The 54,964-nt window shown below is 46.2% G+C and carries 52 protein-coding genes and 2 rRNA genes; 29 read left to right on the forward strand and 25 right to left on the reverse strand.

What is annotated here, in order from left to right:
- Positions 1-879: ribosomal RNA gene (locus FTU50_RS10155) — 16S ribosomal RNA — on the reverse strand; the annotation flags it as partial.
- A gap of 435 nt (positions 880-1,314) precedes the next feature.
- Positions 1,315-1,887: a peptidylprolyl isomerase gene (locus tag FTU50_RS10160; protein ID WP_005181044.1), complete on the reverse strand. Its 573-nt coding sequence runs from the start codon at positions 1,885-1,887 to the stop codon at positions 1,315-1,317.
- Between the two features lie 97 nt (positions 1,888-1,984).
- Between FTU50_RS10160 and FTU50_RS10165 the strand changes: the two genes are divergently transcribed.
- Positions 1,985-2,695: an acetoacetate decarboxylase family protein gene (locus tag FTU50_RS10165; protein ID WP_160255809.1), complete on the forward strand. Its 711-nt coding sequence runs from the start codon at positions 1,985-1,987 to the stop codon at positions 2,693-2,695.
- A gap of 10 nt (positions 2,696-2,705) precedes the next feature.
- Here FTU50_RS10165 and FTU50_RS10170 read toward each other — a convergent pair whose 3' ends face one another.
- Positions 2,706-3,782, reverse strand: a complete 1,077-nt coding sequence (locus FTU50_RS10170) for an alpha/beta hydrolase (RefSeq protein WP_127801899.1) — start codon at positions 3,780-3,782, stop codon at positions 2,706-2,708.
- A gap of 202 nt (positions 3,783-3,984) precedes the next feature.
- Here FTU50_RS10170 and FTU50_RS10175 point away from each other — a divergent pair, with 202 nt between their 5' ends.
- Positions 3,985-4,410 (forward strand): hypothetical protein, encoded by a 426-nt coding sequence (locus FTU50_RS10175; RefSeq protein ID WP_127801898.1) that lies wholly within the window; start codon positions 3,985-3,987, stop codon positions 4,408-4,410.
- Between the two features lie 241 nt (positions 4,411-4,651).
- Here FTU50_RS10175 and FTU50_RS10180 read toward each other — a convergent pair whose 3' ends face one another.
- Positions 4,652-4,900, reverse strand: coding sequence for a hypothetical protein (locus FTU50_RS10180; RefSeq protein ID WP_180055057.1), 249 nt, complete (start codon positions 4,898-4,900; stop codon positions 4,652-4,654).
- A gap of 833 nt (positions 4,901-5,733) precedes the next feature.
- Between FTU50_RS10180 and grpE the strand changes: the two genes are divergently transcribed.
- The 4 genes from grpE (at position 5,734) to FTU50_RS10200 (ending at position 9,994) form a co-directional block, all read left to right on the forward strand.
- A complete protein-coding gene (gene grpE / locus FTU50_RS10185; protein ID WP_005181051.1) occupies positions 5,734-6,282 on the forward strand; it encodes a nucleotide exchange factor GrpE in 549 nt (182 codons plus the stop codon).
- Positions 6,283-6,401: 119 nt separating this feature from the next.
- A complete protein-coding gene (dnaK, locus tag FTU50_RS10190) occupies positions 6,402-8,342 on the forward strand; it encodes a molecular chaperone DnaK (RefSeq protein ID WP_168369891.1) in 1,941 nt (646 codons plus the stop codon).
- Between the two features lie 230 nt (positions 8,343-8,572).
- Complete coding sequence (locus tag FTU50_RS10195; protein ID WP_180069748.1) at positions 8,573-9,484, forward strand: matrixin family metalloprotease; 912 nt, start codon at positions 8,573-8,575, stop codon at positions 9,482-9,484.
- A gap of 120 nt (positions 9,485-9,604) precedes the next feature.
- Positions 9,605-9,994: a hypothetical protein gene (locus tag FTU50_RS10200; RefSeq protein ID WP_162182855.1), complete on the forward strand. Its 390-nt coding sequence runs from the start codon at positions 9,605-9,607 to the stop codon at positions 9,992-9,994.
- 39 nt (positions 9,995-10,033) lie between these two features.
- On the opposite strand, the gene FTU50_RS10205 is transcribed toward FTU50_RS10200, so the two are convergent.
- The 4 genes from FTU50_RS10205 to purE all read right to left on the reverse strand — a co-directional run bounded on the left by FTU50_RS10205 (position 10,034) and on the right by purE (position 13,706).
- Positions 10,034-11,317, reverse strand: a complete 1,284-nt coding sequence (locus tag FTU50_RS10205; RefSeq protein WP_075168300.1) for a lytic murein transglycosylase — start codon at positions 11,315-11,317, stop codon at positions 10,034-10,036.
- Between the two features lie 482 nt (positions 11,318-11,799).
- On the reverse strand, positions 11,800-12,042 hold the full coding sequence (locus FTU50_RS10210; RefSeq protein WP_104498503.1) for a hypothetical protein: 243 nt from the start codon (positions 12,040-12,042) through the stop codon (positions 11,800-11,802).
- Between the two features lie 14 nt (positions 12,043-12,056).
- Positions 12,057-13,178, reverse strand: coding sequence for a 5-(carboxyamino)imidazole ribonucleotide synthase (locus tag FTU50_RS10215; RefSeq protein ID WP_180069751.1), 1,122 nt, complete (start codon positions 13,176-13,178; stop codon positions 12,057-12,059).
- Positions 13,179-13,193: 15 nt separating this feature from the next.
- Entirely contained in the window at positions 13,194-13,706 is a 513-nt protein-coding gene (gene purE / locus FTU50_RS10220; RefSeq protein WP_005181065.1) for a 5-(carboxyamino)imidazole ribonucleotide mutase, read from the reverse strand.
- Positions 13,707-13,994: 288 nt separating this feature from the next.
- On the opposite strand from purE, the gene FTU50_RS10225 reads away from it, so the two are divergent.
- Positions 13,995-15,275, forward strand: coding sequence for a DUF2254 domain-containing protein (locus FTU50_RS10225; protein ID WP_005181067.1), 1,281 nt, complete (start codon positions 13,995-13,997; stop codon positions 15,273-15,275).
- 2 nt (positions 15,276-15,277) lie between these two features.
- On the opposite strand, the gene FTU50_RS10230 is transcribed toward FTU50_RS10225, so the two are convergent.
- Complete coding sequence (locus FTU50_RS10230; protein WP_005181069.1) at positions 15,278-15,616, reverse strand: DMT family protein; 339 nt, start codon at positions 15,614-15,616, stop codon at positions 15,278-15,280.
- A gap of 254 nt (positions 15,617-15,870) precedes the next feature.
- Between FTU50_RS10230 and mpl the strand changes: the two genes are divergently transcribed.
- Complete coding sequence (gene mpl, locus FTU50_RS10235; RefSeq protein ID WP_005181071.1) at positions 15,871-17,238, forward strand: UDP-N-acetylmuramate:L-alanyl-gamma-D-glutamyl-meso-diaminopimelate ligase; 1,368 nt, start codon at positions 15,871-15,873, stop codon at positions 17,236-17,238.
- A gap of 7 nt (positions 17,239-17,245) precedes the next feature.
- On the opposite strand, the gene FTU50_RS10240 is transcribed toward mpl, so the two are convergent.
- Positions 17,246-17,563 (reverse strand): hypothetical protein, encoded by a 318-nt coding sequence (locus tag FTU50_RS10240; RefSeq protein ID WP_158650729.1) that lies wholly within the window; start codon positions 17,561-17,563, stop codon positions 17,246-17,248.
- 21 nt (positions 17,564-17,584) lie between these two features.
- A complete protein-coding gene (tnpA, locus tag FTU50_RS10245; RefSeq protein WP_171294843.1) occupies positions 17,585-18,034 on the reverse strand; it encodes an IS200/IS605 family transposase in 450 nt (149 codons plus the stop codon).
- A 72-nt stretch (positions 18,035-18,106) separates the two neighbouring features.
- Between tnpA (FTU50_RS10245) and FTU50_RS10250 the strand changes: the two genes are divergently transcribed.
- A complete protein-coding gene (locus tag FTU50_RS10250) occupies positions 18,107-19,498 on the forward strand; it encodes an RNA-guided endonuclease TnpB family protein (RefSeq protein WP_180069753.1) in 1,392 nt (463 codons plus the stop codon).
- Between the two features lie 208 nt (positions 19,499-19,706).
- Here FTU50_RS10250 and FTU50_RS10255 read toward each other — a convergent pair whose 3' ends face one another.
- A complete protein-coding gene (locus FTU50_RS10255) occupies positions 19,707-19,988 on the reverse strand; it encodes a GNAT family N-acetyltransferase (RefSeq protein WP_005181076.1) in 282 nt (93 codons plus the stop codon).
- A gap of 38 nt (positions 19,989-20,026) precedes the next feature.
- Entirely contained in the window at positions 20,027-20,359 is a 333-nt protein-coding gene (locus FTU50_RS10260; RefSeq protein ID WP_323126860.1) for a GNAT family N-acetyltransferase, read from the reverse strand.
- A 523-nt stretch (positions 20,360-20,882) separates the two neighbouring features.
- On the opposite strand from FTU50_RS10260, the gene FTU50_RS10265 reads away from it, so the two are divergent.
- The 5 genes from FTU50_RS10265 (at position 20,883) to FTU50_RS10285 (ending at position 24,595) form a co-directional block, all read left to right on the forward strand.
- Positions 20,883-21,848, forward strand: a complete 966-nt coding sequence (locus FTU50_RS10265) for a TerC family protein (protein ID WP_075168119.1) — start codon at positions 20,883-20,885, stop codon at positions 21,846-21,848.
- A 263-nt stretch (positions 21,849-22,111) separates the two neighbouring features.
- Complete coding sequence (guaD, locus tag FTU50_RS10270) at positions 22,112-23,428, forward strand: guanine deaminase (RefSeq protein ID WP_180069755.1); 1,317 nt, start codon at positions 22,112-22,114, stop codon at positions 23,426-23,428.
- A complete protein-coding gene (locus FTU50_RS10275; protein WP_005181085.1) occupies positions 23,415-23,570 on the forward strand; it encodes a hypothetical protein in 156 nt (51 codons plus the stop codon). The genes guaD and FTU50_RS10275 overlap by 14 nt, the downstream gene beginning before the upstream one ends.
- A gap of 70 nt (positions 23,571-23,640) precedes the next feature.
- Positions 23,641-24,168: a hypoxanthine phosphoribosyltransferase gene (gene hpt / locus FTU50_RS10280; RefSeq protein WP_005181088.1), complete on the forward strand. Its 528-nt coding sequence runs from the start codon at positions 23,641-23,643 to the stop codon at positions 24,166-24,168.
- Positions 24,169-24,334: 166 nt separating this feature from the next.
- A complete protein-coding gene (locus FTU50_RS10285; protein ID WP_005181091.1) occupies positions 24,335-24,595 on the forward strand; it encodes a GlsB/YeaQ/YmgE family stress response membrane protein in 261 nt (86 codons plus the stop codon).
- A gap of 72 nt (positions 24,596-24,667) precedes the next feature.
- Here FTU50_RS10285 and FTU50_RS10290 read toward each other — a convergent pair whose 3' ends face one another.
- Positions 24,668-25,369, reverse strand: a complete 702-nt coding sequence (locus tag FTU50_RS10290; protein ID WP_168394136.1) for a DsbC family protein — start codon at positions 25,367-25,369, stop codon at positions 24,668-24,670.
- Between the two features lie 90 nt (positions 25,370-25,459).
- Positions 25,460-26,479, reverse strand: coding sequence for a CDF family Co(II)/Ni(II) efflux transporter DmeF (gene dmeF, locus FTU50_RS10295; RefSeq protein ID WP_180047191.1), 1,020 nt, complete (start codon positions 26,477-26,479; stop codon positions 25,460-25,462).
- 54 nt (positions 26,480-26,533) lie between these two features.
- Between dmeF and FTU50_RS10300 the strand changes: the two genes are divergently transcribed.
- Positions 26,534-26,800, forward strand: coding sequence for a metal/formaldehyde-sensitive transcriptional repressor (locus FTU50_RS10300; protein ID WP_104498506.1), 267 nt, complete (start codon positions 26,534-26,536; stop codon positions 26,798-26,800).
- A 139-nt stretch (positions 26,801-26,939) separates the two neighbouring features.
- A complete protein-coding gene (locus FTU50_RS10305) occupies positions 26,940-28,082 on the forward strand; it encodes an MFS transporter (RefSeq protein WP_075175269.1) in 1,143 nt (380 codons plus the stop codon).
- 117 nt (positions 28,083-28,199) lie between these two features.
- Here the strand turns inward: FTU50_RS10305 and FTU50_RS10310 are convergent, their stop codons facing one another.
- From FTU50_RS10310 to rpmH, 6 genes are all read right to left on the reverse strand, one after another.
- Positions 28,200-28,535 carry a DUF1622 domain-containing protein gene (locus FTU50_RS10310; RefSeq protein ID WP_005181102.1) on the reverse strand — a complete coding sequence of 112 codons (336 nt, stop codon included), beginning with the start codon at positions 28,533-28,535 and terminating at the stop codon, positions 28,200-28,202.
- Between the two features lie 275 nt (positions 28,536-28,810).
- Positions 28,811-30,166, reverse strand: coding sequence for a tRNA uridine-5-carboxymethylaminomethyl(34) synthesis GTPase MnmE (mnmE, locus tag FTU50_RS10315; protein WP_168382786.1), 1,356 nt, complete (start codon positions 30,164-30,166; stop codon positions 28,811-28,813).
- Between the two features lie 95 nt (positions 30,167-30,261).
- Entirely contained in the window at positions 30,262-32,031 is a 1,770-nt protein-coding gene (gene yidC, locus FTU50_RS10320; RefSeq protein WP_075168111.1) for a membrane protein insertase YidC, read from the reverse strand.
- Between the two features lie 5 nt (positions 32,032-32,036).
- Positions 32,037-32,357: a membrane protein insertion efficiency factor YidD gene (gene yidD / locus FTU50_RS10325; protein ID WP_045795963.1), complete on the reverse strand. Its 321-nt coding sequence runs from the start codon at positions 32,355-32,357 to the stop codon at positions 32,037-32,039.
- A 9-nt stretch (positions 32,358-32,366) separates the two neighbouring features.
- A complete protein-coding gene (rnpA, locus tag FTU50_RS10330; protein WP_180047189.1) occupies positions 32,367-32,759 on the reverse strand; it encodes a ribonuclease P protein component in 393 nt (130 codons plus the stop codon).
- Positions 32,760-32,787: 28 nt separating this feature from the next.
- Positions 32,788-32,922, reverse strand: a complete 135-nt coding sequence (gene rpmH, locus FTU50_RS10335) for a 50S ribosomal protein L34 (RefSeq protein ID WP_000831329.1) — start codon at positions 32,920-32,922, stop codon at positions 32,788-32,790.
- 660 nt (positions 32,923-33,582) lie between these two features.
- On the opposite strand from rpmH, the gene dnaA reads away from it, so the two are divergent.
- The 4 genes from dnaA to gyrB all read left to right on the forward strand — a co-directional run bounded on the left by dnaA (position 33,583) and on the right by gyrB (position 39,839).
- Positions 33,583-34,962 carry a chromosomal replication initiator protein DnaA gene (gene dnaA, locus FTU50_RS10340; RefSeq protein WP_005181121.1) on the forward strand — a complete coding sequence of 460 codons (1,380 nt, stop codon included), beginning with the start codon at positions 33,583-33,585 and terminating at the stop codon, positions 34,960-34,962.
- Positions 34,963-35,072: 110 nt separating this feature from the next.
- Entirely contained in the window at positions 35,073-36,221 is a 1,149-nt protein-coding gene (gene dnaN / locus FTU50_RS10345; RefSeq protein WP_016659767.1) for a DNA polymerase III subunit beta, read from the forward strand.
- Positions 36,222-36,245: 24 nt separating this feature from the next.
- Positions 36,246-37,328: a DNA replication/repair protein RecF gene (gene recF, locus FTU50_RS10350; RefSeq protein ID WP_005181126.1), complete on the forward strand. Its 1,083-nt coding sequence runs from the start codon at positions 36,246-36,248 to the stop codon at positions 37,326-37,328.
- Positions 37,329-37,370: 42 nt separating this feature from the next.
- Positions 37,371-39,839, forward strand: a complete 2,469-nt coding sequence (gene gyrB, locus FTU50_RS10355; RefSeq protein WP_104470783.1) for a DNA topoisomerase (ATP-hydrolyzing) subunit B — start codon at positions 37,371-37,373, stop codon at positions 39,837-39,839.
- 52 nt (positions 39,840-39,891) lie between these two features.
- Here gyrB and FTU50_RS10360 read toward each other — a convergent pair whose 3' ends face one another.
- Entirely contained in the window at positions 39,892-41,055 is a 1,164-nt protein-coding gene (locus FTU50_RS10360) for a zinc-dependent alcohol dehydrogenase (RefSeq protein WP_005181133.1), read from the reverse strand.
- A gap of 310 nt (positions 41,056-41,365) precedes the next feature.
- The gene (locus tag FTU50_RS10365) at positions 41,366-43,303 is read right to left on the reverse strand and encodes an ATP-binding cassette domain-containing protein (RefSeq protein WP_127800781.1); all 1,938 of its coding nucleotides are present in this window, start codon (positions 43,301-43,303) and stop codon (positions 41,366-41,368) included.
- A 232-nt stretch (positions 43,304-43,535) separates the two neighbouring features.
- Between FTU50_RS10365 and FTU50_RS10370 the strand changes: the two genes are divergently transcribed.
- The 4 genes from FTU50_RS10370 to erpA all read left to right on the forward strand — a co-directional run bounded on the left by FTU50_RS10370 (position 43,536) and on the right by erpA (position 47,584).
- A complete protein-coding gene (locus tag FTU50_RS10370) occupies positions 43,536-44,543 on the forward strand; it encodes a putative solute-binding protein (protein WP_180047187.1) in 1,008 nt (335 codons plus the stop codon).
- A 257-nt stretch (positions 44,544-44,800) separates the two neighbouring features.
- A complete protein-coding gene (locus FTU50_RS10375) occupies positions 44,801-45,811 on the forward strand; it encodes a putative solute-binding protein (protein WP_016659761.1) in 1,011 nt (336 codons plus the stop codon).
- A 346-nt stretch (positions 45,812-46,157) separates the two neighbouring features.
- Complete coding sequence (locus tag FTU50_RS10380) at positions 46,158-47,132, forward strand: putative solute-binding protein (RefSeq protein ID WP_171066731.1); 975 nt, start codon at positions 46,158-46,160, stop codon at positions 47,130-47,132.
- Positions 47,133-47,248: 116 nt separating this feature from the next.
- Positions 47,249-47,584 carry an iron-sulfur cluster insertion protein ErpA gene (gene erpA / locus FTU50_RS10385; RefSeq protein WP_005181144.1) on the forward strand — a complete coding sequence of 112 codons (336 nt, stop codon included), beginning with the start codon at positions 47,249-47,251 and terminating at the stop codon, positions 47,582-47,584.
- 73 nt (positions 47,585-47,657) lie between these two features.
- Here erpA and FTU50_RS10390 read toward each other — a convergent pair whose 3' ends face one another.
- A complete protein-coding gene (locus FTU50_RS10390; protein WP_005181147.1) occupies positions 47,658-48,785 on the reverse strand; it encodes an anhydro-N-acetylmuramic acid kinase in 1,128 nt (375 codons plus the stop codon).
- Positions 48,786-48,848: 63 nt separating this feature from the next.
- Between FTU50_RS10390 and tyrS the strand changes: the two genes are divergently transcribed.
- Positions 48,849-50,081 (forward strand): tyrosine--tRNA ligase, encoded by a 1,233-nt coding sequence (gene tyrS, locus FTU50_RS10395; RefSeq protein WP_180047185.1) that lies wholly within the window; start codon positions 48,849-48,851, stop codon positions 50,079-50,081.
- A gap of 140 nt (positions 50,082-50,221) precedes the next feature.
- On the opposite strand, the gene tnpA (FTU50_RS10400) is transcribed toward tyrS, so the two are convergent.
- Positions 50,222-50,635: an IS200/IS605 family transposase gene (tnpA, locus tag FTU50_RS10400; protein WP_104490858.1), complete on the reverse strand. Its 414-nt coding sequence runs from the start codon at positions 50,633-50,635 to the stop codon at positions 50,222-50,224.
- A gap of 20 nt (positions 50,636-50,655) precedes the next feature.
- Between tnpA (FTU50_RS10400) and FTU50_RS10405 the strand changes: the two genes are divergently transcribed.
- The 4 genes from FTU50_RS10405 to FTU50_RS10420 form a co-directional block, all read left to right on the forward strand.
- Positions 50,656-51,714, forward strand: coding sequence for an RNA-guided endonuclease TnpB family protein (locus FTU50_RS10405; protein WP_034586922.1), 1,059 nt, complete (start codon positions 50,656-50,658; stop codon positions 51,712-51,714).
- Between the two features lie 451 nt (positions 51,715-52,165).
- Positions 52,166-52,438 (forward strand): hypothetical protein, encoded by a 273-nt coding sequence (locus FTU50_RS10410; RefSeq protein WP_005181154.1) that lies wholly within the window; start codon positions 52,166-52,168, stop codon positions 52,436-52,438.
- A 107-nt stretch (positions 52,439-52,545) separates the two neighbouring features.
- Complete coding sequence (locus FTU50_RS10415; protein WP_180047183.1) at positions 52,546-54,450, forward strand: bifunctional UDP-sugar hydrolase/5'-nucleotidase; 1,905 nt, start codon at positions 52,546-52,548, stop codon at positions 54,448-54,450.
- A 436-nt stretch (positions 54,451-54,886) separates the two neighbouring features.
- A 16S ribosomal RNA gene (locus tag FTU50_RS10420) occupies positions 54,887-54,964 on the forward strand; the annotation flags it as partial.

The following is a 54,964-nucleotide window of genomic DNA, read 5'->3' on the forward strand; positions in this document are numbered from 1 at the left end:
GCGGTCTACTTATCGCGTTAGCTGCGCCACTAAAGCCTCAAAGGCCCCAACGGCTAGTAGACATCGTTTACGGCATGGACTACCAGGGTATCTAATCCTGTTTGCTCCCCATGCTTTCGCACCTCAGCGTCAGTATTAGGCCAGATGGCTGCCTTCGCCATCGGTATTCCTCCAGATCTCTACGCATTTCACCGCTACACCTGGAATTCTACCATCCTCTCCCATACTCTAGCCTCCCAGTATCGAATGCAATTCCCAAGTTAAGCTCGGGGATTTCACATCCGACTTAAAAAGCCGCCTACGCGCGCTTTACGCCCAGTAAATCCGATTAACGCTCGCACCCTCTGTATTACCGCGGCTGCTGGCACAGAGTTAGCCGGTGCTTATTCTGTGGGTAACGTCCACTAGCTCTAGGTATTAACCAGAGTAGCCTCCTCCCCACTTAAAGTGCTTTACAACCAAAAGGCCTTCTTCACACACGCGGCATGGCTGGATCAGGGTTCCCCCCATTGTCCAATATTCCCCACTGCTGCCTCCCGTAGGAGTCTGGGCCGTGTCTCAGTCCCAGTGTGGCGGATCATCCTCTCAGACCCGCTACAGATCGTCGCCTTGGTAGGCCTTTACCCCACCAACTAGCTAATCCGACTTAGGCTCATCTATTAGCGCAAGGCCCGAAGGTCCCCTGCTTTCTCCCGTAGGACGTATGCGGTATTAGCGTCCCTTTCGGAACGTTGTCCCCCACTAATAGGCAGATTCCTAAGCATTACTCACCCGTCCGCCGCTAAGTTCCAGTAGCAAGCTACCTTCTCTCCGCTCGACTTGCATGTGTTAAGCCTGCCGCCAGCGTTCAATCTGAGCCATGATCAAACTCTTCAGTTAAAATCATTTCGAGTTTTATAAGTAAAACTCTTAAACTTGGCTCATCAATTTTCTGACTTAAATTTCGCTCAAATAAACTTCGAGTAATTTAAACCAATCAATTAATGAAAATATATTCGATTAATCAACCAGTAAAAATCCACACAAGTTGTTCTTCATAATCTCTTAATGATCTTTCTAACACCTCGTCAGTGCCAGAAGCTGGACTCAAAACACTCGACAACTCAGCGATCCGCCTCGTTCATCACCGTGTATCTCGTCGGTATGGGGTGCATTATAGGACAATTTCTTACACACGCAAGTGCTTTTAGCATCTTGTTTTATCGAGTGTTTCTTTTTTATGCACCAATATGGAGCATTTTTACCCGATCTTTGAAATAAACTTCTAATTTTAAAGCAGAAATATTTAATTTATATTTCTGCTTTTTATTTTCGTTAATTTTTTGCCGTTGCCGGTTTTATCTTCACACTCAGGATTTTCACCGGTTGAGCCGGAACATTCTGGTGCACACCAACATTGCGGGTCGGTACTTTGGCAATTTTATCGACCACATCCATCCCCTTGGTAACACGGCCAAACACAGCATAGCCAGCATTACGTGGACTTTTATTCAGGAAGTCGTTATCGACCAGATTAATAAAAAACTGGCTTTTGGCTGAATCAGGATGATTGGTTCGTGCCATCGCCAAAGTACCACGCTGATTGCTCAGGCCATTATAGGATTCATTTCTGACCGGTGGACGGGTATTTGGACGTTCCACCATGGCTGCATCCATACCGCCGCCCTGAATCATAAAGCCCGGAATGACGCGATGGAAAATAGTACCGGTATAAAAACTGCTGCTGACATATTTTTCAAAATTGGCTGCTGACAACGGCGCTTTGTCGTTAAACAGTTCAATTTCAATATTGCCCATGGAAGTTTTCATTTCAATCATTGAATTGGCAGCCCATGCAGAGGCACTAAAGGCAAGGCTGGCGGCCATAAGAACGCTACGTTTTAACATTTCTTTACGAATCCGTGGTTTGATGTTTTGCTTCACTTATATTAATTGTTCAGTATGAAGAAAACATTAGCTGTTCCTTTCAAATCCTGAGAATAAGATGAATAACAATATCCAGAACCAGATTTTTGCGCATCCGCCTTGGCGCTTACACGGCGATGCTTTTATTTTGAATTATTGGCTGAATCCTTTTTTCCTGAAAACAGCCAAACGTTTTCGGCTGGCTCCGTCTCCTTTAGGACGCATGGTCAATGTAATGCTGATCCGTTATCAGGATTCGCCAGTGGGTCCGTATGATGAACTGTTAATTATGGATCATCCTTTATTGTATAAGCATCGCTTGTCGACCATCCCCAAGATTTATGTCTCGACTCAGGCCTCTTTAGTGCATGGCCAGCAGTTATGGGGCATTCCGAAAGAGCTGGCCGAATTTGAATGGCTGGAAAAAGAAGGTCGCACCTATTGTATTGTGCGTCATCAGCAGCAAGAGATGTCAATTTGTCTGGAGCGGCCGAAAAACAGCACCTCGTTTTATATCAATAGTCACCATATTCCGGCTTCATTCTTATCCATTCAGCAGGCCTGGCAAGGCCAGCGCTACCAGTTTAGTCCGAAATTTCGCGGCCGTTTATCTAAACTCAAAACGGTGGAATGGCAAAATACCCAGGATATTTTTCCTGATTTTTCCCAGGCCCGACTATTACAAAGTTTTTATGTGCCGGAGTTTGATCTGTTATTCCCCGAAGCGCAGATTAAAACCAAAACCGCTGTTCCACGTGAAACCAGAAAAAATCTGAGTCGGCCTTTTTAAGTTACCCCTTTTAAAAGAAGCGTGGTCGATCCCAAAATTTTCTGAAATTCTTGCCCAGCTCGAGCGTGAGTTTTTTAGCACGGCGCGAAACCGGGGTTAAATTAATAAAACCATGGGTCTGGTCGGTATATTCCTTATATTGGACTTTGACCCCTTGCTGACGCAGCTTGTGCGCATAAATTTCCGCTTCATCGTGCAGCACATCATGCCCGGCCGTCACAATAAAGGTCGGCGGCAGTTTTCTTAAATTGCCGTAGGTTGGTGAAATCAGGGCATCATCCAGTGCCATATTGTGCTGTAACGCATAATACTCGGTGACGAAATCAATATCCTGCTCAGTCAGCACCAGACCATCTTTATAGGCAAAGAACGACGGATGACGGCTTTTAAAATCCACCACTGGATAAATCAGTAACTGGGCATGCGGTGCATAGGTGGTATTTTTACTACGCTGTGACACCACGGTAGCAATATTGGCACCAGCACTGTCACCCGCCACGGCAATACGGTTTTTCAGAATATTAAATTGACGGCGATGCTGATACACCCAAGCCAAAGCATCTTCACAGCACTGAATCAGCTGTGTCGGTGAAACCTCGGGGGTCAGTGGATAATCGACACTGACCACCTGCGCCTGAGCGGCATGCGCCAATAGCCGGCAAACTTCATCATGGGTATCGAGATTGCCCACCACAAAACCACCACCATGATAAAACACAATCAACGGCAGTTTTTTATGCGGTGCAGGATGATAATAACGGGCTGAAATGGTGCCACTTTGCAGGCTTAAACGTAAATCTTCGACCCGTTTGACATAGGTCGGCTGTTTACGGATCGCCTTCATCTGAGTATCAAAAGCCTGACGCGATTGCGCCGGATTTTTGCCAATAAAACCGATACGCCCCTGCTTGATTTGGGCCGCCATCATGCATTTAATGAGGGGATCAAGTTGCGGATACTGATAAGGATAGCCCAAGGCACGCGCCAGCGATTCCTGCGCCACACACGGTAAATGATCGAGTGTTCGCACCACCGTACCCTGACTGTTATCAATGATTTTTTGCAGTTTCTGTTGATACGCACTCATCTATCATCTTCCTTTTTTATTCATTCTTCACATTTTCTACATGATCAGCAGTTTAGTGACTATTTCGTTATAGAAGTCCAGTCATCGGCCTACATATTCAGAATTTATATACGCTAATCTTATTTCTATAAGGTGTCATTGACAATTTTGATGATACAGAGGGATTGATTTTGCTAATCCGGATAGAAAAAGGACGCTCACCATGTCTAGAAAACTCCTCTTGGTTTCCTGCGCGACCGTATTTTTAGCGGTCGGTTGTGTCGCGTTCCCTGAAGATGGTCACTACAATGGCCGCTATGATCATCGTTATGACCGGGATTACGACCGTAACTATGATTATCGCCGCATGACAGAACGTCAGCGTTGGGAATATGAACAACGTCAGAAACGCTTACAACAGCAACACCAACGCGAAGCGCAGTGGGATCGACAAAAACGTGAACTGGAACGTAAACGTGCCGAACAAAGCCGTCAGCAGTTACAACGGGAACGCGAACGACGCGCCGAACTGAACCGTAAACGCCAGCAAGTCGAACGCAAACAGCAAGAGCAGCGTAAAAAACGGGTCGAAGAACAGCGTAAACGGATGGAAGAATATCGCAAACGGCAACGTGACCGTCGTGATTAATCCTGTATTTGACAGTGTGCGATGTACAGTTTAAAAACCCGAAAACCTGGCTTTCGGGTTTTTATTTTTACAAGGTGCTTTGATTGAAAGCGCTGTGATAGAAAAATAACGACCTTCCATAATAATAGTGAAAATAGCTGGCCTTCCCTGGCCATTTTTTGAATATTCCTATTTAGAAATTAAATCTTCCTCCCTGATTTAAATGATGGTCCTGTTTCATTTGAAATAGACAGCGTTGAATTTAGGGCTGCGGCTGTGCCTCAACTGCCGGTGCTTCCGACCCTGCTGGTGCAGCAATGGCCGGGGCAGTAACTTCTGCGGCTACGCCCACTTCAGCCCCCGCTTCTACCGGCATGGTAGTCACCTGTACCGTTTCAGGTTGCTCCGGATTTTGTGCCACTTCTGGCGCCTGTGCTGTTTCATGACTGCTACAGCCTACTACCGCCAGTCCAGCAAACAAGGCCACAGCCAATACACCCATTTTTTTCATCATTCGATCCTCATTTATTGAAAAATACAAAGTCCAACTTTGCGCTGGCTATACTTTCAAAATTTCGGTGCTGGCTCGGCAGATAAAAAGTTAAATTTTTATATCCACCGGTACGAGTTATGCAGTTTTTTATAAACGTGAAGATGCAGCTGTTTTTACAGCCAATGGAAGGAATCAGCAGGATTAATCTGCTGTTTTTATTATAGATTACAGCAATAAAAAAAGACGAAAGTGCAGAATTATTTTAGAGGGAGAAAACAGCGTGCTCTACACAACATACGGCTAGTTTTGCGAAAAGATAACAGTGTAAATGCGGTACTTTTAAATCTTTAGGGCAAAAAAAAGGCTTATCCAGAGGGCGGATAAGCCAGAAAACACATTTCAAGAAAATATCAAAAGAAACTACAGCGATAGAATCTGGGCGCAATCATACAAAGTTGACCTTGCCCTGTAAAATAGTATTTTTCACTCATTCTGATCGTTTTTATGTATAAAGAATAATCAACTTAAAAATTTTGTATAGACAACTCAACAGCATCTACAGAATTTATCCGGACTTAAAATTAAAATCATTTTCCCATAAATTGGGGTTTCAGCCTCGTAGTATCTTCCTGCACCCTCCCTGCTAAAAAGATCAAAAATTAAAAGAATGTATGTTTTTTCAGCAAATTTCTGCAGATTTAATGACTGGCACCGCTTGAATTTTTATCCCCTGCCCCGACTTCTTTAATAATTACGAAATTCATCACTCATGGCAGTTCAGAATGAACCAGTCAATACTGATGCCAGAAGGACTGTACATGTTTAAGAACCCATTTAAACGGAGTAAATCAATGGCAACCGAGCACAACCAAGACGCTCAAGATCTGCAACAAGAGCAAGTAGAACAAGATACTACCCAAACTCAAGCTGAAACCGAGCAGGCAGACGTTTCCGTTGAGTCTTTACAAGAACAGATTGCGCAGCTCGAAGGCGATTTAAAACTTGAAAAAGCGCGTACCGCCAATGCAGTGTATGAAGCGCAAAAGAGTGTCGAGCGTATTCAGCGTGAATCTGAAAAGCATAAAGAAGCAGTGCTGGAGAAATTTGCCAAAGAACTGCTCGATAGCGTAGATAACCTGGAACGTGCTATTGCCGCAGCTGGCGAAGAAAAAACCCCGCTGTCTGAAGGGGTGGAACTGACGCTGAAATCACTGCTGACGACTTTAGAGAAATTCGGCATTGTGGCGGTAGATACCGCGAACGGTTTCAATGCAGATTTACATCAGGCGGTGGGCATTGATCCAACAGCCAAAGCCAACGAAATTGGCAATGTACTGCAAAAAGGTTATAGCTTAAATGGCCGTTTATTGCGTCCTGCAATGGTTATGGTCGGCGCTTAAGCCTCATAAATTCGGGAGTTGGTGAAATTTTTTCATATTTTTAACTTGAAAAAAATTGAACGGCTCTCATATCGGATAACAAGTGTAAAGCACAATAAAATTTTTGAGGAAACATCCAAATGGCTAAAATCATTGGTATTGACTTAGGTACAACCAACTCATGTGTTGCGGTACTTGAAGGCGATAAAGTTAAAGTAATTGAAAACGCTGAAGGCGCGCGTACAACTCCATCTATTATTGCGTATAAAGATGGCGAAATCCTGGTCGGTCAGTCTGCGAAACGTCAAGCAGTAACTAACCCGAAAAACACATTGTTCGCAATCAAACGTCTGATCGGTCGTCGTTATGAAGACCAAGCGGTACAAAAAGATATCGGTCTGGTGCCATACAAAATCATCAAAGCAGACAATGGTGATGCTTGGGTTGAAGTTAACGACAAAAAATTAGCACCACAGCAAATCTCTGCAGAAGTTCTGAAAAAAATGAAGAAAACTGCGGAAGATTACCTCGGTGAAACTGTTACTGAAGCAGTTGTAACCGTTCCTGCATACTTCAACGATGCACAGCGTCAAGCGACTAAAGATGCCGGTAAAATTGCTGGTTTAGACGTTAAACGTATCATCAACGAACCTACTGCTGCGGCGTTAGCGTTCGGTATGGACAAGAAAGAAGGCGACCGTAAAGTTGCAGTCTATGACTTGGGTGGTGGTACTTTCGACGTATCCATCATTGAAATTGCGGATCTTGATGGCGACCAGCAAATCGAAGTATTGTCGACTAACGGTGATACCTTCTTAGGTGGTGAAGACTTCGATAACGCATTGATCGATTACCTGGTTGAAGAGTTCAAGAAAGAACAAAATGTCAACCTGAAAAATGATCCACTGGCGTTACAACGTTTGAAAGAAGCGGCTGAAAAAGCAAAAATCGAGCTTTCTTCTTCAAATGCAACTGAAATCAACCTGCCATACATCACAGCTGATGCGACTGGTCCTAAACACTTGGTGATCAACGTAACACGTGCGAAATTAGAAGGTTTGGTTGCAGACCTGGTTGCGCGTACCATCGAACCTTGCCGTATTGCACTGAAAGATGCGGGTCTTTCAACATCTGACATCTCTGACGTGATTTTGGTGGGTGGTCAGTCTCGTATGCCACTTGTACAACAAAAAGTACAAGAATTCTTTGGTAAAGAGCCACGTAAAGACGTGAACCCGGATGAAGCTGTGGCAATGGGTGCGGCAATTCAAGGTGCGGTATTGTCTGGTGACAAGAACGACGTTCTTTTACTTGACGTAACACCGCTTACACTTGGTATTGAAACAATGGGTGGCGTGTTAACTCCAATCATCGAGAAAAACACCACAATCCCTGCGAAAAAATCACAAGTGTTCTCTACAGCGGCAGATAACCAACCTGCAGTAGACATTTCGGTTTACCAAGGTGAACGTAAAATGGCTCAACAAAACAAATTGTTGGGTAACTTCCAGTTGGGTGATATCCCACCTGCACCACGTGGTGTGCCACAAATTGAAGTATCGTTCGACATCAACGCGGATGGTATCTTGAAAGTGTCTGCGAAAGACAAGAGCACGGGTAAAGAGCAATCGATCCAGATTAAAGCAAACTCAGGTTTGTCTGATGCTGAAATCGAAGCGATGATCAAAGACGCTGAAGCGAATGCTGAAGAAGACCGTAAGTTTGAAGAACTGGCAAAAGCACGTAACGAAGCAGATGCCCTGGTTTCTTCTGCTCAAAAAGCAGTAAAAGATCTTGGCGAACAAGTGACTGCTGATGAAAAAACTGCGGTAGAAACAGCAGTTTCAGAACTTGAAGCAGCAACCAAAGAAAATGACGTTGACGCGATCAAAGCGAAAACTGAAGCACTGCAAAACATCATCATGCCAATTACGCAACGTGCATATGAAGCAGCTCAAGGCCAAGGCGCTGCGCAAGGTTTTGACCCGAATGCCTTCGGTGGTGATGCTGGCCAACAGCAAAAAGCGGACGATGGCGTTGTAGATGCTGAGTTCACTGAAGTGAAAGATGACAAAAAATAATTTGTCACTTTAAACAAAAAGACCGCGCGTAAGCGCGGTTTTTTTATATCTGCTTGAAAGCAAAAAAGACTTGTTTCATCTCTGCGGCTTTTTTAAGCTAGTTAGACACCCCATCTGGCCTACTCTGCTTTTGATCCTTTTCTCCTGCTATATAAAGGAAAGAAAATCGATCACACAGATGCGGATGTGCAGTTAATTGCCCCCTCTCTACAGGAAACCCAATCTGCGTGATGCGTCCCTTAATCCTGATTGTGTTACTGCTGTTTGCCGCCATGCTGTGGTATCAGAACCAGCAACATCCGCAGCTGCAGCACAACAGCCTGCTGACCCGGATTCAGGCACCTTTGGATACCCGGCTGCGTTACCGGATTGCCGAAGTGGACCCGCGCTTTGGTTTAAGTCATGCCGAGGTAGTGCAACTGGCCCAACAGGCCACACAAATCTGGACAGAGGGTACTGGTCAGGACTATTTTGTCTATGATCCACAAGCGCGACTGGCAATCCGCCTGATTTATGATGAACGCCAACATGAATCGGAACAGCGTCGCCTGCAGATGGGCCAGATTGAGCAACAGCAGCAGCACTGGGAACGCCAGCAGGCCCAAGTGCAGGCAGTCAAACAGCAGATTCAGCAACTGAACCAGCAGCTGGCTTTTAAAAATGCCCAGTTACAGCAACAGCTGAATGCCTATAACCAGCAGGTGCAGCAGCTGAACCAGCAAGGCGGTGCATCAGCCATACAGCGCAGCTCTTTAAACCTGCAGCGTCAGCAACTCGAACAGCAAACCGCCAGTTTACAGGCTGAAATTCAACAGTTTAATGTGCGTATTGCAGGCTTGAACCAACAGATCGATGCCCTCAACCAGCTAAATCAGTCAATTGATGGTTCGGTGCAGCAATTTAACCAGCGCTTTCAGCCGCGTTTATTTGATAAAGGCAGTTTTGATGGCAAAACTATTCTCATCTATGAGTTTCAGTCAGCCGCCGACCTGCGTTTAACCTTGGCACATGAATTCGGTCACGCCTTGGGCTTGGGGCATACCCATGATCCACATGCCCTGATGCATCCTCTCATGCAAGAGCAAAATCTGGATCATTTTCAACTAACTGCCGCCGATTTGGCGCTTTTACAGCAGCGTTAAATACATTTGATGCTTTTCATTACAAGTTAATCTAGAAAACCGGGGCTTTATCGCCAACAGCACTGCCCTCTCTGGCTATTTCATGTTATTGTGAAAGCCGCAATTTCAACAGGAATGTTTGTGGAGATTAATGTGAGTTACTACCATATTTTGATTGAAGTAAATGACCACATCAGCACGATTGAACAAACGCGTGATATTGAACTGTTTGATATCGTCGATATTCAGCCGTATCTCTACTCTATTCTATTGCCATATTTTAATGAGCAGATGATTGAACTCGAAGAAGAAAATGTCGAGTTTGAAGATATCCTGCATTTAGAAATTAAACAGACCCTGTTGCCGGTTAATCACCTGATTGAAGAAGAACAAAAACTGCTGCCAAGCGACACCGATGTCACCATTACGGCCTATGAGGTGTTTAATAACCGTGATTTGAGTCAGGATGTAACCACGGTGATTTTTGATATTTTAGAAGCCGTGAAGATTGATACTTCAGATATTGAATAAACATCCGGGCGCCATAAGGCGCCCTTTTTTATTGCTTATTTATTGCAGCATCATCAGTTTGGCATTTTCATTACGAAAAGCGCGTAACACCTGCTGTCCGGCACGCCCGGTTGGACTTAAGCCCAAGCGGATCTGTTCCTGACGAATGGCCTGACGGGTTTTATCACCAATCAGGCCATCTACCGCACCAATATCATGGCCGCGATTTAATAAAAACTGCTGGATTTCACGACGTTCTGCGCGTGAAGTGCCCGGATCATCGGTAGGCCATGCCGTCACAAACGGGCCTTTGCCCTGTAAACGGTCGGATAAATGCGCAATGGCCAAGGCATAACTTTCCGCGGCGTTATAACTGTAAATGGCATCAAAGTTTTTAAACACCAAGAAAGCCGGGCCATTGCCGCCTGCCGGTGTCAGCAAACCGGCCTGACTGCTGCCTGAAAGATTGCCCTGAATCAAGGCACTGCCATCGGCTCGTACTAGCCCACGATTGACCCAGCTGCTTAAGGATTTTTTATTGCGGCGCCCTTCTCCACTGACTGACATGCCTGCGGGCAATTTCACTTCAAAGCCCCACGGCTGTCCGCTTTGCCAGCCACGTTTTTTCAGGAAATTGGCGGTTGATGCCAAGGCATCAGTGGTGCTTGAGACCAGATCACGGCGGCCATCACCATCAAAATCCACTGCCAGTTCTTCATAGGTCGATGGCATAAACTGGGTATGACCAAATGCCCCAGCCCATGAGCCTCTGAGCTGATCTTCACGCACATCACCGCGTTGTAAAATACGCATCGCGGCAAAGAATTCGCCGCGGAAATAACTCTGACGACGGCCTTCGCAGCTTAAAGTACCTAAGGCCTGCAATAACGGATAACGGCCAGAAATATCGCCAAAATTACTTTCCACACCCCACACCGCGACCACGGTTTCTGGCGGTACCCCATAAGCTGCTGCAACCCGGTTCAGCACTTCACGGTGCTCGGCCAGTTTTTGCTGGCCCAGTTGTACGCGTTCTTCATCGACCAGACCAGACAGATAATCCCAGATTGGCGTCGAAAATTCCGGCTGATAATTCAGGCGTTCAATCACGGAATAATCTGGCGTTAAATTTTGGGTGTAACGATCATAAGTACTGCCACTGACGCCCTTGGCCATGGCCTGGCCGCGCAAATTGGCCAGACAGACCTGGAAATTATTTTGAGGCTGGATGGTACTTGGCACCGGCGCCGTAGTGGTGACCGGCTGACCATTAATAATCAGTTCTGCATGTAGCTGAGATGCAGCCAATGCCAAAGATCCGAAAACAAAAGCAAAGCGATGCATACTATCCCTTATGTCATTTGAATTTAAAACTGGTTTTACCATAACAGCTGAGCCATAAAATGACAGGGTAAAAACGTAAATTTAAATTTATTTTGCTTCATTTTAAATTCATATTTCAGTTTTGAATTTAAAAAATTTTATCCACAGATCTAATCTTGAGTATTTTTAAATTCAAATCTAGGTTTTCTTATTTTTTAAATTTAAATTCATTCTTTTAAATTCATTTTTTCAGACTTCAACCAGTAAAGTTATCCACACTTGCAAAACAGCGCTGGTTTTAAATTTAAATCATCATTTTCAAATTTATTTCAGGAAAACTTATCCACAAAACCCATCCACCGGACCGTAAATCTGTACTTTTTAAATTTAAATTGCAGTTTTTGAATTTATTTCGCAGGTTTTAAATTCAAATTTTAAATTTAAAACTACAAACAGATTTGAATTCATAATTTTGAATTTAAAGTTCAGCGGATATTTTAAATTCAAACTGCATATTCAGATTTAAATTTAAAATAAAATCTGTGTTTGAATTCATTTTTAATTTTTTCAGATGCTCTGTATTTATGTTTGTTTTTTAGCCATTTATAGTTATAAAAGATCTGGACTGAAGCAATCAAGCCTGTTGTTGAACCAGCCGACCAATGGCGGCTGGCGAAAAAAGAGCGCAATCTTGCCCGAATTTCTGGCATAAAAAAAGCGGCCCGCTGAGGGACCGCTGTTTTCATAAACGAATCTGCAGTTAAATGCTCATATCTTCACTCAAGGCCAGCGGATTTGGCAGAATTTTCGCCAGCTGACGGCACAGTGACGTCAGTTCACGGCTGTCGTTTGGCATTAAGGTAATATGCCCAATTTTACGACCTTCGCGTTCGGTTTTATTGTACAAATGCAGATGTGCACCATTTAACGCCAACACATCTTCCGACTTTGGATGCTGACCAATAATATTCACCATCACTGTCGGGCGTACCACCTCAGTCGAACCGAGCGGCAAACCAGCCACTGCACGGACATGGTTTTCAAACTGTGAACAGACCGCACCTTCAATCGACCAGTGCCCTGAATTATGCACGCGTGGCGCCATTTCATTGGCATACAGGCCTTTTTCAGTCACAAACAGCTCCAGTGTCAACACACCAACATAGTTCAGATGATTCAGCAGGCGCGTGATGTAGTCTTGCGCCACCGGTTGCAAGTCAGTGCTGTTCGGTGCCGGTACAATCGAGTGCGATAAAATCCCGTGATGGTGATGGTTTTCAGCCAATGGCCAGGTTTTGACATCGCCATCTTGGCCACGTACCGCAATAATCGATACTTCACGCGAGAAGGTGACAAAACTTTCTGCAATCAGTGAGCCGGCAGGGCCAAGTTCTGCCCAGGCCTGATCAATCTGATCGGCGCTACGCAGCACAAACTGGCCTTTACCATCATAACCGCCAGTCGCGGTTTTCAGTACAATCGGCAGACCTAATTCAGCCACCGCCGCCTGTAAACTGTCCAGCGAATCAACCGCCTTATACGGCGCCACCGGAATCTGCAGCGCATCAAATAAGGCTTTTTCCTGCAGACGGTTTTGCGCAATCGCCAGTGCCTGACGCGGCGGATGCAACGCTTTACTTTGGGTCAAGACATCGACATCAGCCAGCGGGGTATTTTCAAATTCCAGGCTAAATACATCTGCACTCTGGATAAAATCCTGCAAACCGTGTTCAGCTGCGCTTGAATAGACCGTACCTAAAGCTGCAGAAGGGCAATCTGCACTGGCTTCAAAGAAAGTACATTGAATATTGAGTGGTAACGCGGCTTGCGCCATCATACGACCAAGCTGCCCACCACCAAAAATACCAATGGTTTTATTCATAAGGAATGTCCCGTATTAAGCCTGACCCGGAATATTGTTGCTGGCCACTTTATCGGTTTGCGCTGCACGGAAATCAGCGACATTTTTCGCAATCTCTGGACGCGTTAAACCCAGAATCTGGGCAGCCATAATGGCAGCATTGGTGGCACCGGCCGGACCAATTGCCAAGGTACCCACCGCAATTCCGGCCGGCATTTGTACAATCGACAGCAGTGAATCGACACCATTTAAAATAGAAGATTTAACCGGCACACCCAGCACTGGAAGATCAGTCTTGGCTGCGCACATGCCCGGTAAATGGGCAGCGCCACCCGCACCGGCAATAATCACCTGAATACCACGATCACGCGCAGTTTCGGCATATTCGAATAAACGGTCTGGGGTACGGTGCGCAGAAACCACTTCCGCTTCAAATGGGACACCAAGCTGCTTGAGCATATTGGCAGTGTGTTCGAGAGTTGCCCAATCAGATTGAGAACCCATAATAATTCCAACGAGAGGAGCGTCTTGTGCTGCGGCCGCATTCATTGCTAATGTTCCAGAGACTAAGTGAAAAAAGATAAATCTCGACGAGAGCCAAGCTTTAATGAATAAGCTCCGTATTATAGACTGAAAAACCGGCTGGCTAAAGTTCGGCGCAAGAATAAAGATTAAAATTATCTGTTTGTAAAACTGAAGAAAATACAATGATGGCAATAGGCCAAAAATACAAAAAGAGGACATACAGCGGTGAAAAAAACGCTATAACTATCAAGATAAAGCTTTTTGTAATGAATAACTTAAGATTAGATTAAAGATATTTTCAGGGCAGTTTCCATGTGGTTCAAACTTAAAATCTGGCTACAAAACCCTTCAGAAAACTTATGGCTGATGCCGGCGCTGGGTGCCATCTTTGCGACATTTTTTTCATTATTTGCCATCGCCAGCCAGTATTTTATTCCGGCCAGTACGGTACCGAATATCAGCATCGACACCTTGGGCAGCTTGCTGGATATTATTGCATCCAGCATGCTGGCAGTGACGACCTTCTCATTGTCGATTATGGTGGCAGCTTTTGCTTCGGCTTCAAGCAGCGGCACACCACGTGCCTATAGCTTGATGATGAGCGATGACAACACCCGGCTGGCCATTTCCAGTTTTATTTCCGCTTTTATTTATGCAGTGATTGCCAAAATTGCCCTGGGGCTGGAGTACTACGGTCCATCCGGACGTTTTGTGCTGTTTATCAGTACCATTCTGGTGCTGATGTACCTGATTTATACCCTGATTCACTGGGTACAAACCCTGTCCAAACTCGGCAATTTAACCACCACCATCGACAAGATTGAAACTGCGGCCAAAAAGGCCTTGGGCCAGTTCCGGCATCAACCGGATTTGGGGGCAACAGGGCAGAAGCCTGCCTTTGCGCCCAGCTTTTGCGTCTATAGCAGCACAACCGGCTATTTTAACCATGTCGATCTGGCCGGACTGGAGCAGATTGCCGCGCAGCAGCAACTGCATTTACATCTGCCATCTATGCCGGGCAAATTTTTAGATCCGATGACTGCGCTGGTCGAGGTCTATAGCCCGCAGGCGCTGTCCGAAGAACAGCAACAGCAGATCCGCGATCAGATTCTGCAGCATCTGATTATTGAAACCAATCGCAGTTTTCTACAGGATCCGCGTTTTTGTCTGCTGGTGATGAGTGAGGTCGGGCAAAAAGCCATGTCGAGTGCAATTAATGATGTCGGGTCCGGCATTAGCGCGCTGAATGCGCTGACCCGGATTCTGATTGACAGTCGCCCGGACCCGGAGGCGACGCGCTGTGATTATCCGCATCTCAGTATTGAGTGCTTTGATCTGCAAGACCTGATTTATGGCAGCTTTATGCCGCTGGCCCGCGATTGTGCCCAGAATCTGGAGTTAAATCAGCGCCTGCTGAAATGCCTGTCGATGATTGCGCAGAATGTGCCGGAACCGGAACTCAGACAGGCGGCCACGCAGATGGCGATGCAGGTGCTACAACGCTGTTTACATCACTTTGATTTCGCACCAGAACGGGCGCTGATTCAAGCGGATTTCGCCGCACTTTTTCCGCATCTGCCACAGCCTGAATAACTTTAGCTACTACGAAAAACGAAGTAAACACAACCGAGCAGGCATAAACCGGCCCAGAGATAATCCAGTTTAAACGGCTGCTTGAACAGATACAGCATAAACGGCACAAAGACCAGCAGGGTCACCACTTCCTGGGTAATTTTCATTTGCCCAAGTGACCAGCCATGCTGGGCCAGCAAGCGCGTGGCCGGAATCATAAAGGCGTATTCGAGCAGGGCAATCATCCAGCCAAACAAAATGGCCTGCCACAGCGGTGCGCCATGCAAAAATTTCAGATGTCCATACCAGGCCAGGGTCATAAAACAGTTGGAAATAATTAACAGCAGTAAAGGGAAGGACATAGGCGGCAGCATCCAGAAAACGTCAGCCTATTGTACGGTTTCAGGCTAAAAAAGCAGTGTGGCCATGCGGATTTTTTTCAGGGTCAGCATCCGCCTGGAAAATGCCTGATTTTTTCGGATTCCAGTCAACGAATCCCTACAAGAATGACTATCTTTTCCGAAACAGCCTTGCTATCGTTGCTGACAATTCAATACATCATGACCAGGCCATCAACAAGAATGGTACGGTCCTACACGCAGTGGAGTAACAGCGGATGCATCTGCATATTTTGGGTATTTGTGGCACTTTTATGGGCTCTCTGGCCTTGTTGGCGCGTGATCTGGGACATACCGTGACCGGTTCCGACCAGAATGTTTATCCGCCGATGTCGACCCAACTGGAAAATGCAGGCATTACCTTAATGCAGGGCTATGACCGCAGCCATTTACAGCCGCATCCGGACTTGGTGATTGTCGGTAATGCCATGAAACGTGGTATTGATGCGGTGGAATATATGCTCAATGCCGGTCTGCCTTATGTTTCAGGTCCACAATTCCTGGCCGATCATGTGCTGCAAGGCAAGCATGTTCTGGGCGTGGCCGGCACCCATGGTAAAACCACCACCACCACCATGCTGGCCTGGGTGCTGGATCAGGCCGGTCTGGAACCGGGCTTTTTGATTGGCGGTGTTCCGCTTGGCTTTAAAGAAAGCGCGCGTTTAGGTGGTGGCAAATACTTCTGTGTTGAAGCCGATGAATACGATTCTGCTTTCTTCGACAAGCGCTCCAAGTTCGTGCATTACCATCCGAAAACTGCCATTTTAAATAACCTTGAATTTGACCATGCCGATATCTTTGATGATCTGGCGGCGATTCAAAAACAGTTCCATCATCTGGTGCGTACCATTCCAAGTGAAGGCTGCATTATTGCACCGGTTACCGAAACCCATATTGATGAAGTGCTGGAAATGGGCTGCTGGACACCGGTGGTCCGCACCTCACTGACTGCACATGCCCAGGCCGCGCTATCTGCCGAGCAGTTACAGGCCGATGGCTCACATTTTAAAGTGCTGCAAGATGGTGTGGTTCAGGGCGAAGTCTGCTGGAACATGACCGGCCAGCATTCAGTGGCCAATGCCCTGGCAACCATTGCCGCGGCGGCGCATGTTGGTGTATCGATTGAAACGGCCTGTGCTGCCTTGTCCAATTTCGGCGGGGTAAAACGCCGTATGGAACTGCTCGATACCGTACGCGGCATTGAGGTCTATGATGACTTTGCCCATCATCCGACTGCGATTGACACCACTCTGGAAGGCGCGCGCAAACGTTTAGGTGAACGCAAACTGTGGGCGATTATTGAGCCTCGTTCCAATACCATGCGTATGGGCAGCCATAAAGATGGACTGGCACATTCAGCACGTCTGGCCGATGAAGTGATCTGGTATCAACCGGAAGGGCTGGACTGGGATTTACAGCCAGTAGTAGCTGCGGCACCAAACAAGGCCAAAATTGCCCGGACGCTGGATGACATTATTCATACCGTCAGCCAAGAAGCAGGCGAGGGCGATGCGGTGGTGATCATGTCCAATGGCGGTTTTGGTGGTCTGCACCAGAAATTATTAAGTGCATTAAAATCGGCTTAAGCACGTTTTATTGACCTGAAACATCATTCAACAGGGCTGTAGTCCAGATACTGCAGCCCTGTTTTATTTTCATACAATTTAATAGATTAAAATAAATATACAAATATATGAATAAAAACGGTTTTTTAGAGATGAACTTGTCATCGACTCCTGTTAAGTTAGAACGATCACATCCTGCGCCATAACGGTTCCTGATGAGGTGAAAAGGCGCAGGCTGCCCCACAATAAGCACAACAAGAGGATGACCACCATGTCCCAGACAATGCAAGCCATGGTTTATCATGGCGCCAATGATATCCGTTTTGAACAAGCATAAAGAGCGCATTCTCACTCTTTTAAGGGCGAGTTAGCTCTTTTTTAGTGACTTGGATTTTTTTGCATTTTTTTCAGAAGTTGGTGTTCTTTGGTTTTCGATATACTTTTTAACAACTTCTAAACTTGCACCACCACAAGATACAACGCAATAACTAGGCGACCAAAAGTGGTTGCCCCATAATTTTCCCTTAATTTCATCCCAATAAGATCGTCTTAAAACATAAGAGCTTTTGCCCTTTAGTTTACCCACTAAATTAGACACTGAATGTTTAGGGTGAACACTTACAAGCATGTGAATATGATCATCCTCGCCATTAAACTCAATGAGTTCACAATTCATTTGCAAGCAAGTTTCTTTCATAATCTCATTTAAAGAAGTAAGCATTTCCATTGTTAATACATCTCTTCGGTATTTCGTAACAAATACTAGATGAACAATATTGTTAAAAACACATGATCTACCTGTTCTCCACTCGTACATATTAACCACACACTAGATTTACATTGATCTTATTTTAAGCTAAAATAAGCGTATTCACTAGAGGTTTTTTAATTGCTAACAGGCATCAGGTTAAGGGTGTATCCAACTGAACATCAAAAGCTGATTTTAAGTCAGTGGATGGGTTGTGCTCGTTTCGTTTGGAATGCCAAATGCGATGAGGATAAATACTTTCGAGGATTTGCCCGTAAGTTTGCAACTTTTGATCACTATTATGAAACCCAAGATCAAAAATACGCTCACTTTAAATCAGATGAGATTAGTTCATGGCTTGCAAACTGTCCTAGCACCATTCAAAAGAACTCAACCGTAAATTGGTTTAATACGCTCAAAAAATCCATTAAGGGTGTGTGTGGACGACCAAGACGCAAAAAAAAATCAGACAAAGGTTCTGTTCACCTAACCTCTGATTTATTTGAGTTTCGAGTAGAAAACAATAAGCGTAAATTATTTATTGGCGGTAAGAAATTCAATATCGGAGCTTTAAATTTTAAAGCTCATGCTGAGTTTAAAGAGCCAAAATCCATCCACATTAGCAAAGAACGAGGTCAATATTTCGTTTCTTTCTGCTATGAAGATGGTGTTGAGATTCAAGAGTTTGACGGCAAGAAATTCGATGCTAAAAAATATGCCAAAAGACAATTAGATCATTTGCAAGACATGGACGAATCACAACTACAAAAAATAGTGGTGGGTATAGATCGTGGTGTCACAATCCCTGTTCATGCAGGTCATGAAGAATTCGATTTTTCTAAAGAACAAAAGAATCACATGAGTAAAGCAGATCGCTACATTAAGCGACTGCAAAGAAAACTTGCTCGACAAATCAAAGGCTCAAACCGAAGAGCTAAGACCAAACATCGAATTGCGGTGCATCACTCTAAGAAAGCCAATATTCGCAAGGACTTTGCTCATAAGACAAGTCGTAGTTTAGCTAATGGATTCGGTCAGGTATTTATTTTTGAGAAACTAAATACCAAACAGATGACCAAAAAGCCTAACCCTAAGAAAGATAAATTCGGACGTTTTATTCCAAATAAGGCTAAAGCTAAAGCAGGGTTAAACAAAGCTATTCTCAATGTAGGATGGCACAGAATTTCAGAATTCTTAACGTATAAATCAGTCAAATTAGGTAAGGCTGTATTTACGGTTCATGCTTCTTACACAAGTCAGGAGTGCGCTTCATGCGGTCACACTCACCCCGACAATCGCAAAAGCCAAGACAGGTTTAAGTGCGTGAGTTGTGGACATGCTGATAATGCAGATCACAATGCATCAATTGTTATTAAGAACAGAGCAATTAAATTAGTTTTAGACTGTGGAACACAGTTGGATGGTAATTATTTATCATCTAGTGGGCGTGGAGGTGTTCGTAAGACGACTAGAGGTGTCAAAGCTTCTTTTCGCAGTACCGTAGAAGCGTCAAAAGAGATGTGTGCAACTTAGGTTGCACTACGGAAACTCGGTTGCTTTAGCTCCGAGTAGTTCATAAGGCTTATGAGGTATTTAAACACGCTTCAGATGAAAAAGCCCTGAAAGTGATCATTGATTACAGCTAAGGTCTTTATCGGCAATCAAAAACCACGAGTGCATGCTCGTGGTTTTTATATATTGGCTGACCCTCCAAAGTCGGCGGCGGGTTCAAGCGCCAGACTTAAGCGGCGACATCGGCCAAGCTGGGCTCGCGTCGAAACATGACTTCAACATAAGAACAGACCGGTACAATCTTGAGCTGTTTTTCCCGGGCAAACTCGACCAGCACATCCAGTAATTGGCGGGCAATACCTTGGCCACGTAATGAATCATCTACCCAGGTATGGTCGGCGACAATTTTATGCGCGTCTTGCCATTGATAGGTGATTTCAGCAATCCGCTGTCCATCCCGTTCAATAAAAAATGCACCGCCACGTTTTGCCTCTTGATGTTGAATATCCATTGCTGTCCTGCCTTAAAGTTTATGTGTCACCTGATGAATTAGGGTTGAAGTACATCCTGAATAGATGGGTCTTTTTCAAAAGCCGCTTTGGCATAAGGGCAGAGCGGTATAATCTTGGTCTGCTGTTCGCGGGCATAATTGACCGCAGCTTCAACTAAGTGACGTCCCACACCCTGACCACGTAACTGTTCACTGACCGTGGTATGGTCAATAATGATTTTATCTTCGCCAGCACGTGAATAGGTCATCTCAGCCAGACGCTCGCCATTGGCTTCAACAAAAAAGGCCCCTTTGCTGTCATTGTTTTCGTGTTGCACCATCATTTTTATCATATCCTCCCATCTGGAATAGTCAGTATCTGCTTTATTCACAGAAAAAGACAGAAAAGAAAAGTGCGACTTACATTTTTTATGATCTGTGAAACATGACTAGGTTTTTAGCTAAAATATGGATACAATTAATTACATGATTAACACACTTCAATATTTTTAACTATGGATCTTTTTTTCATCATTATTTTGTTGTTGGTGGGTTTAGCCATTTATCTCGGAATTTCAATCTATAAGGAAAAATCTCGCGATCCGTTTAAATAAGCCTAATTGCACTTTACTTAAAAATATGCAATTCTCTGTCGACTTTGGGGCATTCCCCCAACACAGAATTGTTGAACAAGGGGAGTAGCCTCCTCCAAGCGTTAAAACCCAGATGAAACTCACTGGTTTTAACGTGTCAGACTATCGTCATTACACTTTGCAAAAAGTCGGTATCTGAGCATTGAATCTGCACAGGCAGGGCAATGTAGGCAAGACCTTGATCACGTTGTTATGGATGTTTTTATTTCATCTGGCAACGGGTCAAGGTTTTTTATGGCCAATTGTCGGATGTGGAGATTGTATGGAATCTATCGGCAATATCTGGCTGTATCTGGCCTTTTTTGCGATTGTTATGGTCATGCTCGCCATCGACTTTCTGGGCTTTAAACAAAAAGAAGGCCAGACCGTTCAGGTGCGTACCGCCGCTTACTGGAGTATCGCCTGGGTCAGCGTGGCCATGCTGTTTGGTGGTGGCCTATGGCTGTATCTGAAACAGACCGCCGGACTGGATGTCGCCAATACCAAGGTGATGGAATATCTGGCCGGTTATTTACTGGAAAAATCACTGGCGATTGATAACGTCTTTGTCTGGCTGATGATTTTTGCTGCCTTTGCCATTCCACCAGCGTTACAACGTAAAATCCTGCTGTATGGCGTTTTGGGCGCTATTGTGCTGCGTACCATCTTTATTTTTATTGGCGCCTGGTTTGTGCAGGAATTCTCCTGGATTCTGTATCTGTTCGGTGCCTTCCTGGTCTATACCGGCTTTAAATTCCTGCGTGGACAGGACGATGAAGACAGCAATATCGAAGATATGGCGATCCTGAAATGGTTACGCAAACATATGCGGATTACCCCGCAGCTGGAAGGCAGCCGCTTCTTTGTACGTAAAGAGGGCTTACTCTGGGCCACGCCACTCTTTCTGGTGCTGATTCTGGTTGAAGCCTCCGATGTGATTTTTGCGGTGGATTCAATTCCTGCGATTTTTGCTGTGACCAGTGATCCCTTTATTGTCTTGACCGCCAACCTGATGGCGATTTTAGGCTTACGCGCCATGTTCTTCCTGCTGGCCGGTGCAGCCACCAAAATGCATTATCTGCCGTATGGGCTGGGAATTATTCTGGTGTTCATTGGCTTCAAGATGCTGATGCTGGATGTGTTCCATATGCCAATCTGGATTTCCCTAAGCTTTATTGTGATTGTGCTGGCAATTACTGCCTGGCTGTCGATTCGCCACAGTCGCAAGCATCATGAAACCACGCTCTAAAGTGGCCTGATTGATCAAAAAGCCCGTTGCATACGGGCTTTTTTTATTTTCCATATTCAGGGATTACTCTTAAATATCAGCGTATAAGTACTCGATTTAACTGAATATTTTAGAGTTGACCCAGTGGACATCTTGTATTTCACCCAAACTGGCAACAGTTTTGCATGACACCCAATGTCTGTGACTGAATGTTGGATTTTCCATACAGGGCAGCGCTTTTCAGCTACAATCAACCGAAAAAATTAAACAAGTGCAGGTTTTTCATGTCTTCTGTCATTGCAACGACGGCAATTCGCGGCCGCTTCCTCGATATTCAGAATACAGTTGCCCAAGCGCGTGATATTCACGACCAAGTGCGCTATGTAGAAGATGGTTTATTAATTACCCAACACGGGAAAATTCACTGGTTTGGTCCCTGGGAAGAGGGGCGGGCGTATATTCCGGCCGGTGTTTCGGTGCAGCATTATCCCGATCAGCTGATTATACCCGGCTTCATTGATACCCATATTCATTTCCCACAAACCGAAATGGTGGGCGCCTATGGCACCCAGCTGCTGGAATGGCTGAATACCTATACCTTTCCAACCGAAATGCAGTTTGCTGATAAAAGCTATGCTGACAAGATTGCTGCATTTTTTGTGCAGGAACTGCTGAAAAATGGCACCACCACGGCACTGGTGTTCTGTACCGTGCATCCTGAATCTGTCGATGCCCTTTTTGAAGCCGCAGAACAGCACCAGATGCGCCTGATTGCTGGTAAAGTGCTGATGGACCGTCATGCACCCGAGGAACTCTGTGACACGCCAGAACGCGCCTATCAGGAATCTAAAGCACTGATTGAAAAGTGGCATGGAAAAGGCCGTAATTTATATGCGATTACCCCGCGTTTTGCACCGACCTCAACGCCGGCACAACTGGAAAAAGCGCAGCAGCTGAAAGCTGAATATCCGGATGTGTATTTACATACCCATTTAAGTGAAAACAAAAATGAAATTGCCTGGGTCAAAAGCCTGTTCCCGGAGCAAAAAGGCTATTTAGATGTCTATCATCATTATGGGCTGACCGGTTCACGTTCGGTATTTGCGCATTGTGTGCATCTGGAAGAGCAGGAGTGGGACTGTATGCACCAGACCAATTCCGCAATTGCCTTTTGTCCGACCTCCAACCTGTTCCTGGGCAGTGGCCTGTTCCCGATTCATCAGACCTGGCAGAAACAGGTCAAAATGGGCCTGGGCACCGACATCGGGGCAGGGACCTCGTTTAGCCAGCTGCGCACCATTAGCGAAGCCTATAAAGTCCAGCAGCTACTTGAGCAAAACCTGTCGGCCTATGAAGCGCTGTATCATGCCACTTTAGGCGGTGCCAAAGCACTGGATCTGGATGACAAGCTCGGCAATTTCAATATCGGTAAAGAAGCGGACTTTATTGTGCTGGATTTAAACGCCACCGCCTTGCAGACCCTGCGCCAGCAGCACAGCAAAGGCCTGGAAGACAGCCTGTTTGCGCTCATGACCATGGGCGATGAACGGAATATTCAGGCCACCTATATTTATGGACAATGTGCCTATGTCCGCGACTAAACCTATACGCCGGGCGCAACCGAAATGGCGGGTGGCGCTCACGCTGATTGGTCTGGCCTTATTGCTGAAAAGAGACCACCCGGTCAAAAATGCTGTTTTTTTAGACAGCAAAGAGGATGCATCTGACCGCAAGATGTATTAAAATTAAGGCATATTTTGGGGTGTTGCAGGTCAACACCTTTTTTATTTTTTGCTCTTTTAGGGATCTACCCATGACCGTTGATATGAAAGTATTGATTTCTGCTGAAGAAATTCATGCGAAAGTTCAAGAACTTGGTAAACAGATTAATGCGCATTATGCCAATAGCGACAAGGAGCTGGTGTTAATCGGTTTACTGCGCGGTTCTGTGCTGTTTATGGCCGATTTATGCCGGACCATTGAAAAACCGCATGAACTGGACTTTATGACCGTTTCAAGTTATGGCGGCAGTACTGTGTCTTCGCGTGATGTAAAAATCCTGAAAGACCTCGACGGCGAAATTCGTGGCAAAGATGTGCTGGTGGTAGAAGATATTATCGACTCTGGCAATACCCTGAGCAAAGTACTGGAAATTCTACAAACCCGTGAACCAAATTCGATTGAGCTGTGTACCTTGGTCAGCAAACCGTCACGCCGTGAAATTGAACTGGAAGTTAAATTCCTGGGCTTTGAAGTAGAAGACAAATTTATTGTCGGTTATGGCCTCGACTATGACCAGAAATATCGCCATATCCCGTTTATTGGTGAAATCGGTCTGTAAGCAACCGCAAAAGAAAGTGGCGTTCAGCCACTTTTTTTACGACAAAGCGGACAAAAAAACTACAATCTGTAGCAGGACTCTACTGTTTGTCCTCTCAAAAATCCTGAAAAATAAATCAAATAGCAACAACTCAACTTGATAAACCATAACAAGAAGGAGACAGGAGATGTGGACACTTATTGTGGCTATCGTGATTGGTTTTATTGCAGGTCTTATCGCCCGTGCCATCCATCCAGGTGATGATAAAGCAGGCTTTATTATGACCACCTTACTCGGGATCGCCGGTTCACTGTTGGCCACTTACGGCGGTCGCTTCCTCGGTCTGTATGATGAAAACTCAGCTGCCGGCTTTATTGCCTCGGTGATTGGTGCGCTGATTATTCTGTTTATCTATAACATGATTTCCAAACGCTCACATCGCGTTTAAATCAATAAAAAAGCACCGTTCATTCGCCGGTGCTTTTTTATGGTCTAAAATCTGACTTTTAACAATCTGAGCTTAGAGTCCAAATTCCTTGAAAATCTGCTCGATCTGCGCAGCAGGGTAGGCGCCCATCACCTTAAAACCATTCGAGAAAATAATGGCCGGTGTGCCGTTTAATCCCAGGCTTTGCGCCAGTTTCAGATTACGCTGAATCGGATTGGCACAGGACTGGCTCGTGCGCGGGCTAAGACCTTTGGCAATCAGGTCTTCCCAGGCCTGGGCCGGATTGGCTTCACAATACACCTGCTGCGAAGGGCGTACCGATTGTGCCTTTAACGGTAAAATAAAGGTGTAAATGGTGACATCATTGAGTTTTTTCAGCTCTACTTCCAGCTGTTTGCAATACGGGCAATTTGGGTCAGAAAAGATGGCCAGCTGACGTTTACCCGTCCCTCGAACCGTTTTTAAAGCATCTTGTAGCGGCAGTTTTTTCCAGTCGATGCTGTTTTGTTGTACCAGCAGCGCTTTGGTCAAATTCTGCTGGTCGCTTAAACGGATCATGGAACCGGCCAGAATATGCTTGGCATCTTCATTCAGATACACCACCTGACCCTGCATCGAACCGCTATAAATCCCGCGCATTTCAGTGGCCTGAATATTCTGGATGTCCAGGTTTGGATGTTGCTGCTTTAAATTGGCTTTGACCGTGTCGACATTGGCCAGTGCCGGCGTTGAGCTCATCGCGAGCGCTGCCAGCAAGAATGCATGTTTAAACATAGTGAAATCTTGTCTTTATCAATCCTTGCCCGATTCTAATCTTAAATCGGGGCAAAAATTTAACTTTCATCAGAGAAATTTACCGAATCACTACAGCATCGACAATGGCGTTTCACGTGGAACATAAACCGGATGAATCGAGTTAATTTCAATTGAGACATGCACAATTTCCTCATGCACTGACAGGGCCGTGCGGATTTGATCGGCATTTAATTCATCTTCAGTTTCTACGGCCAGAATACAGGAAAACTTGTCACGACCGACTTTCCAGACATGCAGATCGGTGATATTGACTATTCCTGGCAGCTCGGCAATCACCTCGCGAATTTCTTCCACCACCGGATGATCCATTTCGGCATCCAGCAAGGTGCGTCCAGTTTCCTGAATCAGGCCCCAGGCCCAGCGTGCCACCAGAATCGAACCCACAATACCCAGTACCGCATCAAGAAAATCCCAGCCCCAGAACTTGCCGGCAATTAAGGCCACAATCGCAAAAATGGAGGTCACAGCATCGGCCACCACATGCATAAACGCAGCTTTCTGGTTTAAATCATGTGCTCCAGCTGTATGTGCATGCGCATGTCCATGCCCCGACTCATGGTGATGGTGATGGTGATGGTGATGGTGATGGTGATGGTGATGGTGATGGTGATGGTGACCATCATCATGCAGTAACCAGGCACAAATCAAGTTGACCAATAGGCCTAAAATCGCAATGGGAATGGCTTCGTTATAATGAATATTAACCGGGAAAAATAAGCGTTCTACCGAATGAAACGCCATAAAACCGGCCACCACCAGCAATAAAATCGCACTGCTATAACCAGCCAGAATCTCAATTTTCCAGGTACCAAAGCTAAAACGGGCATCCTGGGCATAATGACGCGCCGCCCGATAAGCCACATAGGCCAGCCCCAAAGCCAGCATATGCGAGCTCATATGCCAGCCATCGGCCAGAAGTGCCATCGAGTTAAAAATCCAGCCGCCAATAATCTCTAAAAGCATCATGACACCGGTTAATATCGCAGCATATAATATACGCTTCTGGGCCAGTGGATTGCCTTCATCAAACTGATGGTGATGGGTACGGTGAGAAACATGATTTTGCATGGGGAGAATCGCCCAATATACTCCCCCATAGTATATTTGAAATTAAGGTGAAGTGTGGGCCATTTACATACAGATAAAAAAGTTTTAAATCGCATCAAGCGTTTACAAGGTCAGATCAGTGCGGTGGAACAGTCCATCCATGATCCGGAAAAAAGCTGTATCGAAGTATTACAGCAGGTGGCTGCGATTAAAGGCGCGGTTAACGGGCTGATGAATGAGCTGATTGAATCGCATTTGCGCCATCATGTCATTGGCAATGAGGTCGAGGTCAATGAAGTCGAACTGGATGAATTTTTAAAATTGTTAAAACGCTATACCTAAGCCCATCTTTCGATTGACCCACAAAATTCCTGCCTTTACACTGAAACGATCTTTTCTCATATCATGATACCTGAGCCAAAAAGCTGAGGTATTTTTTTATTCTCTCATGTCAAACGCTCAATCGTGGCAGCCGTTTTTAATGGTCAGCCTGGCGCTGTGTATTGGTACCGTTGGAACCGCACTGGCCAGCCCTTTATATCCCCTATATCAGGAGCTGTGGCAGCTGCTGCCGAGTCATATTACCTATCTGTTTGTAGCCTATATGTTCGGTTGTCTGGCCACTTTACTGTTTCTGGGGCGAACCAGTAACCGCTTTGGTTTTGTTCGCAGCTTGCAGGTCGGTATTGCCCTGGTCACGATTGGACTGATACTGTCAGCCTGGGCGCCGACAGCACTGTATTTGGGCCTCGGCCGCTTTATTATTGGGATTGCCTCCGGACTGATTACCACTTCTGCCATGCTGGGGCTGATGAATGTAGTGCCCGATAGCCATAAGCTGCTGGCGCCGCAGCTCAGCTCGATTATTACCGCAATTGGCTTTGGTTTAGGGCCATTTCTGGGCGGTGTAATTGCCCAGTTTGCCGAGCAGCCGCTGGTCACGCCTTATCTTCCGGTGATTGTCAGTGCCATTTTCTGTGGACTGGGCCTGTTCAAGCTAAAACAGCCTGCCTTTGAACAGCAGCCATTTTCGGTTTATCCCAAATTGCAAACCCCGGATGCGCCGTATCAGGCTGCTTTTTTCCTGGTCAGTCTGGCCGCGTTTTGTGCCTTTGCCGGCTTTAGCCTGTTTGCTTCGCTATCGCCGTCGTTTGTGCAGGATATTTTGCCCTGGCATGGGCCACTGGTCAGTGGTGTAGCAATTTCCGCGATTTTAATTATTTCAGCCATCGTCCAGTTTTTTGCCCGTAGTGTACTGCCTGCCACGGCCTTGCGCTGGGGGCTCTATGCGCTGCTCGGCAGTCTGCTTCTGCTGGGTTTATGTATGTCGCTGCAATGGAGCCCGCTGTTCTTTGTCAGTGATGTGCTGGTCGGAATTGGGCATGGCTTGAGCTTATTGGGCGCCTTTGGCCTGATTCACCAGATGAGTCAGCCGCACAACCGCGCTGCAATTATGTCCAGTTATCTGTTTATTGCCTATCTGGGCACCATTGTACCGATTATTGCGGTGGGCTATTTATCAGACCATTTTGGCTTAAGTGTGGGTATTATCAGCTTCTGCATGCTGATTGGGCTGCTTTGCCTCAGCCTGATCTGGCAGCAGCGTAAAGTGCTAACCTTTTAAATTAATGCTGTTGAGTCGGGGATGATCAGGCACCCTCGGCCTGATCCTGGGTGCGGACAGACTGCGCTGCCAATCAGATGCTGACCATATCAACATCCACCAGATGATTGAATAGTTTTATTTCTCTGTACCGGGTTGATGTTCCAGCTCTTTCATTAAAAAGTAGTTTAAAAAGGTCCGAATGACCGCAATAATCGCCAGTTTGATCAGGCTGTCCATATCCGGATCGACCGTGGTGGCCAGAATATCCGCGGCCAGCTGAAACTCCAGCGCAGTGGCCAGCCAATTGCCAAAACAATAGCGCGCACTGCGGCCGGATTTTAGCTGAACCAGCACCATTAAGGTTTTGACCAGACCAATCACCACACAGACCACCGAGATAAACTCGAGCAACAGCTGCAGCACACTCACTAAAGCAACCAGTGACTCACGTAAATCAACCACCTCCAGCATGCCACACCTCCGGCAGTGTTTTTGTTGAACTGCGTTCAGGATTTTATTGGAACAACTTGTAGGTTATTCACTCATCATAGCCTGAATATCGGGCAATAGAAGGGCGGATGGTGGGATATAGGCTAGCCCATACAATGTGACAGGCTGTTCCCTTAGAATATACAAAACTATTTAGGCTGAAATGACGAGATTGCCTGATAAAAAGCAATAAAAAAGCACCAGGTGGCTAACACCTGATGCTTTTAAATGCATAGCAAGCTCAGAGCGTGCTGCGCTTATTTTCCAATACAGAAAGAACCGAAAATTTTACCCAACAGATCATCGGCACTAAAATCTCCGGTAATTTCACCTAGGGCATTTTGCGCCAGACGCAGGGATTCAGCCACCAGCTCACCGGCATGATAATCTACCAGCTGCTCGCGCGCTTCGGCCAGATAGTACTGGGTGCGCTTCATTGCGTCTAAATGACGAGTTCGGGCAATGAAGGTATCTTCTTCCGGCTGGAAGCCTGCATGGGCTGTAATCGCATCTATGAGCGATTGAACACCGGTTTCCTGCTTGGCCGACACGGTAATATGACGAAAACCCTGATAATCACCAATAACGGCTTCAGCACCAGTCAAATCTGCTTTATTACCAATCAGCATCAGACGTTTGGGTTCCAGATGATCGGCAAAATATTCCTGGGCCAATTGCAGCGGATCTTCACCCTGACTCAGGTCATACACCAGCAGCAATAAATCGGCCTGTTCAATTTCTTTAATCGCGCGGCGGATGCCTTCTTTTTCCACCACATCACCGGTTTCCCGTAAACCGGCGGTATCGGTCAGGGTAATCGGCAAGCCATTTAAGGTGATTTTTTCATGCAGCACATCACGGGTGGTACCGGCAATATCGGTCACAATCGCCCGTTCAATCCCGGCTAAAGCATTCAGTAAAGATGATTTTCCGGCATTCGGTTTACCAGCAATCACCACCTGCAAGCCTTCACGTAATAATTGTCCCTGACGTGCCGATTGCTGTACCGCGGTGACTGAGCTGGCAACATCATCCAGTAGGGCCAGAATTTTGCCATCGGCCAGAAAATCAATTTCTTCTTCCGGAAAATCAATCGCTGCTTCCACATGCAAACGCAGATGAATCAGTTTTTCTAAAACCGTATTGACCTTGGTTGAAAATGCGCCTTGCAGGGAGCGTACCGCTGAACGTGCTGCAGCCTGCGAGGTCGCGTCAATCAGGTCGGCAATCGCTTCGGCCTGTACCAGATCAAGCTTGCCATTTTCAAAGGCGCGCATGGAAAACTCGCCAGCTTTGGCCGCGGTCGCACCGAGTTCCAGTAAACGTGCCAGCAGGGCATTTTGAATGACCGGGCCGCCATGACCTTGCAGTTCCACCACGTCTTCACCGGTAAAGGAGTTCGGATTGGGGAAACAAATCACCAAACCTTCATCCATCACCTCACCGCTAGCCTCATAAAACTGGCGGAAGCCGGCAAAACGGGCTTTTGGCAGCTGCTTTTGGGTCAGGGCTTCAGCAATGGCATAGGATTTAGGACCAGACAGGCGAATTACCCCCACACCGCCACGCCCGGGTGGAGTGGCAATCGCAGCAATTGTTGTGGTTTGGGTCAGCATAAATTCACCTGTCGCAATGCTTAAAGTCGGGCCAAAAAAAATCCGCCTAAGAGTATCATCTTAAGCGGATTTATTCAGCTCGTCAGTACAACTTAGTTGACTGGGGTCGCTTCATCACGTTTGGCACGGTCTTTCTCAACAGATTTGTTGATCAGGCCTTGCTGCAAGATGGTGATCAGGTTGTTGACAATCCAGTACAACACCAGACCCGCCGGGAAGAACAGCAGGAACACAGTAAAGATCACTGGCATAATGCGGAAGACTTTAGCCTGCATAGGATCGGTCGGCTGCGGGTTCAGCATTTGCTGGATATACATGGTCGCACCCATGATCAGCGGCAAGATAAACCAAGGATCCATTGCCGATAAATCCTGAATCCAGAGTAACCATGGCGCATGACGCAGCTCTACAGATTCCATCAGTACCCAGTACAGGGCCAGGAAGATTGGCATTTGCAGTAACAGCGGTAAACAGCCGGCCAGCGGATTGACCTGTTCACGTTTGTACAGGGCCATCATCTCTTGCGAGAAGCGCATCCGGTCTTCACCGAACTCTTCTTTCATGCGCTGCATTTCAGGTGCAATCACACGCATTTTCGCCATAGAACGGTAGCTCTTCGACGATAATGGCCACAGAATCAGCTTCACCAGAATGGTCAACAGAATAATTGCCCAGCCCCAGTTCCCCACTAAGCCGTGGAAGAATTCCAAGCCTACAAACAGCAGTTTGGCAATTGGCCATAACCAGCCATAATCCACAGTCTGATTCAGACCAGTGGCCAGATCTTTCAGCTCTGACTGGATTTTTGGACCGCTATAGAAGGTCGCATCGACTTCTGCCACTGTACCCGCCGGTACATTAATGGTTGGCGAAGTAAAGCCGATAATATTCATATTATCGCCTGATTTACGCGATTCCAGCTTGGCGCTATACGGTTGGCCATCGGCCTGGGTCAGTTTCAGGTTACCCGGCACCCATGCACTCACGAAGTAGTGCTGTACCACCGCAACCCAGCCGCCAGTCGCTTCAACATTCAGTTTTTCTTCAGTGAAGTTGTCGAATTTCAGCTTGTTGTAGTGTTCATCCGGTGTCCCCCAGGCGCCGCCCAGGAAGGTACCCAAAGTGAAAATGCCCTGGTCCGATTTACCCGGATCATCCGAGTTATCGCGTTTGATCTGACCAAACATTTGACCTTGCCAGTTCTGGCCACTGCGGTTTACCACTTTGTGGTTGACCACAATCGGATATTCGCCTTGCTTGAAGCTGAAGGTCTTGATAATTTCTACACCGTCAGCAGTTTTGTACACCATTGGTACATTTAACACTTTCACCGCTTCACCGTCCTGATTCTGAACGGCTTTGGCATCTTCCAGGCTATAGCTTAATTTTTCAACTTCATAGTTTGGACGACCATTACGGCTGCTGTCTGGTCCATTCAGACCAATCAGGCCTGACTGAGCGACATAGGTACGTTTGTCATCGCTTTCAAGCATTACAAACGGTGCATCACTGTCTTTATTTTTGTCATGATTGAGTAATTCAACACGAACAATATCACCACCTTTTGGATTGATCCAAAGATGATAAAGGTCAGTTTGTACTGAAATAAGCTGCTGACTTACAGGTGCAGTGGCATCTGTGGTTTGAGTCTGCTGCGCTGAAATATTTGCCTGCGGTACATCAGAAGCTGCTGTAGCGGTTTGGCCATTTGGCAAATCTGCAGACACTTCATGTGAAACCACCGCAGCCTGTTGCTGTGGTTGGGTTTCAGCATTTCCATAATCTTTTTGCCAAGCCAAAATGAGCAAATAAGCGACAACAAACATGGCCCCGAGAATTGCAATCCTGGCCCATTGTTGCATATCTATTACCCCAAGTGGTTAGAGTGATTTTGGTTCAATAAACGTTCACGAAAGGGTACAGCAATGTGACCCGTTTGAGAATCTATTTGCTGAAATGAAATAAAACGAATTGCTTTGGCCGGTACAGGGTCATAGCCCGAACCACCCCACGGATGACAACGACAGATACGTCTAGTCGCCAGCCACACACCACGTCCGGCCCCATGGATCTGGACTGCTTCCAGGGCATATTGAGAACAGGTTGGAATATAGCGACAACGTGGTCCAAGAAGCGGACTAATCGCAATCTGATAGAAACGAATCAACCAATGCAGTAAACGTACCATTGGTCATCTCTACTGATGTGGGGAGGGAGCTATTTTAGAATGCTTTTTGGCAAGGCGGTGCAATTTCTGCCAAGCAAATTGTAATTGCTGATGTAACTCTGCATTTGGCACTGTTTCAATCCCCATTTTGGGCATCACCACAATATCCAGCACAGCAAATTGCTGTTGATGCAGGCGAAAACTTTCGCGAGCAAGTCGTTTTACTCGATTTCTTTCGTGTGCACGACGCACTTTTTTCTTGGCAACAACAATACCCAAACGGCTGTTCAGCAGTTCGGACGGTTTTGCCAGAAATAAGAAATGGGGTTGATGCACTTTAAAAAGCGCACCATTAAACACATCTTTATAATCGGCAGCACAGCGTATACGAAGCTCTGTGCTGAAGCCATAAAGTGATGTCATAACACCCAAGTCGATGCAGCGTGACTGATTAAACAGTTAAGCTGTGACGACCTTTTGCACGACGGCGAGCTAATACTTGACGACCAGCTTTAGTAGCCATACGAGCACGGAAACCATGAACGCGTTTACGCTTTAATTCAGATGGTTGGAATGTACGTTTCATGTCGAAACTCCAAAAATGATCTTTCTATAAAGGTCCGCGATTTTAGTGCTCATTGCTTGAGCTGTCAATCAAAAACACGGTTTTCCTTTAAATAAGCCTAATTTTTATAAAAGGCCTTAAGTTTATCCAGGAATAGGCAATTGTACATATTCTGGCTTATTCACAAGCTATCCTATTGTTAAAAAATACAAAATAAGTTATAAACAATATTATTCACATAATTATCCACAAGACCATGTGAATAAATTTATTCTCTACAGGTTTAAATTCGAATTTAAATTTATTTTCAGTTTATCCACATCCGAGCACGCTCTAATATATAAATTCAAATTTATAAATTTAAATTTATTCTTATTAGGGTGGCTTTTTTATGTGGAAAAGCAATTTTTAAATTTAAAAAACATAGACTTTGCATGTGGATAACTGTGTTTTTATATTTTTAATACATTGTGGATAACTTTATGCTATATTTTATCCACAGCTTGCGGATAAACTTATCCACACCAGCTTTTAAATTTAAATTTAGATCTTGATGTTTGTTTTTTGGCTAAATTCGCTCAATTTCTCATGACAGATGTGGATAACTTGGTTAGAATGGCGACCCGCTTGCAGCGGACGAATGCGTTTTAAATTTAAAATGGAATAAATAGGGGTTTTCACATGCTTTGGACGGACTGCTTAAATCGCTTGCGACAAGAGCTCTCTGGGAATGTCTTTACGATGTGGATTCGCCCATTAGTTGCAGAAGAATCAGAAGATACTTTACGTTTATATGCACCGAACCCGTATTGGACCCGCTATATTCAGGAACATCATCTTGAGCTGATCACGATTCTGGCCGAACAACTGTCTGAAGGACGGGTACGTAAAGTTGAAATCCTGGTCGATTCCCGTCCGGGCGCCATTTTATCGGCCAGTGAACAGCCAGCGACCACCACCGCTGCTTTAGAGTCAGCACCGGCACCGGTCAGCCGTCCAAAAAAGGACAAAGAAGAGAGTGGCAGCAAAAACAGCCGCAAGCGTCAGTTAAACCCTTTATTTACCTTTTCTTTATTTGTAGAAGGCCGTTCTAACCAGATGGCGGCAGAAACCTGCCGTAAAGTATTGACCCATCTGGGCGCTTCACAACATAACCCGCTATTTTTATATGGCCCGACCGGTCTGGGTAAAACCCACTTGATGCAAGCGGTGGGGAATGCCTTGCTGCAGGCCAAGCCGAATGCCCGGGTCATGTATATGACTGCTGAAAGCTTTGTACATGACTTTGTTAGCTCGCTACAGCAGGGCAAGGTTGAAGAATTCAAGAAAAATTGCCGTTCACTCGATCTGCTCTTGGTGGATGACATTCATTTGCTGGCCGGTAAAGAAGCCAGTCTGGTGGAGTTTTTCTATACCTTTAATGCCTTATTGGATGAATCCAAGCAGATTATTCTGACGTCGGACCGTTATCCAAAAGAACTGACCGAACTGGACCCACGTCTGGTATCGCGTTTTTCCTGGGGCCTGTCGGTGGGGGTAGAACCGCCCGATATTGAAACCCGGATTGAAATTCTATTAAAGAAAGCCGAAAGCAGTGGCGTCGATTTACCGCGCAACTGTGCCTTGTTTATTGCCCAGCAGGTGGTCGCCAACGTGCGTGAACTGGAAGGCGCCTTAAATAAGGTGGTCGCAATTTCCCGTTTTAAAGGCACCGCGATTGATCTGGATGTGGTGCGTGAATCTCTAAAAGATGTGCTGGCGATTCGTGCGCGTACCATCAGTACCGAAAATATCCAGCGTGTGGTCAGTGAATATTTCCGTATCCCACTCAAAGAATTGGTCGGGCCAAAACGTACCCGGATTTATGCCCGTCCACGACAGCTGGCGATGGGGCTGGCCCGTGAACTGACCGGGGACAGTTTCCCTGAAATTGGCATGGCTTTTGGTGGTCGTGACCACAGTACCGTGATGCATGCCTGCGAGAAAGTACAAAGCCTGCGCGAAGAAGATCCAATCTTCAACGAGGACTATAAAAACCTGCAACGCCTGTTGCAAAGTTAGGCCGGTTTGGTCAAATTCTGTTCTTGCAATGCGGCATATTCTGCCGCATAGTACACTGCTAAAAAATTAATTTTTATCTTCATCATCTTCAGTTGTTAGAGGAATGTACCGTGCGTTTAAAAATCGCCAAAGAAAGCTTACTCAATGTTCTATCACATGTTGTAGGAGCGGTTGAACGTCGCCATACGTTAAACATTTTATCTAACGTGAAAGTTCAGGTGACCGAACAGGCGCTGACCATTACCGGTTCCGATCTGGAAGTTGAGCTGGTGGCCAGTACGGTTCTGGCTGAAGGTGCATGTTTACAGGCGGGTGAGACCACAGTGCCGGCACGTAAACTGATGGATATCTGTAAATCTTTGCCGACTGCGGCTTTAATTGACCTGCAGATTACTGAAGATCAGCGCTGTATTTTAAAATCAGGCAACAGCCGTTTCGTGTTGGGGACTTTACCAGCCGAAGATTATCCGTTATTGGCCACTGAAAATACTCAAGGCACACAGGTAGCGGTGACTCAGCGTGAATTAAAACGTTTATTTGAAAAAACTGCCTTTGCCATGGCGGTGCAGGATGTACGTTTCTATTTGACCGGCACCTTGCTGGAAATTGATGAAAACCAGCTGCGCGCTGTGACTACCGATGGCCACCGTTTGGCATTATGTGAAACCGGTGCCTCTTCAAATGCGACGCAGCCAATTCAGGCAATTGTGCCACGTAAAGCCGTGGGTGAATTACAGCGTTTGCTCAGTATTGAAGATGAGCAGCTGTCTTTGTTAATTGGTCGTGAACTGTTAAATGTAACCATTTCCGTGCCAAGCCGTGACAAAGAGCAGGGTGATATTACCGTACGTTTCACCACCAAGTTAATTGATGGTAAATTCCCGGATTACCGCCGTGTGATTCCACGTGGTGGCGATAAAGTGGTGATGATTGCACATGATGTCTTCAAGCAGTCGTTACAGCGTGTGGCGATTTTAAGTAATGAAAAATTACGCGGCGTATTCCTGAACTTTAATGCAGATTCACTGCAATTACGTGCCAACAACCCGGAGCAGGATGAAGCGATTGAAGACCTGGCCGTGCAATACAACAATGCACCGCTGGAAATGTCGTTCAATGCTCAATATCTGCTGGATGTATTAGGTGCACTGGATGGTGATGATGTGGCAATGACCATGACCGAAGCCAACCAGTCGGTACTGGTGCAAGACCCAGCGCAGCAAGATCAAACCTATGTTGTGATGCCGATGCGTGTCTAAGCTTGTATGTGATCTGACACGATTATGCATATTACGCGTTTAAATATAGAACGTGTTCGAAACTTAAAAGCGGTTGCACTCGTCGGGTTGCAGCCGTTTAATGTCTTTTATGGTGCCAATGGCTCCGGTAAAACCTCGATTCTGGAGGCCATTCATTTACTGGCCACCGGTCGTTCCTTCCGTACCCATATCCCCAAAAACTATATTCAGCATGATGCCCAAGATGCGATTGTATTTGCCCAGTCGCCCACCGAAAAAATCGGCATGCAAAAACTGCTGTCTGGGGAACAACTGATTAAGGTCAATGGTGATCATATTGCCACCCAGGGGCAGCTGGCCAAACTGCTGCCGCTACAACTGATTGATCCGCAAAGTACCGATATTATCGACCACGGCGCCAAACCGCGCCGGCAGTTGCTGGACTGGATGATGTTCCACGTGGAACCAGAGTTTTATCATGCCTGGCAATACTATTCGCGGGCCTTAAAACAGCGTAACAGCTTACTAAAAACCCGGCGTCATTTAAGCCTGGCCGAGCTGGAACCGTGGAACCAGATGCTGAGCCAGTATGGTGAAATGCTGCATCTGCAACGCTACAGTATTATCGAGCAGTGGCAGCATTATTTTCAGCAGGATTTACAGCAGTTGTTGCCCGATTTAAATATTCGCCTGGAATACCATCCGGGATTTCATCCGGAACCGGGTTTAATGAGCGATTTGGTCAATCATCATCAGAAAGATGTGGAGCGCCGTTATACCGAATATGGACCGCATCGCGCAGATTTACGTTTAAAAACAGCGACGGGCGATGCCGATGTGGTGCTGTCACGCGGACAAAAAAAGTTATTGATCATGGCTTTAAAACTGTCACAGATTGCAATGCTGCATGCGTGCAATAAGGAAACTGTGGTATTATTAGATGATCTGACAGCAGAATTAGATTTAACCGCACAACGACGTTTAATTGAGCGATTGAGCCAACTTGGTAGTCAAGTTTTTATTACCACCTTAGACCATGAATCAGTGCAGAATCACTTACATGATTTGTCTATTTCCTATCAATTATTCAATGTTGAAAACGGTACTGTTCAAGTTGTTGTGCAATAGTTTTTTATCTTTGGATAGACCAGTTTTTACTAGGGAGAAACCATGAGTTCAGAAGATCAATCTGCCACTCAAACAGAACAAACCAATGAAAAGGCTTATGATTCCTCTAGTATCAAAGTATTACGTGGCCTAGATGCTGTTCGTAAACGCCCGGGCATGTATATCGGTGATACAGATGATGGTACCGGTTTGCACCACATGGTGTTCGAGGTGGTCGATAACGCGATTGACGAAGCGCTTGCCGGCCATTGTGACGAGATTCTAGTCACTATTCATGAAGATGAATCGGTATCTGTGGCCGATAACGGTCGCGGCATTCCAACCGACATTCACCCGGAAGAAGGCGTATCGGCTGCCGAGGTGATTCTGACCATCCTGCACGCCGGCGGTAAGTTCGACGACAACAGTTATAAAGTGTCGGGCGGTCTGCACGGGGTCGGGGTATCGGTGGTAAACGCCCTGTCGAGCAAACTGGAACTGACCATTAAACGTGCCGGTCAGATTCATCAGCAGGAATACCGTCATGGTGATCCGCAATATCCATTAACTGTGGTTGGTGAAACAGAAGAGACCGGAACCATGGTTCGTTTCTGGCCAAGCGCCGAGACTTTCAGCCAGACCATTTTTAATGTCGATATTCTGGCGCGCCGTTTACGTGAACTGTCGTTCCTGAATGCCGGTGTACGTATTGTTCTGAAAGATGAGCGTATTAACCTGGAACATATCTATGACTATGAAGGTGGTCTGTCTGAGTTCGTGAAATATATTAACGAAGGCAAAAACCATCTGAATGATATTTTCCATTTTACCGTGCAGGCAGAAAATGGCATTGGAGTTGAAGTTGCGTTGCAATGGAATGATTCTTATCAGGAAAATGTACGCTGCTTTACCAACAATATTCCGCAAAAAGATGGCGGTACCCATTTAGCCGGTTTCCGTGCCGCGTTGACCCGTGGTTTAAACAGCTACATGGAAAACGAAAACCTGCTCAAAAAAGAGAAAGTGGTGGTTTCCGGGGATGACGCACGTGAAGGTTTGACCGCAATTATTTCGGTGAAAGTGCCTGATCCAAAATTCTCTTCACAGACCAAAGAAAAACTGGTGTCGAGTGAGGTAAAACCTGCAGTCGAGCAGGCCATGAATAAATCCTTCTCGGAATATTTACTGGAAAACCCGCAAGCGGCCAAATCGATTGCCGGCAAGATTATTGATGCAGCGCGTGCCCGTGATGCAGCGCGTAAAGCACGTGAAATGACCCGTCGTAAGAGCGCGCTGGATATTGCCGGTTTACCGGGTAAACTGGCCGATTGTCAGGAAAAAGATCCAGCTTTATCTGAACTGTATCTGGTCGAGGGTGACTCTGCGGGTGGTTCAGCCAAGCAAGGCCGTAACCGTAAAATGCAGGCGATTTTACCGCTAAAAGGTAAGATCCTGAACGTGGAACGTGCCCGTTTTGACAAGATGATTTCATCGGCAGAAGTCGGCACCTTGATTACTGCACTGGGCTGCGGAATTGGCCGTGAAGAATATAACCCGGACAAGCTGCGTTATCACAAAATCATTATCATGACCGATGCCGACGTCGATGGTTCGCACATCCGTACCTTGCTGCTGACGTTCTTCTTTCGTCAAATGCCGGAGCTGGTGGAACGTGGTCATATCTATATTGCCCAGCCACCGCTGTACAAGCTGAAAAAAGGTAAGCAGGAACAGTACATTAAAGACAATGAAGCACTGGAAACCTATCTGATTTCCAATGCCATTGATGAACTGGCCCTGCATGTCAGCGCAGATGCACCGGCGATTCGTGGTGAAGCACTGGCTTCGGTGATTGCCGATTATCAGACCTCGCAAAAGAGCCTGAGCCGTTTAACCTTGCGTTATCCAGCCAGCCTGTTAGATGGTTTGCTGGCGCAAGAGGCGTTCAAGCTGGATCAGGCGCATGATCTGGATTATGTACAGGCTTGGGGTGAGCAGCTGTGTGCCTATATCGCGGCCACTCAAAGCAGTTTACGTCCTGAACTCAGCATCGAAACCTTTGACAAAGAAGATGCGGAAGGACAGAAGTCTGCGATTTACTGGCCACGTATTACCATTTATGTGCATAACCTGCCACATGCCTATTTGCTGGATGCCGGTTTACTCGGTTCGGGTGAGTACGCACGTTTGCTGAAGAACTCGAAGAGCTGGTTTAGCCTGATTGAAGAAGGCGCGTACTTGCAAAAAGGCGAGCGCAAGATTCAGGTCAACAGCTTCCATCAGGTCTGGCAGCATATTCTGCAGGACTCACGCCGCGGCATGATGATCCAGCGTTATAAAGGTCTGGGTGAAATGAATGCCGAGCAGCTTTGGGAAACCACCATGGACCCGGAAAACCGTCATATGCTGCAGGTGACCATTGAAGATGCGATTGAAGCAGATCGGATGTTCTCATGTTTAATGGGCGATGATGTGGAACCACGTCGTGCTTTTATTGAAGAGAACGCCCTGAATGCCGATATTGATGCCTAAGGGCATGATTTAAAAAAAGCGCCTGCGGGCGCTTTTTTGTTGGCGCGATGGATTAGGGCGTGAGAATAATTTTGCGGCAATCCTGTTCGCGTTGATCAAAAATACGATAGCCCTCGGCAGCATCGGCCAGTTTCATACGGTGGGTAATAATCACTTCGGGGGACAGGTCGCCATTTTCAATCCGTTCCAGTAATTCGGGCAGGTACCGATGCACATGGGTCTGGCCCATCTTGAAGGTCAGGCCTTTATCAAAGGCATCACCGAACAGGAAACCGTGAATTGGACCGGCATAGACGCCCGGCACACTGACCACGCCGCCACGGCGCACTGCGGCAATACACTGGCGCAGGGCAAAGCCGCTGGAGCCTTCCAGTTTCAGGTTGGTCATCACGGTTTCAATCATGCTGCCTTTGGCTTCAAAACCAATTGCATCAATGACCGCATCGACACCCCGATGGCCGGGAGTATTGTCAATAATAAACTCGGCCGCATCCATTTCATCAAAATTGACTGGAATCGCGCCATAGGTTTCATGGGCAAACTGCAGCCGGTAATGGTGATGATCGACCATAAAAATCTGTTCAGCGCCAAGCATCCGTGCACAGGCCGCTGACAGTAATCCCACGGGTCCGGCACCATAAATGGCTACACTGGAGCCTTTGCCAATTTGTGCATTGGTCACCGCCTGCCATGCGGTTGGCAGAATATCGGTCAGGAATAGCACTTTTTCATCTGGCAGTGAACCGGGAACTTTAAAAGGACCGATATTGCCTTTGGGGATTCGCACATAATCGGCCTGTCCACCCGGCACGCCGCCATAAAGATGACTGTAGCCAAACAGCGCTGCACCCGGTGGAATCTGTTTTTTATTCAGAATGGCGCCGCGGCCCGTATTGGTATTTTCACAGGAGGCAGTCAGCTCATGTTCACAGAAAAAGCAGTGACCACAAGCAATCACAAAGGGAATAATCACCCGGTCGCCTTTTTTTACTGCCGTGACCTCGGGGCCGACTTCTTCGACCACGCCCATAAATTCATGGCCAAAAATATCGCCGTGTTCTGTGGCCGGAATTTTACCGCGATATAAATGCAGATCTGAGCCACAAATGGCAGTAGCGGTGACGCGAAGGATGACATCATCCGGTTCCTGAATAATTGGGTCAGGCACCGATTCAACTCTTACATCTCGGGTTCCATGATAGGTTAAGGCACGCATAGAATTTCCTCTCTTGGCTAGCAGAAGGCCAGACCCGCGCATTGAGCCGGCCACATTTCTTCATGATGAGATGCGCGGCTGTAAATTTATGTATAAAAAAACCGGCCAAGCTGTGTGCAAGAGGGCTTTATATTGCAGTTCAGTAAGTGCAATCAGAGCTAAAACGGAGAGGAAAACAGCTATTGGTGAGCATCCTCCTTGATCTTTTTAAAGAAAACAGACGGGCTAAAAAGAGGAGTGATCATAAAGTGGAAATAAAAAAGATAGCCACTGGGGCTATCTTGAGGGGAAGGTTTCGGAAGAAACGGGATTAACTGTTCTGGAATGATTGTTCCAGGGTTTCCAGTTCCATCATCAGTTCCAGCATGGTTTCTTCGGCCTGTTCCAGCGTGGCTTTTAAGCTGGTCTGTTCATTCATCAGCTTGAGCAGATCTTCTTTACGCGAAGCTTCATACAGGCTGCTGTCAGCCAGCTGTTCTTCAATACTGGCCAGACGGGGCTGGATTTTTTCAATCTGGCTTTCACATTGTTCAATTTTTTTCCGCAGCGGACGGGTTTCTTCACGGCGCTGCGCCGCCAGTTTGCGCTGTGCTTCTTTATCAACTTTGGCCGGTGCGGCAGTCTTGTTGGTACTTGCGCTGGCCTGTGCCAATGCGGTTTGGGCATTGATCTGCTGCTGACGGGCCTCACGTAACCATTTGGCATAATCCTGCAAATCACCGGAAAATTCAGTACAGCGTCCGGCATGCACCAACAGCAGGTCATCACAGACACTGGCGATTAGCTGACGTTCGTGCGATACCAGTACCACTGCGCCTTCAAAGTCCTGTAAGGCCATGCTCAGGGCATGACGCATGTCTAAATCCAGATGGTTGGTCGGTTCATCCAGAATCAGTACATTCGGGCGCTGCCAGACAATCAGGGCCAAGGCCAGACGGGCGCGTTCACCGCCGGAGAAGCTTTCGCACGGCGTATCCATACGTTCGCCGCTAAAACCAAAACTGCCGAGGAACGAACGTAGGGTGGCTTCACTGATCTGTTTGTCGGCCAGACGTGACAATTGCAGCATCGGGCTGGCCTGCGCATCCAGTGCATCCATCTGATGCTGGGCAAAGTAACCAATATTCAGCAGTTCAGAGGCTTTGCGCTGGCCATTTAAAAGCGCTAAATCACCAACCAGTGATTTAATTAGAGTAGATTTGCCGGCGCCGTTCATGCCCAGCAGGCCAATACGCGAGCTTGGGGTAATCTGCAGACTGATTTTGCTGGCAATACTTTTGCCCGGATAGCCAATTTCTGCCTGATCCAGAGTCAGTAAGGGTGAACTCATTTTGGTGGGTTCACGGAAACTGAAGGTAAACGGGGTATCGACATGCGCCGGTGCCAGCAACTGCATTTTTTCCAGCTGTTTAATCCGGCTTTGCGCCTGACGCGCCTTGGTGGCTTTGGCTTTAAAACGGTCAATAAATTTTTGCAGATGTGCGCGGGCTTCAACCTGCTTTTCAAAGGCCTGTTGCTGCTGGGCCAGACGTTCGCTGCGGGTCACTTCAAAGGTCGAGTAATTGCCGGTATATAAGGTCAGTTCCTGATTTTCAATATGCAGGATATGATCGGTCACTGCATCGAGAAAATCGCGGTCATGTGAAATCAGGATTAAAGTGCCTTCATAGGCATTGAGCCAGTCTTCAAGCCATAAAATGGCATCCAGATCCAAGTGGTTGGTTGGCTCATCCAGAAGTAGTAAGTCGGAGCGGCTCATCAGGGTGCGTGCCAGATTTAAACGCATGCGCCATCCACCGGAGAAACTGGAGACATCCAGACGTAGCTGATGTTCCATAAAACCTAAACCAGCCATCAGCTGGGCGGCTTTAGATGGGGCAGAATAGCCATGAATTTCATCAAAACGGCCATGTAATTGTGCCAGTTCGCTGTTACTGAGCTGTTCAGGTTGTGCCAGCTGTTTCTGAATCTGCCAATATTCTTCATCGCCCGATAACACAAAATCCAGCGCCGGCATATCTAGGGCTTTGACTTCCTGGGCCATGTGCGCAACGGTCCAGCCCGATGGACGGGTCAGGCTGCCTTCATCTGCCCCCAGTTCTCCCAATAAGGCGGCAAATAAGGTCGATTTGCCGGCGCCATTGACTCCGGTGAGGCCAACTTTCCAACCCGGATGGATCTGCATGGACGCTTTTTGAAATAAGACACGACCACCACGGCGTAAAGAGACTTGGTCAAATTGAATCATTGGACTCACTAAACTCAGGAACAGAATGCGCCTATTCTAAAGGATGCGCTCTGGAAAACAAAAAGCTGGCGCAGTTTATTTCAGGTGCTACAGCAACACATCGAAAAAAATAATGAAAAAGCGGGCGCCGTGTCATCTATCGGAAAGCGGCTATGCAGGTTTTTTTTATAAAACCAAGCCCGATATATTAAAATTTCTGATAAAAAACAAAAACAAATGTACGGTGACAAAAATGAAAAACGGAGTTTTGTTGTTGTCGACACTGGCCTTGTGTGGCGTCAGTGGCCTGGCTCAGGCCAATCTGCAGGTCTGTGTTTTTGATCTGTTGGGACGGGCCGGAGAATCCTATAAATTGCTGGAAGAATGGGCCTTGGCCAGCAAGCGCTGGGGCAGCAATGTCAGTCTGAAAGCCTATCAGGATGAAGCCCAGGTCGAGCGCGATTTTAAGGCGGGCAAGTGTGATGGTGCCTATATGACCTCAATGCGGGCGCGGCAATACAATAAATTTGCCGGTTCGATTGATGCACTGGGCGGTGTGCCAAGTAATAGCATTGCCCAGAAAGCCATTAGTTATGTGCTGGACCGGCGCAATAACCGCCGTCTGGTGACCCGGATTGGCCAGGAAACCTTTGAAGTGGCTGGCATCGGCCAGATTGGCTCGGCCTATATTTTTGTTAAAGATCGGGCCATGAACTCGGTTGAGCACATCAAAAACCGGAAATTTGCGATTCTGCATTATGATCCGGCACAAAAAATGATGGTGGAGCGGGTCGGTGGTATTGCAGTCGATTCCGATATTTCCAATTTTGTACGCAAGTTTAATCAGGGCGAGGTTGATATTGTGGCCGCACCGGCCTATGCCTTTAAACCGCTGGAAATTGAAAAAGGTTTGGGCACACGCGGTGCCATGATTGATTTTCCGGTGGTCAATGTCACGGCGGACCTGATTATCCGGCCAGAAAAATTCGCAGATGGTTTTGCAGTGCAGTCCCGGCGCTGGTTTGTCCAGCAGATTCCGAAAAACTTTGCCATGGTGAAACGTCTGGAAGCGGAAATTCCAAATAAATACCGCACCCGACTCAGCAAGGAAGATCAGGACAAATACCAGAAACTGCTACGTGATGGCCGCATCGAACTGACTGAAAAAGGCATTTATGATGGCTCGATGATGCGGGTACTGAAACGGGCACGTTGTACGGTAGAACGCACCAATTTTGAATGTTCACTTGGCGGTGAATAGAGAAAATGGTTATAAGTTTGTAAAAAAGTGGCCACGATGTGTAAATTTTCGCCGCGCTACCTGAAATTTTTAAGCCATTGAAAATGCTGCTGATCTCTGCAATTTGTGGGTTTGAGATCAGCAGCTGTATAAATTGAATTGGTCACGATTTAAAAATATTTGGAGTAAAAGCTCTATTTTTTTAAAAACAAGTTGCTTAATATTCAGCAAGTGTATGGACACTCTTGATGAAAGACGATTCTGTAAGGACAAATACAATGAAAAAAACAATTCTCGCGCTTTCTGCGCTGGCTACTTTGGGTATGGCCAGCAATGCTCAGGCAGCCAAGGTCGATGTATGTATCTTCGATTTACTCGGCAAATCTGGTGAATCTTATCAAATGGCCCAGGAATGGGCGCTGGCCGCGAAAGGCTGGGGCGCAGACATCAACCTGATTCCCCGTCAGGATGAAGCCGTGGCCGATAATGACTTTAAAGCTGGCAAATGTGATGCGGTTTTCCTGACTGCGATGCGTGCCCGTCAGTACAATAAATTTGCCGGTTCAATTGATGCGCTGGGCGGTGTGCCCAGCAATGCCATTGCCCAACGTGCGATTACTTTTGCCCTGGACAAACGTAATGCCGGCAAAATGGTCACCAATCTGGGGGGTAAAAAATATGAAGTGGCGGGAATTGCACCTTTAGGTTCGGCCTTTATTTTCGTCCGTGACAAGAATATTGATTCGATTGAAAAAGCTGCCGGCAAGAAATTTGCGGTACTGGGCTATGACGATGCACAAAAAATTATGGTGCAACGTGTCGGTGCTCAGGCGGTAATCTCCGATGTGTCTAACTTTGTGGCGAAATTTAATAATGGCCAGGTCGATATGGTTGGTGCGCCAGCCTATGCCTATAAGCCGCTGGAAATCTATAAAGGCTTGGGCAGCAAAGGCGCCATGTTTAATTTCCCGGTACTGCATGTGACGGCTGATTTAGTAATTAGTCCGGAGAAATTCCCGGCTGGTTTTGGCCAGAAATCGCGTGACTGGTTCTCGAAAAATCTGCCAAAAAGTTTGGGCATGATTAAACGTCTGGAAGCAGGCATTCCAGCCAAATACAAAATGAACCTGAGCGCGGAAGAGAAAACCAAATACCAGAAACTGTTACGTGAAGGGCGGATGGATATGACCAAGCGCGGTATTTATGATGCGTCGATGATGAGCGTACTCAAACGTGCCCGCTGTTCTGTCGATAAAGCCAACTTCGAGTGTTCACTGGGCGGTGAATAAGCTTCATTTTTAAGGAAAAACAACCCGGCATCTGTGCCGGGTTGTTGCATCTGGAACCTTGTCACTTGGGCCATTGCAGTTCAGATCAAATCACGTAAGCTAATCAAAAATAATAGTTTCATCTTTGCCCAAGCCTAAAAAATAGAGATGAGTTGTTTCATCAAAGGCATACAGACAGGAGGAGCAGGAGAGCGTGATCTCCAAGGGTAAAAAGAACAAGGATGGATGCGCTAAAATAGCTTTTTAAAACATTAAACACGATTCAGTACAACTGAAAACAACAAGAACAGCGATAAAGGAAAGATCAATGAAATATTATGCTCAAGGCATCGCACTGGCTGCAGTGATGGGACTCGGTGCGACTGCAGCACAGGCCAAGCAGACAGTGTGTGTCTTTGATTTAGTGGGAAAAAGTGGTGATGTGTATGCGCTGATGCTGGACTATCAGCTGGCGGCCAAAGCCTGGGGCGCCGATATTGAACTGCGCGTCGGGCAGAATGAAGCGGTAATTGCCGAAGATTTTAAAGCCGGTAAATGTGACGGGATTAGTGTCACCGGTATGCGCGGGCGTCAATTTAACAGCTTTACCGGTTCTCTGGATGCGATTGGTGCAATTCCCGATTTAAATCTGGCGGTCAAAGTCATGCAGGGACTGGCCAGTCCGAAATTTTCCCGCTTCATGACTCAGGGCCAGTATGAAGTGGCTGGTGTAGTGCCTGTTGGTGATGCCTTTTTAATGGTCAATGACCGCAGTATTAATACCGTGGCCAAAGCTGCCGGTAAAAAAATTGCGGTCCTGGATTATGACCAGGCACAAAAAATTATGGTGCAGCAGATTGGCGCGCAGGCAGTCAGTTCAGATGTCACCAACTTCGGCAGTAAATTCAATAACGGTCAGGTCGATATTATTGGTGCGCCGGCCGCCGTGTTTAAGCCACTGGAGCTGCATAAGGGCTTGGGCAGTAAAGGCGCGATTGTGAATTATCCGATTTTACAGGTGACTGGCAATATTATTATTCGCCCGAACAAGTTCCCGGCCGGTTTTGGCCAGAAATCACGGGAATGGGTCAAAGGTCAATTGCCACGTGCCTTTAACATCTTGGGTAAAATGAAAGCCGATATTCCGCAAAAATACTGGATGAATATTCCGGCAGCCGACAAACCGGGCTATCAGAAGATGATGCGTGAGGCGCGGATTGACCTGACCAAACGTGGCATTTATGACAAACGCATGATGAAGCTGCTGTGGCAATTCCGCTGTAAGCAGGATCCGAAAAACTTCGAATGCGGCCTGCAGGATGAGAATTACAAACAATCTTGATAAAATTAGTCTGAATTGACTTTGAATTGAACATGACTGACCATATATTGGGTATGTTATACTTGATATGTGGTCTTTTCTGTTAAAAGACATTTGAATCGAACGAGGAATCCGACATGAATGCCCAAGCCCTTGTGCTGACTGACAATGCTGCGAACAAAGTACGCCAATTGCGTGACAGTGAAGGCAACCAAGATTTAATGTTACGCGTTTATGTGACCGGTGGTGGTTGTTCGGGCTTCTCTTACGGTTTTAACTTTGCTGAAAGCATGAATGAAGATGATGCTGAATTCGTGAATGGTGACGTAAAAATGCTGGTCGATTCACTTAGCTATCAATATCTGGTCGGTTCAGTGGTGGACTATTTAGAAGGTCTGGAAGGTTCACGTTTTGTGGTTCAAAATCCGAATGCCACGACTACGTGTGGCTGTGGTTCTTCTTTCTCGATTTAAGCAGAATTTTAAAATACTCAGCCCTCTATTTTGAGGGCTTTTTTAATATCTTTTTTAATATAAAGAGATTGGCCTAGACTGCGGTCAATGTTCCTAAAATCCGGTAGCCTTTGGCCCCAGTCACAGCCGGGAAATTGCCACTTTGCTGGTTCAGAAAACGCATCGCCAACCAGGCAAAAGCAGTGGCTTCCACCCAGGTCGGGTTAATACCTAAATCCGCCGTGGTCTGTACACTCCACTCATGTTTGCGTAAGCGCCAGCGCAGCTGTTCCAGTAAATAGGAATTATAGGCACCGCCCCCACAAACATAGACTTCACCGGTGTCCATGCCCGAGCGGTAAATGGCTTTTTTAATCGCGCGGGTGGTCAGTTTTAACAAGGTGGCCTGTACATTTTCCGGGGTATCTTCCAGTTCCTGATAGGCCAGGTCATTGCGCCAGTCGGCAATCTGTTCATCCAGCCATTCCAGGTTAAAATCTTCACGGCCGGTGCTTTTTGGCGGCTCTTTGGAAAAATATTCATGTGCCTGTAGCCGGTCCAGCAGACTGCGAATTGGCTGTCCATAAGCCGCCCAGTTGCCGTTTTCATCATAAGGCTGGCCGGTGTAGCGTTCACACCAGGCATCCATCAGGATATTGGCCGGGCCGGTATCAAAACCATAGACTTTTTCCGGCTGTCCGGCAGGCAACATGCTGACATTGGCAATCCCGCCCAAATTCAGAATCACCCGGTGGATGCTGTCATGCTGGAACACGTCCTGATGAAAAGCTGGTACCAACGGAGCACCTTGTCCACCGGCAGCCATATCACGCCGGCGGAAATCCGAGACCACCGGCAGCTGGGTTATTTCGGTAATAATATTTGGATCACCAATTTGCAGGGTAAAGCCATGTTCAGGCCGGTGGCGGATGGTCTGGCCATGTGAACCAATGGCACGAATCTGGCTGCGATCAAGCTGGTGTTCTTCAATCAGGCGGTTAATGCCATGTCCAATCATTTGCGCCAGCGCCACATCGGCTTTGCCCATCCGGTCAATTTCATTGTCATCCGGCAGGGTCAGGGCCATCAGTTCATCGCGTAAATCGGGATCGAAGCTCAGGGTCAGGGTGGCATGAAGCTGTAAAGGATCAAAAGAAGCAGCAACAATATCGACACCATCCATACTTGTGCCGGTCATTACCCCAATATAGATCGCTGTCATGGTTATTCTTAAGCCTGCAATGTGCTGAAAAAGTGTTAGTATATCGCACAAATTGAATAACTGATGTGTTTGGGTTTTGTGATGTCAAATTTCTTGCCAGCTGAAGAACAACTTGCTCTCATCCAACGAGGTACGCATGAAATTATTTCTGAAGAAGATCTTCTAAAGAAATTAAAAGAGAACCGTCCTTTAAAAATTAAAGCGGGCTTTGACCCGACTGCACCTGACCTGCATTTGGGTCATACGGTTTTAATTAACAAGCTGAAAGTGTTCCAGGATTTGGGGCACGAGGTCTTCTTCCTGATTGGTGACTATACTGCCATGATTGGTGACCCGACCGGTAAGAGCGCGACCCGTCCGCCGTTGTCACGCGAGCAGGTACTGGAAAACGCCAAAACCTATCAGGAACAGGTGTTCAAGATTCTTGATCCAAACAAAACCAAAGTGGTGTTTAACTCGGAATGGTTTGCTAGTAAAACAGCGGCCGATTTAATTCAACTGGCCTCACAGCAAACTGTGGCGCGTATGCTGGAGCGTGATGACTTCACCAAGCGTTATAACAACCAACAACCGATCGCGATTCACGAATTTTTGTATCCATTGGTACAAGGTTATGACTCGGTGGCCTTACAAGCCGATGTGGAGTTAGGTGGTACAGACCAGACCTTTAACTTGTTGATGGGACGTACCTTACAAGGCCGTTATAACCAGGAAGCACAGGTGTGTATTACCGTGCCAATTCTGGAAGGTTTAGATGGCGTCAACAAGATGTCGAAATCATTAGGCAACTATATTGGTGTATTTGATGCCCCAGGCGCGATGTATCAAAAAGTGCTGTCTATGCCGGATTCACTGATTGAGCGTTATTTTGACCTGCTCAGCTTCAAGTCTGTGGCAGAAATCCAGCAATTACTGAAAGAAGTGGCTGAAGGTCGTAATCCGCAGGATGTGAAAAAGATTCTGGCGCTGGAACTGGTCGAGCGTTTCCACGGTGCGGAAGCTGCAGCCAATGCGCATAAAGGTGCCGGTAACCTGATTACCGAAGGTGAATTGCCAGAAGGTACACCAGAAGTGACCATTTCACGTGGCGAATATGGCGGCGAGATTTTCATTGCTTCTATTTTACGTGCAGCAGGTTTAACCAAAAACGCGGCACAAGCCAAAGATGCTGTCGGTCGTGGTGCAGTGAAAGTTGATTGGCAACCAGTCGATGCCTCATTCTCGGTCAAAGAAAACGTGACCTTGATTGTACAGGCCAGTAAAAAGGCCATTGCCAAAGTCACCTTTACCGACTAAAAACGCAGTTAAGTATTTGAATTAAAAAGCAGGCTTCGGTCTGCTTTTTTTATTCCCTTTAGCCGTAAAACCTCGCCCTTCAGGGCGGGGATATAAGGCTGCAATCCGCTAGTCCCCCTTGTGGGGATTAGCTAGGATTGCTAATGCGGTGTTTGCTGTTGTTGGATATATTGTTTAATAATCCCAATGGGAGCACCTCCACACGATGCAGCGAAATAACTAGGCGACCACAAAGCATTCCCCCATAATTTGTTTTTAATTTCAGGGTGTTTAGTTCTTAAAATACGACTAGATGCACCTTTTAGGCTGTTAACCAAGCTAGAAATAGCTACTTTTGGTGGATAGTTCACAAGTAAATGAACATGATCATGCTCACCCTCAAATTCTACCAACTTAGCTTCAAAGTCTAAGCAAATGCGCTTGAATACTTCATTCATAGTTTCGAGCATAGCTTTGGTAAAAACATCTCTACGATATTTAGCCACAAAGACTAAATGAACGTGCATATTAAAAACACAGTGACGACCTGTTCTAATCTCTTGACTATTATCCATAGACCAAATATATTTTAGTGATGAAGACACTTAAATTACGCATAAAAGACAAACATTGCAAGGTGCTAGACCAATTGGCATCTGAAGTTAATTTTGTCTGGAACTATGTCAATGATTTGTGTTTTAAACACTTGCAAAGAAAACAACAATTCTTTTCAGCTTACGATATTGCTAAATACACGAAAGGTACATCAAAAGAGTGTAATTTGCACAGCCAAACCATACAGGCAGTTGCGGAAGAATTAGTTACTCGAAGAAAGCAATTTAAAAAAGCCAAGCTAAAATGGCGTGTCAGTAACAAAAAAAACGCTAGACGTTCTCTCGGTTGGATTCCATTTAAAAAAGTGGCGGTGAAATATGCCGATGGGTATGTCCAATACGGCAAGCATCAATTCAAGCTATGGGACAGTTACGGACTAAGTAAATACAATGTTAAAACAGGCTCGTTTGTCGAGGATAGCCGAGGGCGTTGGTATGTATGTCTTGTGGTTGATTCAATTAAAACAGAGAAAACCACCGCTAAAACCTCAATTGGCATTGATCTAGGACTCAAAGACCTTGCGACTTGCTCAGATGGTGTAAAGTTCAAAGCCCCTAAAATCTATCGTCAATATGAACAAAAACTTGGTATTGCTCAAAGAGCAAGAAATAAAAAACGTGTCAAAGCGATTCATGCCAAGATCAAAAATCTACGTCAAAATATGCTGCATCAATTCAGTCATAAACTGGTGAATGAACATGCAGCCATCTTCGTTGGTAATGTGAATGCCAAAGCATTGGCACAGACAAAATTAGCTAAGTCTGTACTCGATGCAGGTTGGACGACCTTAAGAACCATGCTCAAGTATAAATGCGAGAACGCAGGGGTATGGTATGAAGAAGTCAATGAAGCCTATACCACCCAAACTTGCTCGTGCTGCGGCTCACGCTCCAGTAGTCTGAAAGGTAGAGCAGGACTTGGAATAAGAGAATGGCAGTGTGTGGAGTGCGGTACATTCCACGATAGAGATATAAACTCAGCACTGAATATTCTTGCGCTCGGACATGGGCGTCTCGCAGGAGGAATCTCCGTCCTTTAGGTCGGAGAGGATGTCAAGATATTGCTTATAAGATATTTAAATATTTAAATTTAAAAAAACCTTATAAAAACAAGAATTAAATTTTTCCGATTGTCTTGATTTTGTCATATTTTATGTTTAAGATTTATCCGTCTAAATATGTGGTGTCTACATATCTAGAGGGTAAATTGCTATTTGATGACGTTTCATCCCCAAGAAGCGTGGAAATAGCCGAAAATAATAATGACAATAACATATGGATCCGTAAAAGATTCAACTCCGAGGGAGAGATTTTGGGAGAGATCTCTTTCTTTTTTTTATCCAAAATTTAGCCTTTGACCTGAAAAAAAGCGGTTTTTTGAGCAGCTGGAGCACTATCTGCCCCATGGTTGCCCGCTGCAAAAATCCGGCGTATAAATAAATCCGGATCATCATTTCCATATAAAAAATAAACTCGAGCCAGAGGGAGCGCATGTATTCCTATAATACCGATACTCATGATCAGCAGCTGGATGCCATTTTACGTTTCCTGTTTGAATATCAGCCGCAAAGTGAAAAGCAGTTTGCCTATCAACCGGTCAAGACACTGTTTGAGCAATTAGAGCTGTCGGCCATGTATCAGCTATTTGCCCTGATTCACGAGCAACTGCCGCGTAAAGCCAGACTGCTGTTTGCGGCCGAAGATTATCGCGGTAAACAGGCACTGGTCTTAGAGGTGATGCAGCATATTCGCGAACGGGTTTAACTATTGTCATGAAATCTTGATCGTTTTTTCATCTGCCTTACATGTTCAGGCCATAGACTCAATCAGACAATTCCAATTAAAACACTGAGTCTCAGGGTAATTGCCAGATGAATATATTGAATAAAAAAACCATATTATCAATAGCCTGTCTTTCTGTTTTCATGACAGCCTGCGGGGATAATGACCGTCAGACTACTGCACCGACACCAGTAGTCGAGGGCAAAGCAGTTGAACTGAATATTCTGCATATCAATGACCATCACTCCCATTTAGATGAAGAGCACTGGAACTTTAGCCTGGCACAAGGGGCTGAGGAAGAAAATTATAGCGTCAGCCGGGGCGGTTTTGCTCGTGTCGCCGGTTTAATCAACCGTCTGGCAGAGGAATATCCGAATGTGATCAAACTACACAGTGGGGATGCGATTACTGGCGATCTATACTTTAACCTTTCTGAAGGTAAGGCCGATGCAGATGCCATGAATACGGTCTGCTTTGACAGTTTTGTGCTGGGTAACCATGAATTTGATGCCAAAGATGCAGGCCTACAGAAATTTATTAACTATCTGGATGCCGGTAACTGTGCCACACCAACCCGTATTGTATCGGCCAATGTGAATTTTGGGCCATCTTCGCCGCTGTATCAGACCCAGCGCATTGAAAAGTCGTTTATATTTGAACGTGGCGGTGAAAAGTTTGCCATTATTGGCCTGACCATTGCCGACAAAACCAAGAATGCCTCTCAGCCGAACAGTGACACTACGTTTGCCAATGAAGTTGAAGCGGCTCAACAGGAAATTGATCGCCTGAAAGCTCAAGGCATCCACAAGATTATCCTGCAAACCCATACCGGTTTTGCCCTGGATCAGCAACTGGCTGCGGCTTTAACTGATGTTGATGTGATTGTCGGCGGTGATTCACATACCTTATTAGGTCCGGACAGTTTAGAGGCGGTCGGCCTGAGTCCGAGTGGTGCGTATCCGACCCAAGCGCGAAATAAAGATGGTGATCTGGTCTGTATTGCCCAGGCCTGGCAGTACAGCTATGTGGTGGGTGATTTAAAGGTCAAGTTCAATCCGCAAGGCCAGGTGGAACAGTGTAGTGGCACACCGCACATTTTAGTGGGCGATGACTTTAAGCGTGAAAATACCGAGAGCAAACAGTTTGAAGCCTTAAATGCAACCGAACAGGCGGCGCTGCTGGAGCGTTTTAAAGCGGCGAATATTCCGATGCAGGTGGTCAGCCCATATACCGCGACCTTAAATGTGCTGCTGCCATATCAACAACAGAAACAGAATTTTGCCAGCACGGTGGTGGCTCAGGCAACCGATAACCTGTGTTTACGCCGTGTACCGGGGACGCAGCGCGATACCAGCCGTTCTAGTCTGGGCGATATCTGTAACCAGAATCCGCATGTCATTGCTCATGGCGGCGATATTCAGCAGATGATTGCCGAAGCCTTCTTGCAACAAGGTAAAGTGTACTTTGATGCTGATCTGTCATTCCAGAATGGTGGTGGGGTGCGTGTGGATGTCGCGGCAGGTCCAGTCACCGTAGAGAAAATCTATCAGGTACTGCCATTTAAAAATACACTGGTCCGTTTGGATATGACTGGTGCAGAAATTAAAGCCACGCTGGAAGATGCGATTAGCGGTGTGGTCGAGCAGAGAAATACTGGCAGTTATCCATATACTGGTGGTTTACGCTGGCAGGTAGATTTAACCCAGGCCAAAGGGCAGCGTATTAGCCAGCTGGAAGTGCGTAATACAAGCGGTAGTTATGAAGCACTGGTCTTGGATCGAACCTATAAAGTGGTGACTATCGACTTCCTGGCCAATGGACAGGACTACTATAGCAGCATGAAAGAGGTGACAGGCGAGCGCCGTATGGACGTGGGCCTTGATTATGCCGAAGCGTTTTTACAATATGTGGAGCGTTTACCGGGAACAACCGGACAAAAAGCGCTCGGTAAATTGCCAACAGCGGATTACAGCACGCAGAAATTTACTGAATAAGATAAAAAGAAAGACAGCAAAAAATCCCGTTCGCGGGATTTTTTCTTTTGAATTGTGCAAAAAATAAGTGAAAAACCGGTTTTTTTAGCTGTTTCGTAGAAAAAAGATACATACGTGAAAAATAAAGTGAATTGGGGCTTGCAATGATTCTGAAATCCTCTAGAATGCACCCCATACCGACGAGATACACGGAGATGAACGAAGCGGATCGCTGAGTTATCAAGTGTTTTGAGTCCAGCTTCTGGCACTGACGAGGTGTTGGAAAGATCATTAAGAGATTATGAAGAACAACTTGTGTGGATTTTTACTGGTTGATTAATCGAATATATTTTCATTAATTGATTGGTTTAAATTACTCGAAGTTTATTTGAGCGAATTTAAGTCAGTAATTGATGAGCCAGATTTGGTCACTTCGAATAAAGTGACAAAATGATTTTAACTGAAGAGTTTGATCATGGCTCAGATTGAACGCTGGCGGCAGGCTTAACACATGCAAGTCGAGCGGAGCGAGGGT

This window comes from Acinetobacter sp. YH12112, assembly GCF_013418945.1.
Classification (GTDB): domain Bacteria; phylum Pseudomonadota; class Gammaproteobacteria; order Pseudomonadales; family Moraxellaceae; genus Acinetobacter; species Acinetobacter indicus.

Excerpts from the sequence above, each read along its gene's own strand:
- FTU50_RS10160 (WP_005181044.1), bottom strand. The coding sequence starts at position 1,887 with ATGTTAAAACGTAGCGTTCTTATGGCCGCCAGCCTTGCCTTTAGTGCC.
- FTU50_RS10165 (WP_160255809.1), top strand. The coding sequence starts at position 1,985 with ATGAATAACAATATCCAGAACCAGATTTTTGCGCATCCGCCTTGGCGC.
- FTU50_RS10170 (WP_127801899.1), bottom strand. The coding sequence starts at position 3,782 with ATGAGTGCGTATCAACAGAAACTGCAAAAAATCATTGATAACAGTCAG.
- FTU50_RS10175 (WP_127801898.1), top strand. The coding sequence starts at position 3,985 with ATGTCTAGAAAACTCCTCTTGGTTTCCTGCGCGACCGTATTTTTAGCG.
- FTU50_RS10180 (WP_180055057.1), bottom strand. The coding sequence starts at position 4,900 with ATGAAAAAAATGGGTGTATTGGCTGTGGCCTTGTTTGCTGGACTGGCG.
- grpE (WP_005181051.1), top strand. The coding sequence starts at position 5,734 with ATGGCAACCGAGCACAACCAAGACGCTCAAGATCTGCAACAAGAGCAA.
- dnaK (WP_168369891.1), top strand. The coding sequence starts at position 6,402 with ATGGCTAAAATCATTGGTATTGACTTAGGTACAACCAACTCATGTGTT.
- FTU50_RS10195 (WP_180069748.1), top strand. The coding sequence starts at position 8,573 with ATGCGTCCCTTAATCCTGATTGTGTTACTGCTGTTTGCCGCCATGCTG.
- FTU50_RS10205 (WP_075168300.1), bottom strand. The coding sequence starts at position 11,317 with ATGCATCGCTTTGCTTTTGTTTTCGGATCTTTGGCATTGGCTGCATCT.
- FTU50_RS10210 (WP_104498503.1), bottom strand. The coding sequence starts at position 12,042 with ATGAAAACAGCGGTCCCTCAGCGGGCCGCTTTTTTTATGCCAGAAATT.
- FTU50_RS10215 (WP_180069751.1), bottom strand. The coding sequence starts at position 13,178 with ATGAATAAAACCATTGGTATTTTTGGTGGTGGGCAGCTTGGTCGTATG.
- purE (WP_005181065.1), bottom strand. The coding sequence starts at position 13,706 with ATGAATGCGGCCGCAGCACAAGACGCTCCTCTCGTTGGAATTATTATG.
- FTU50_RS10225 (WP_005181067.1), top strand. The coding sequence starts at position 13,995 with ATGTGGTTCAAACTTAAAATCTGGCTACAAAACCCTTCAGAAAACTTA.
- FTU50_RS10230 (WP_005181069.1), bottom strand. The coding sequence starts at position 15,616 with ATGTCCTTCCCTTTACTGCTGTTAATTATTTCCAACTGTTTTATGACC.
- mpl (WP_005181071.1), top strand. The coding sequence starts at position 15,871 with ATGCATCTGCATATTTTGGGTATTTGTGGCACTTTTATGGGCTCTCTG.
- FTU50_RS10240 (WP_158650729.1), bottom strand. The coding sequence starts at position 17,563 with ATGCGCTCTTTATGCTTGTTCAAAACGGATATCATTGGCGCCATGATA.
- tnpA (WP_171294843.1), bottom strand. The coding sequence starts at position 18,034 with ATGTACGAGTGGAGAACAGGTAGATCATGTGTTTTTAACAATATTGTT.
- FTU50_RS10255 (WP_005181076.1), bottom strand. The coding sequence starts at position 19,988 with ATGGATATTCAACATCAAGAGGCAAAACGTGGCGGTGCATTTTTTATT.
- FTU50_RS10265 (WP_075168119.1), top strand. The coding sequence starts at position 20,883 with ATGGAATCTATCGGCAATATCTGGCTGTATCTGGCCTTTTTTGCGATT.
- guaD (WP_180069755.1), top strand. The coding sequence starts at position 22,112 with ATGTCTTCTGTCATTGCAACGACGGCAATTCGCGGCCGCTTCCTCGAT.
- FTU50_RS10275 (WP_005181085.1), top strand. The coding sequence starts at position 23,415 with ATGTCCGCGACTAAACCTATACGCCGGGCGCAACCGAAATGGCGGGTG.
- hpt (WP_005181088.1), top strand. The coding sequence starts at position 23,641 with ATGACCGTTGATATGAAAGTATTGATTTCTGCTGAAGAAATTCATGCG.
- FTU50_RS10285 (WP_005181091.1), top strand. The coding sequence starts at position 24,335 with ATGTGGACACTTATTGTGGCTATCGTGATTGGTTTTATTGCAGGTCTT.
- FTU50_RS10290 (WP_168394136.1), bottom strand. The coding sequence starts at position 25,369 with ATGTTTAAACATGCATTCTTGCTGGCAGCGCTCGCGATGAGCTCAACG.
- dmeF (WP_180047191.1), bottom strand. The coding sequence starts at position 26,479 with ATGCAAAATCATGTTTCTCACCGTACCCATCACCATCAGTTTGATGAA.
- FTU50_RS10305 (WP_075175269.1), top strand. The coding sequence starts at position 26,940 with ATGGTCAGCCTGGCGCTGTGTATTGGTACCGTTGGAACCGCACTGGCC.
- FTU50_RS10310 (WP_005181102.1), bottom strand. The coding sequence starts at position 28,535 with ATGCTGGAGGTGGTTGATTTACGTGAGTCACTGGTTGCTTTAGTGAGT.
- yidC (WP_075168111.1), bottom strand. The coding sequence starts at position 32,031 with ATGCAACAATGGGCCAGGATTGCAATTCTCGGGGCCATGTTTGTTGTC.
- yidD (WP_045795963.1), bottom strand. The coding sequence starts at position 32,357 with ATGGTACGTTTACTGCATTGGTTGATTCGTTTCTATCAGATTGCGATT.
- rnpA (WP_180047189.1), bottom strand. The coding sequence starts at position 32,759 with ATGACATCACTTTATGGCTTCAGCACAGAGCTTCGTATACGCTGTGCT.
- rpmH (WP_000831329.1), bottom strand. The coding sequence starts at position 32,922 with ATGAAACGTACATTCCAACCATCTGAATTAAAGCGTAAACGCGTTCAT.
- dnaA (WP_005181121.1), top strand. The coding sequence starts at position 33,583 with ATGCTTTGGACGGACTGCTTAAATCGCTTGCGACAAGAGCTCTCTGGG.
- recF (WP_005181126.1), top strand. The coding sequence starts at position 36,246 with ATGCATATTACGCGTTTAAATATAGAACGTGTTCGAAACTTAAAAGCG.
- gyrB (WP_104470783.1), top strand. The coding sequence starts at position 37,371 with ATGAGTTCAGAAGATCAATCTGCCACTCAAACAGAACAAACCAATGAA.
- FTU50_RS10360 (WP_005181133.1), bottom strand. The coding sequence starts at position 41,055 with ATGCGTGCCTTAACCTATCATGGAACCCGAGATGTAAGAGTTGAATCG.
- FTU50_RS10365 (WP_127800781.1), bottom strand. The coding sequence starts at position 43,303 with ATGATTCAATTTGACCAAGTCTCTTTACGCCGTGGTGGTCGTGTCTTA.
- FTU50_RS10370 (WP_180047187.1), top strand. The coding sequence starts at position 43,536 with ATGAAAAACGGAGTTTTGTTGTTGTCGACACTGGCCTTGTGTGGCGTC.
- FTU50_RS10375 (WP_016659761.1), top strand. The coding sequence starts at position 44,801 with ATGAAAAAAACAATTCTCGCGCTTTCTGCGCTGGCTACTTTGGGTATG.
- FTU50_RS10380 (WP_171066731.1), top strand. The coding sequence starts at position 46,158 with ATGGGACTCGGTGCGACTGCAGCACAGGCCAAGCAGACAGTGTGTGTC.
- erpA (WP_005181144.1), top strand. The coding sequence starts at position 47,249 with ATGAATGCCCAAGCCCTTGTGCTGACTGACAATGCTGCGAACAAAGTA.
- FTU50_RS10390 (WP_005181147.1), bottom strand. The coding sequence starts at position 48,785 with ATGACAGCGATCTATATTGGGGTAATGACCGGCACAAGTATGGATGGT.
- tyrS (WP_180047185.1), top strand. The coding sequence starts at position 48,849 with ATGTGTTTGGGTTTTGTGATGTCAAATTTCTTGCCAGCTGAAGAACAA.
- tnpA (WP_104490858.1), bottom strand. The coding sequence starts at position 50,635 with ATGGATAATAGTCAAGAGATTAGAACAGGTCGTCACTGTGTTTTTAAT.
- FTU50_RS10405 (WP_034586922.1), top strand. The coding sequence starts at position 50,656 with ATGAAGACACTTAAATTACGCATAAAAGACAAACATTGCAAGGTGCTA.
- FTU50_RS10410 (WP_005181154.1), top strand. The coding sequence starts at position 52,166 with ATGTATTCCTATAATACCGATACTCATGATCAGCAGCTGGATGCCATT.
- FTU50_RS10415 (WP_180047183.1), top strand. The coding sequence starts at position 52,546 with ATGAATATATTGAATAAAAAAACCATATTATCAATAGCCTGTCTTTCT.